We start from the raw sequence: 57,671 nt of genomic DNA, 5'->3' as shown, positions 1-57,671 counted from the left end.
TACGGTGAATCTGTGTCTAACATGGATCTGTTAAAGGAATTAATAATAAATTTTAATAAGCTAAGAAAGCAATGGCTATTTGATGGGTTTTATGCTATAAGAGAAATGTGGTTAAAAAAAGCATTCAAAATGAATGAGCAAATCAGTGTAAAGTTAGCTGACAAATTGTATGAAGGAATTTTTGCTGATATAGATAAAAGTGGTAAATTGGTGTTGCAGCAAAAGGATGGAAGCTTAATTTATTTTGATGCAGGTGAGTTATTTATTGATAATGCATTATGAATACATATGTAATTTTTGCTTACCTTATTAGTTTCACGCTGATTGCTGGAGAGCTAATTTTTACCATTTCTTGCTATATTAAAAGTAAAAAAATCTTAGAAAGCCTTAAAAGTAATAATGAAGAAGAAACATAAGCGATTACTTATAACTTCAGGAATTTTCTGCTTTTTAAGTTGTGCAGTTTTTTTTATTTTAACAACGCTCAAAGAAAATATCTCATTTTTCTATACAGTAAGTGAGGCAATAGTTTTACCAAATAATCAAAAGCCAATCCGTGTTGGTGGAATGGTTGTTGAAAATAGTGTGATACGGAGCGAAAGCGAAGTGATTTTTCAAATGACAGATTTTAATAAGAGCGTTATGGTGAAATATCAGGGAATACTTCCACCAATGTTTTCAGAAAAAAGTGGTGTTGTTGTGCAAGGTAAAATGTTTGATAATAGTACTTTTCTTGCAGATACAGTGTTTGCAAAACATGATGAGAACTATATGCCGAAAGTTTTAAAATAGATTCCCTAATTCAGCTGTATTGAAACGATATGTAGAGAGAGTAACAGCCTGCTAGCAAGCTGTTACTTTCCTAACTACTATAATATATCAGAGTGAGTTGGCGCTTCCCATTCATCTATGTTATCACCACCAGTTGTTCCTGTTTTTAATTTTCCAACCTCTTCGTTTAGGTTGTCAAAGTTTTCTTTCAAAAATTTAAGATCCTTCTTATTATCCATAACTAGCTCTTCAACCCTATTTGAATTATCATACAATTCATCCATATAATCTTGATGACCTTTCAACACGTCATTCAATTTAGGAACAAATGTGTCATTTAAATCTTTGACTAGTTTATCTAGAATTTTGTGGACGTAATCGACCGACGCATTCTTTTCTTTATTGCCTTCAAAAGATTTAGGCTTAATTTTGACCTCTATGTCATTTATTATTCTACGATTGGTACCGCTCATTCTGCTTGTTACTCCAAAGTTGCTTTCGCTTTCTTTTACACTGTAATTACTCATATTAACTCCTATAAAAAATTAGAATTTAAAACTAACTAGTTACCTTGAAATGGTATGTGAAAAAAGTAATAGCCCACTGGGCTATTACTTTTTCTTATTTTTGCTAATTATTAGCTATTTTCTATCCTAGTGGATTTAACTCTGGAGAAAAAAAGGTGTTGGGATTTGTTATGTCAGAATCCGTGAATGAATCTACTTCATCTCTCAATTTATCGATTTTCCCAATTAAACCTGAATCTTTATCACCAATTTCCTTCTTTATTGTAGATAAGTGCTGTGTGGTTTGGCTTACTACATTATTGATATGTTTTATTATGGGATTGACTGATTCTACAAATGTGTCAGCTTTTACCATCCCTTTAGTTCCTGTTATCTCTTTTAATGGTGCCTCAATTAACTCCACATTAAATTTTTTATCTTCTGTTGAATTATTCATGTTTATTAACTCCTTAAATAATAATATTAAAAATAATGTTATTCATTATCTTCTGTAATCTGCTAAACAGATATGGAGTAATCCTGAACAGTATAAGCATCATTACTGTTAAGGTAATACTCTTCATTTACTACAGAAGAATGTTGATAGCTAAATTGATTGGGGTTAACTATATCATCACCTTCCAGCAATTCCTTAAGTTCTTCAAGTTTTTCTTTCATTTCCTCTTGTTTCTTGTTTTGTTCATCAAACTTCTCTTTTAATGCATCAATAATAGCTTTAGACTGATCTTGATTGCTGAGATCACCAATCACAGATGTCACTTTCTCATAAGGCAGTTTGTGAATGATGTCTTTAAGCTCTTCTGCGCCTATGTTATCCAAAAGTTCTTTAAACTGCTCATTAGACATATTGCGAGCAAAAGCTTGAAGTTTGTCTGGGTTATCAACTAAAGACTTAATGATAATCTGAATCTTATTAGGATCAGTTAAATCTCGAGCTACTATTGCAAGTTTCTTGTGGTCTAGCTTATTAATTAAATCATGTAATCTATCTCCTTCTAAATTGTGTACTAGGGCTGGAAGTCGATTTTTCAACGTTTCGTCCAAAATAGTGTTTATACTTTTCTCATCTGCATCTTTTATTAGTTCTACAAACTGATCATTGCTTATTGTCTTGATAGCCTCCAGAAACTGATTCATTTTAAGGTGAGGGAAAATTTCTTTTACTTGGTCTAGATTTAAGTCTTTCACTAGGTTTGTAAGCTGATTTTTATCTAAAAGAGGAACAATTATTTGTAACTTTTCTGGATTTAGTTCCTGAGCAAGGGTTTTTAGCTGGTGATTGGTTAGATGATCCACTAAAGCTTGGAGTTGTTCATCCATTAAGTTCTCTGCTAAGACCTGCAACTGGTTTGAATTTAGTTCAGGAATTATTTTTTGCAGCTGCTCATTCGTTAAATTCTGTGCTAAAATCTGGAGTTGATTTGAATTCAGTTCAAAAATTATTTTTTGCAGTTGAATAGGTATATCAAGTAACATATTATTCACTATTTCCTTTATTTCCCCTGCATTACAAGGTGCTACGTTTTTTTTGCAGCGCTGTATTGTAAGGTGAATCGATAATATTTCCTTTTTTATCTGAGAAATAGTATTTACCACTTTCGTCTCGCGTTACGTATTGATACGATACAGCTTGTGCAAGAAAATCCACACTACTGTATCTTTCACTGTTATCTCCTACACTAGTTACTACGTTTACTAGCTGATCATTAAGGTATATAAGAGAATTATTAGTGGCATCTCGGTTATACCAGTTATTAGCGTTCAGACTTTGTCCCGATTCATTAAGACAAGTATACATTCCGTTATGAAATTGACAGAAGTTTACGTTTAGTGTTAGCACCTCTTCACTTTTATCATTCAGCGGTATAAAAGCAAGTTTAGCAATTTTGTATGGTCTACTCACATCAGCATTATCTCTGCCAGAAAAAGAGGTTCCTAAACAAACATTTTTGCCTGGATAGCATGTCATTCCTTCGCTTATCACAAGAGACTTTCCAGGTACCATCTTAAAAACATGCTTTTTTCCACTCATAGGCATTACCAATAAATTAACTGTTAGTATTCTAACATTTATTGATTAATTTATTATTAAATTGGTATATATTAGAATTATAATAACAAACATTACTTGCATAAAGAAAAGTTACAGAAAGAGGGATTTTTTAGGGAACTAGTATAAAATACTAATGGGCTAAAATAAGCTGACTTTATGATATGCTAGAACCTATATTGGTGGAGGCAAGCGGGATCGAACCGCTGACCTTCTGCGTGCAAAACAGATGCTCTACCAGCTGAGCTATGCCCCAATTCTTGCTTAAAGCATAAATCACTCAGGCTGAAATGCAAGAAATATTTATCTGTTATAGCTAAACTGACTTAGATTTACTGACAATTTGAAAAACCGTCATTCCGCTGCGTGTTAGCGGAATCTATCTGCAGCAGTGTGACGTGTTAGCTATAGGCTATTGCTAAGCATTATAATAGTGCACAAATTCTGCAGGGTATATACAGTTTTCTATTTTTCTTATCTCCTTAGCGTTATACTTCACACCATCCAAATAAATCTGTGAACTGAAAATTAACAAGAAGTTTTCCTTTAAAATTTTTTAAATTATCCATAGATTTTTTAACTAAATTATCACTAACGCAGTATATTATATAATTTATTTAACCACACATGAAAATTTTAGTTTGATTAAAACGGATAAAAACTGTATTGATGTTTAGTATAGCTGAAAAATGAAATGATCCCGTAGCTCAGCCGGTAGAGCAACTGACTTTTAATCAGTGAGTCACGCGTTCGAATCGCGTCGGGATCACTCACAAATTTGAAAAACATGCTAAAAGAACAAGACAAAATATTCACCAACCTAAATGGTAAAGAAACTCCACTACTTAAGGGTGCGAAAAAACGTGGTAGCTGGCAAAAAACAAAGGAGTTACTAGATTTAGGATCAGAAAAGATCATTGATGAAGTAAAGAAATCTGGTTTGAGAGGTCGAGGGGGTGCAGGATTTTCCACCGGCCTTAAGTGGAGCTTTATGCCCAAAAATCTCCCAAAAGCATATTTAGTAGTCAATGCAGATGAGTCAGAACCTGGTACATGTAAAGATAGAGATATATTGCGATATGAGCCACATAAGTTACTTGAGGGAATTCTCCTAGCCGGCAAAGCGATCAGCGCATCAGTTGCGTATATTTATATCAGGGGTGAATTTTATAATGAATATTTAGTTCTAAAAAAAGCACTTGAGGAAGCAGCCTATAAAGAAAACTTAATTGGAAAAAATGCCTGCAAATCAGGTTGTATTAATGGTAATCTTGATGTGTTTATCCATAGGGGTGCAGGAGCTTACATATGTTGGGAAGAAACAGCTCAACTCGAATCAATTGAAGGAAAAAAGGGCTTTCCTCGCATGAAACCTCCATTTCCGCAGGTGTTGGACTTTTTGGCTGTCCAACCACAATAAACAACGTTGAAACTATAGCCATGGTTCCAGATATTCTAAATCGCGGAGGAGAATGGTTTGCATCTCTTGGTAAACCAAATAATACTGGTACTAAGATTTTTTGTATTTCAGGACATGTAAACAACCCGTGTAATGTTGAAGAAGAGCTCGGAATTCCACTACGTGAATTGATTGAAAAATACGCAGGTGGAGTGCGAGGGGGGTTGGGATAATTTACTTGCTGTAATACCTGGTGGGTCTTCAGTGCCATTAATTCCAAAATCTATATGCGATACTATTGAAATGGATTTTGATTCATTAAGAACCGCACAATCAGGGCTTGGTACTGCTGCTGTAATAGTGATGGATAAATCAACTGATATAATAGCTGCAATAGAGAGGTTATCACACTTTTACATGCATGAGTCCTGTGGACAATGCCACACCATGCCGTGAAGGTACTGGATGGATGTGGAGGATTATGAAGAGGATGGTGGCAGGAGATATTAAGCCTGATGAAATAGATAAGCTGCTTGACCTTACAACTCAAATAGAAGGACATACAATTTGCGCGCTTGGTGATGCTGCAGCTTGGCCGATTCAAGGATTAATAAGACATTTTCGCCATGTTATCAAAGAGAGAGCGATAATTTAACTCTACTTATACTTCTTAAGCCGTTTTGCTACTTAGCAACCAAAGTTAAAAAATATTGATTTCCTTCTCTTTTAGGTGCTAATTCTACCTTTGCAATATCTTCAGTGTCTCTAATTAGCCGTTCTAATTTTTCCAGTCCAACTTCAGTGTTTATAAGCTCTCTCCCTCTAAATCTCATTGTAACTTTAATTTTATGTCCATGCACAAGAAAATCCATTGTTTGACGCAATTTTGTTTCGTAGTCGTGATCACCAATATTGGGACCCAGTTTAACTTCTTTTATAGTTAATGCTTTTTGTTTCTTTTTTGCTTCACTTGCCTTCTTTTTTGCATCATATTTTTGTCTGCTGTAATCCAGAACTTTACATACTGGAGGAGTTGAATCAGGTGCAATTTCCACCAAGTCTAAACCGACATTCTGAGCAGATGCCAAAGCTTGTTCTATTGGCACAATTCCGACCATTTCACCACTGTGATCAACTAAGCGTACCTCCTTAGCTGTGATGAGTTTCATTAATTCTATTTTTATTGTTCTTTTTTATTTGCAAACTTTAACTCCCTTAATTCAAATTAACACTTTTTAACAGCGATTCAGTAGCCTTTTCCAAAGAAAAAGACTCCTGTCTTTCTGATCCTAAATTTCTCACTGACACAGTTTTACTTGTAACTTCATTTTTGCCTATAATCCATAATATAGGAACCTTGTTTGAACTATGCAAACGTATCTTATAACTAATTTTTTCATTGGTCAAATCAGTCTTGACTCTCACACCTTGTTCTTTTAAAATATTGCTAATTTCTGTGGCGTAACCGTCAGCTTCATTTGTAATGGTCAGAATAGCAAGTTGCGTTGGAGCAAGCCAAACTGGAAATTTTCCTGCATAATTTTCTATCAAAATTCCGATAAAACGCTCAAAAGTCCCAAGAATTGCCCTATGTAACATGACAGGGTGATGCTTGTGCCCATCTGCCCCTATATAAAAAGCTCCCAGACGTTCTGGTAAAATGAAATCAACTTGTAATGTTCCACATTGCCAATTTCTGCCTATTGCGTCTTTCAAAACGAACTCTAACTTTGGACCATAAAATGCACCTTCACCAGGGCTCAGTTCATAACTCAAGCCCGCTTCTTTAACGGCTTCAAGCAGCACTTTTTCAGCTCTATCCCACACTTCATCATTACCGGCTCTAATATCTGGACGGTCTGAAAATTTCACAGAAATTTCATTGAATCCAAGCTCTGAATATACTTCTTTTAAAAGGTCACAAAACTTTACAGTTTCAGAATTTACTTGTTCTTCCATACAAAAAATGTGTGCATCGTCTTGCGTAAAACCACGCACTCGCATCAGTCCGTGCAATGAGCCTGAGCTTTCATTTCTATGGCATGTACCAAACTCTGCCATACGTATTGGTAGATCACGATAGCTTCTCGTGTGAGAATTAAAAATCTGCACATGACAAGGACAATTCATAGGTTTTATTGCTAGCTTTTTGCTTTCAGATTCATCAACAATGAACATATTTTCACGAAATTTATCCCAATGTCCCGACTTTTCCCACAGTTCTTTACTTACCAAAATAGGAGTTTTTACTTCAAAATAGCCATTATTTATCAATTTCTTTCTTATATAAGACTCAAGAACATTATATAGAGTATATCCTTGTTCATGCCAAAAAACCTGCCCGACAGCTTCCTCTTGGATGTGAAATAAATCCATATCCTTAGCAATTTTGCGGTGATCACGTTTTTCTGCTTCTTTGAGACACTCAAGGTAAGCGTTTAATTCATCCTTATTTCTCCATGCGGTGCCATATATTCGCTGTAACATTGGACCCTTAGAATCACCACGCCAGTATGCTCCTGCAACTTTCATAAGCTTAAACGCTTTGACTCTGCCAGTTGAAGGAGAATGTGGACCGCGGCATAAGTCAACAAAATCGCCTTGTCTATAAACAGTTAGGTTTTCACTCTCTGGTATAGAGGATATAATTTCAACCTTATATTTTTCGCCTATACCACTAAAGAAATCAACTGCCTGCTTGCGAGTCCAAACCTCTCGAACAAATCTGTGATTACTTTTTACAATCTCTTTCATTTTCTTTTCTATTGCAGCAAGATCATCCGTAGTGAAGGTACGATCTGTAGCAAAATCATAGTAAAAACCGTCCTGAATTGTTGGGCCAATAGTAATCTGAGTATTAGGAAATAGCTCTTTCACTGCCTGCGCCATTATATGAGCAGCATCGTGCCTTATTATGTCCAAACCCACTTCGTCACTCAGTTGTATCACCTCTATCTCTGTATCAGATTCAATTTCACGTGAGAGATCATACAACTCACCGTTTACTTTCAATGCAACTGCTTCTTTCAAAGCATCCAGTTGTAATATATCAAAGCCAGTGACTTTATCGTCATATTCTTCTATTCTTTTTTCAGCTGGAAAAGTAATTTTAATCATTTATCGACCCTTTTGTCTAACCCTCTCTTTGTCATCCCAGTGCGTGACACTGGGATCCATCTTATTTTTATAATGGAAATTAGTTTAACGTATGCTCCTAAAATCTGTTGTCCATTGCACAATTTACAAATATTTTTATACCTGGATCCCAGTGTCACGCACTGGGATGACAAAAAAAGGAACACTGAAATGACAGAAAAACAGCACCTGGGTAACAGAGGAATGATTTGAAAGCTATAAATTTTTAACATCAGTAGTACGGTCTATTCTTTTTTAACCTGAGTGCAATTGCGTCTTCCCAAACTTCACCATTACGCAATAACTTTTCTTTATTGTACATTAGCTCCTCTCTTGTTTCAGTAGCAAATTCAAAGTTAGGACCCTCCACAATTGCATCAACTGGACATGCCTCTTGGCAAAGTCCGCAGTATATGCATTTTGTCATATCAATATCATAGCGCGTGGTGCGACGACTACCGTCTTCTCTTTCCTCTGCTTCAATAACTATTGCTTGAGCAGGGCAGATAACTTCGCATAATTTACAAGCTATGCATCGTTCTTCACCGTTTGGATACCTACGCAACGCATGCTCACCACGAAACCTTGGACTTAAAGGGCCCTTCTCCATAGGATACCTCAAAGTAACCTTTGGCTTAAACATATATTTTAATGTAATAACAAACCCTTTAATTAACTCTACAAAAGACCAATACCAAGCTAATTTCTTGAGCATAAAATATTTAAAACCTATGTTGATAATTATAAATCATATTATCAGTTTTCAAAATAAATATTTTCACCTGAGTGACCTTTGCAGTTTTTTATATAATGTATTTATTAATATGATATTACTATAAACTAGCAAGATAGATAAAAATTTTGAATATTTTCAAATTAGGTATTTTGGTTTCTTAAGTGTAATATTGCTAAGTAGTTTATATAAATAATGACAAACACAAATGAAACTATTTTCGCTTTATCGACCGTATTGGGTAAGTCAGGAGTTGCAGTAATCAGAATTTCAGGCAACTACGCGCTTAAAGCTTTAAATCATTTTCATATTAAGAAAGAAATTAAACCAAGATTTGCTACTTTAGTTGATCTATATGATGATTCCAATCAATTGATAGATAATGGAATAATCATCTATTTCCCTGCTCCAAACAGTTTCACTGGCGAGAACGTTATAGAGTTACAAGTGCATGGAAGCAAGGCAGTCATAAAAATCATCTTGGAGGAATTATCAAAAATTTTCGTTATGGCCAAGCCTGGAGAATTCTCACTTAGGGCTTTTCTAAATAGTAAATTTGACTTAACGCAAATAGAAGGGATTGCAGACTTAATTGATGCTGAGACGAAAATGCAAGCTAAACAAGCGATTAAGCAGATATCGGGAGAATTGGAGAGACTATACAGCAATTGGAGGCAAAGATTAATAACGATACAATCCAAAATCGAAGCATATATAGACTTTCCAGAGGACATTTGGGCAGAAAAAAGTGAATTGAAAAAAATTAATAATGAAGTGCAATCTCTCGTGCAGTTGATACAAGAGCATTTAAATGATAATAGACGGGGCGAAAGGTTGCGTGAGGGTTTACATATTGTAATAACTGGTGAACCAAATGTCGGTAAATCAACTCTATTTAATTTCTTAGCCAAGCGTGATATTGCTATTGTTTCTGAATATGCAGGCACAACAAGAGACGTGCTTGAAGCTCATATTGACATTGGCGGATACCCAATCATTCTCTCTGATACTGCTGGAATTCGTGAGAGTTCAGACCCGATAGAATCAGAAGGCATAAGTCGAGCAAAAAAGAGGTCTTTTGAAGCTGATCTAAGAATAGAACTATTTCCTTTTGAACAACGTTATAATATCAATTGCAACGTTGTAAATAGCGATACTATTTATGTATTGAGCAAAGCTGACGATGCAATTAATGACAGAAATATACTGATTGGCGATGTAGATTTTCTACCTATTTCTATTTTAAAGGGAATAGGTACAAACAAGTTGATTTCTCTCATAAAAAAGAAGGCAGAGGAAAAATTTGGGCATGATAGAGACACTCCTGTGATTACTCGGCAAAGACATAGGAGTCACATGCAGAAAGCACTGGAACATTTACAACGTTTTAATATCGATAATCCAATTGAGTTGATATCTGAAGATTTGAGGCTTGCTGCATTTGAACTTGGTGCGGTGATTGGAATTATTAATGTTGAGGAAATATTGAGTAGTGTGTTTAGCAACTTTTGCGTGGGCAAGTAAAGCTTTTATAGATTGCTTAAAATCAAATGTTGTGATAGAAAAGAAATGGACGGATGGCCGAGCGGTTTAAGGCACCAGTCTTGAAAACTGACGTACGTGATGAGCGTACCATGGGTTCGAATCCCATTCCGTCCGCACAGCATCCCGCGATGTTAGCTGATTTTTAGAGCTTATTTGGACTATGTGGTTCATAACGCTGGAAATCTTATCTAATCTAGCCACATCTTTTAAAAATACATCCCTTTGTAAATTGACCTTATTAGCGAAGAAAGCTAATATCTATAAATAGATTACCATCTGAATATGAAAACCGATATAGTAATAATAGGTGCAGGGCCTATTGGAATATTCACTGCTTTTCAAGCGGGAATGCTTGATATGAGATGTCATATAATAGATGTTTTGGATCAAGCAGGAGGACAATGCACAGCTCTTTACCCAGAAAAGCCAATATATGATATACCTGGTTATCCTGTAATTACTGCCCAAAAATTAATTGAGCAATTAATGGAGCAAGCTTCACCATTTGAGCCTGTTTACCATTTAAGTCAAAAAGTGGAAAAGATTTCGAATAACTGTGATCAAAGCTTTACTATCATAACTAACACAGGTACAGAGGTAAAATGTAAGGCTGTTATTGTTGCTGCAGGTAACGGAATGTTTGAACCTAACCGTCCACCCTTAAGTGGTATATTAGAATATGAAAATCAATCTGTATTTTACAGTGTAAATAAAATTTCTGATTTTCAGGACAAAACTATAGTCATTGCAGGGGGGGGTGATTCTGCAGCTGATTGGACTGTAGAACTTTCTAAAGTTGCAAAGAAAATTTATGTGATACATAGAAGAAAGGAATTTCGCTGCACTCCTGAAACTAGAAATAAATTAGAATCACTTGAAAATGATGGAAAGATAGAACTGGTAGTGCCATATCAATTACACGAACTAGCAGGAGGTAATGGGCAGTTGAGCGCAGTGATAGTAAAAAACATTGCCTCTAAGGAAGAAAAAGAAATATCCGCTGATTCTTTGCTGCCATTTTTTGGATTGTCAATGAATCTTGGTCCAATAAACAGTTGGGGTATAGAGTTAGAACATGGCCGCATAATTGTCGACCCAGCTACACTTAGAACCAGTAGAGATAGAATATATGCAATCGGAGATATAGCTACTTATCCAGGCAAACTCAAGTTGATACTAAGTGGTTTTGCCGAGAGTGCCATGGCTTGTTATGACATATACAAAGTAATCCACAACTCTCCAGTCAATTTTCAATACTCGACTTCAAAGGGAATTCACGGAAAAGAAAAACTTACTTGACACCCTTCGCCAGCCCCCTTATCATGAAACTGAAGGTATTCAGTTATCTTCATCTGTGCAGATTAAACAGCAAGAAAACAACGTAGTTGGCGTCTTATTTTTAATTTTTTGCACTATGTGCACCTTATGTCTTCACAATATTTCTAGGTTTTTACCTATATAAGCTGAAACGCGCTTATAAGTCGTTTAAGACAGTATAGTACGCCAATTTGCAGGATTAGGGAGTGAACACTAATTACCACGGGGTTTCTTTTGCCTTTTTTTCTGCTTAGTAAATTTCTTAAACATTTAAACTAAGGTTAGTTGCATTTAAAAGCAGCTAAATTGCAGTGTTTAAGGCTTAAAAAACGCCAATACTGAAAATAGACAATGACTAGGGCTTCTTTTGCCTTTTTTTTCGTTTAGTAAATTTCTTAATGTTTGTAGCTAAACGACAACCGTCATCCCGCTGCTTGTTAGCGGCCAAGAGATACCGTGACGATATGATGTAGGACTGCTGTCATCCCGCTACTTGTTAGCGGCTAAGAGATACCGCGGCGGTATATTCGTCATCCCGCTGCTTGTTAGCGGGATCTCTTGTTAGCGGCTGAGATACCGCGGCGGTATGACGGTGTAGACGATGGTTAAGTATCCCGCTACTTGTTAGCGGCTAAGAGATACCGCGGCGGTATATTCGTCATCCCGCTACGTGTTAGCGGGATCTCTTGTTAGCGGCTGAGATACCGCGGCGGTATGACGGTTAATTATTCTGCGGCGGTATGACGTAGGGTTGCACTAGCTATATCATGCATTTTATTAACCGACACTATAAACAACATCCTTACAATTATGAGATTGGACTACAACTTGCTCAAGCGTTAAGCTGCTGCGTTTAGCATCTTTACTGTGGTTTTCTCCAAGAACCTCTGTTCTTTCTTGTTTTATTTCTTCAATGAATTTCTTGTTAACGCTTTCAGTGTTAATCTTTTCCTGAGAATATATAAGGTTAGTGCAATTTGTTTTGTTATAATAATGCACGCCAAAACATACAACTAATAATGCAAGTACACCTGAGCCTATAAGCAATGATAACCCTATGTTATTAGTCAAAGGGTTTTGGTAAAATTTTTGTACGTTATTAACACCGCCTTCCGCGTACAGCAATAAAGGAAGTGCTATATTTGCAGCAACTACACCGGTCAGTAATGCAGTAAATAGTGGCCTATTGTTAATTACTGATTCTATTTTATTAGTTCTACTAATTACTTTTTCATCAATGTTAATGAAGTCGTTTTTAGATTCCCAAGCATTAAATATAAAATTTGAATGAGTGTTGTTGTTATACTCTAATCTTACAGATTTTATAGCTTTATTTTCTGGCTGATGCTTTAACACCTCATCTAAAATTCCATCCGCATTTTTTTCTTGAGTTTTATGCTCTGCAGTATCTCTAAATTGCCTTATTGCAAAAAGTATTGGACTAATTGCAAGCAACGCAGCAAGTGCGATAACTGGTATAGTGATATATTTTGGGCTGTTTGTAAAAAATGCAATAAATTTTGCTTTATCTTGTAAGTATAATAAAGCTGCAGATGTGCCAAGTATAATAGCACTTGCACCAAAAATTATAAAGCCCTTCTGCTGCATGGCATATTTTGCTCTTGGCCAGGATCTGTTTGTTTTTTTATTTGTTGTGCTACCTATATCAGAATTTAGTGACAAAGACTCTTCAGAGTCATCTTTGCTTTTATACGATGGTGGAGGAGTTGGAAACGTACCTGGACTTTTAATATCCTGAGGATTCGGTATAGGTTCTCCAATCCATTTTTCTACTTTGCCTAAATAACCATCATCCGCTGCTCCGTCTGTTCCTGTTGTTGGCTCACTAGATACATTAATCCCTTTAAATGCAATATTGTTTATTTCCTCTTCCCTGACATCAACTTCCGCTATTTCTTGATCTATATTTTCTAAGAGACCCTTCATATCTTTTTCTAATAATCCTTCCTTGATGCTTTTATAAAAGTCATCAGCAGGATTAATGCCCCGCTGATTACCATCAACTAACATGACTTTTTGCGGTAACATACCTTTGTCTTTCTTATATGCTTTTAAAAGAGATAAAACACATAGATGTTTTCCAATTTGTGGATCTTGAGGCTCATTCATTCTTTTAGCTACTTCTGCTGAATTTAGTGGATCTTGACGCTTAGTCGTTCCTCCAACTACTTTAATACCTTGTGCCTGCTCTTCTGTTAAGCCTAAATGATTTTTCACTACATACTCTACTGCTTTTATGTATTTTGCAGACGATACAATAGCAACTTCTACTCCGCTTGAAAGTGCAGAATCTAATACAGACCTTAGCTTTTCTTTATTTTTGATTCCCGAGCCTTCCTTTTGTAAAAATTCTTCTATTTTTTCTTTAATTACTGCTTTTTCTTTGCCAGAATCATAATCATCATATCCCTTGGATGTAAAGAAATTGCACATAGACTTATTTGTAATTGTTTGATCAAAGTCAAATATTAATAGTGCATTCTCTTCAGACGATGGTAGATTCGTTACTGGTCCCATATTTACTCCAAAATTAATTACTATGTTGTGTTGATTACGCTATAGTTATTAAGATGTAGTAAATACCAGTTTACGGATAATTATGAAAAATTTAGTATAGAAATTGCCTATCAAAGATTCTTTCATTGAGTGAGTCGTCTTTGTCAAAAAGCAGAGTGATTGTGTTCTCATGGTCTTTTTGTATTTTTATCTGTGATATATTATGAAACTCTTTGTAATCTGATACTACAAGCGCTGGACGATTTTTTGTGTCGTTAATGTCAATTTGTACGATCGTATCATTTGAGATTAGTGCTCCATTCCAATGCCTTGGGTAATAGCTATTGATGGAGGTCAGTGCAAGTAAGTTTGAATTTAGTGGCAAGATTGGGCCACCGGCAGAGAAGTTATATGCAGTGCTGCCTGTGGGAGTAGATAATATTACTCCATCCCCTCTAAATTTTTCTACTTTTAGTTTATCATTAATAGTAATATTCATCTCTACTATTTGGTTTGCTTTCCTAAAAACATATACTTCGTTTACCGCTATATAGTGGTATTTCTTGCCACTTGTGTCTGTTGCTTCCATTTTTAGTAAAGTTAACTGAGTTGAAGTTGCGTGCTCTATATGATCAATTAAATCTTCACTGCGGCTAAAGCATTTATTCATCAAAAACCCAACATTGCCAGTGTTTACTCCGTATACGTGTGTGTTTTTGTTTTCTATAACGTAATTATGCAAGGTGCGTAGCATAAAGCCATCACCGCCAACAACTATCAATAGATCGATTTCGGACTTATTTTCTTCTGTTATATTGATAAAATTAAGTTTCTTTAATAGTTTAGATACTTCCTGCGATTTTGGTGACTCAGAAGCGATATAGCCTATATTTTTGTATTTATGCATGCTTCACTCTGAAAAAGAAGCGAAAAACTAGAAAATATCCCCATATTTATCGTTAAACTTAGCTAATTTGCTAGTTTTACTTGCTGACCCGCTTGTCAAACTTCCAGTCCATGCAGGGTGAGTGAGAGGATCCCTATCAAGTTTTATCTTATCACCTTCCTTTCCATAAGTGGAACGAGTTTCAAACTCTTGACCATCTGTCATGACTATAGTAACCTTATGATAATCAATTTCTGCCATTGTTGCTTATAAACTTTTAGTCAGTTAATATTCTAGTGAACTTAATTCACTAAGTCAATCATTATTCTAAAATATTGACAAAAAATAAATAAAATGTTATACTTAATAAGGAATAAATAATAGTTATCATGATTTTTGCTTTCCCTGGTCAGGGCTCTCAGTTTGTAGGAATGGGAAAGAGCTTATATAGTGAGTTTTCCGTTGCAAGACAAGTATTTAATGAAGTGGATAGCATATTGGGTAGAAAGCTGTCTCATTTAATCTTCAACGGTCCTATTGAAGAATTAACCATTACAGAAAACGCTCAGCCAGCTATAATGGCAGTGTCAATCGCGACGCTACGCGTTATCGAGCATGTGTTTGGTGAATCTCTTTTTTCTAATTATGGAATTAAATATGTTTGTGGACATTCAGTCGGTGAATATACAGCGCTATGTGCTGCAGGGGCATTGACTCTTGAGTCTGCAATCAAGCTGCTGAAAGTTCGCAGCGAAGCAATGCATGAAGCTTCTTTGAAATGTGAAGGGGGAATGGTTGCGTTGCTTGGAGCAGAGATAAATGAAGTGGAAGATATATTGAAATCAGTTCAAATTGACGGAATTTGTGAAATTGCAAACGATAACGGTGGCGGACAAGTGGTTATAAGTGGTACTAGAGAGGGTCTTGAAATATTACCCGATTTGCTCAAGAACTTGAACATCAAGAGATTAGTTAAGTTACAGGTTAGTGGACCTTTTCACTCATCTCTTATGAAACCTGCTGATGAAAAAGTTTTGGAATTTTTGGAGGGTATTAAAATAACCCGTCCTATAGTTCCTTTGATATCAAATGTTACAGCTAAAGAGGAGAGTGATCCCAAAGTTATAAAAGCTTTACTTGCTAAACAAGTCATAAGCAGAGTGAAATGGAGAGAAATGGTTTTGTATATGGCAAGCCGTGGCATTAACAAATTTGTTGAAATTGGCCCTAATAAAGTTTTATCTAATTTAGTCAAAAGGATTGACCAATCTATCAGTACAAAAAGTATAGGTAATATTGGTGATATAGACAGCTTCTTTAATGAATCATTAGTACTAACAGCGAAAAATTTAAAAGTTGGGTTAAGTTAAAACACATCTATTTGCCAGCGCATGACGCTGCCTAGCTGGAATGACAGAGGGTAATGCAAGAAATCAACGAACTGCCTGTCATTTCATCCGGTTTCTTAATTCCAAGTAGCTGTAAAATAGTGGGAGCGATATCAGATAATCTTCCGTCTCTTAATTTTAGATTATCGCAAGACACAATAAATGGCACTTTATTTAGAGTGTGCGCTGTATGAGGTGTATTATTTTCTTCATCGAACATACATTCCACATTACCATGGTCTGCAGTAACAATTAATGCAGTGTTGCTTGACTTTTTAACAGCACTCAGCACTTTCGCAAGACAATCATCTACAGCTAGCACAGCTTTCTCGGCTGCTTTTATATTACCTGTATGCCCTACCATATCAGGATTAGCGTAATTTACAACTATCAGTGCGAATTCTTGGGAGTGAATTTTTTCTACAAGCTTTTCTGTGAGCTCAAAGGCTGACATTTCGGGCTGCAAATCATAAGTTTGAACTTTTGGTGAGGGAATGAGTATTCTTTCTTCACCAGAGAAAGGTTCTTCTTTTCCACAATTGAAAAAGAAAGTCACATGAGCGTATTTTTCGGTTTCGGCGATGCGTAATTGTTGCAATTTATTGTCTTCTATTGTTTGTCCTAAAGTGTTAGCAAAAGATATAGGAGGAAAAATATAAGGAATTTTAAGATCTTCTTTATACTTCATCATACTTAGAATTGAAGAAAATGGTTTTCGTTTACGACCTTCTGTCGTACGAGTAGTTTGACCATAGATTCCAGCGTCACGCGCTGGAATGACACCTGATTGGTTTAGTAAAATACTTGCTAATTGTATCATTCGATCAGCACGAAAGTTAGCCAACAGCACTCCATCTTCTGGTTTTATACCTTGATAGTCACCTATTACTGCGGGCCTGACAAACTCATCAGTTATGTTATTTTGATAATTTTCATCAATCAACGATACTGCATTATCATGACGAGGTGCCTTTGCAAATGCGATAGCCTCATAAGCTTCAATTGTTCTCTCCCACCTGTTATCACGGTCCATAGCATAGTAACGCCCAGAAACAGTAGCAATTCTTATGTCATTTCCCTTTATACTCTTTATAAATTCTTGAATGCATTTTTTTCCTGAATTTGGTAATGTGTCTCTGCCATCTAAAAATGCATGTATCACCACTTTGATTCCATGCTGTGATATTTTATTTGCTAAAGTCGAAATATGCTTTTGATGCGAATGAACACCGCCATCTGACACTAATCCCACCAGATGGCATACTCCGTTCTTACTTTTTAGATTACTAATAAAGCTTTGTAGATTTGCATTGTTTTCTATTGTTCCAATTTCTTGATTAATGCGCTGAAGGCTTTGCATTACTACTCTACCACTGCCAATATTCATATGGCCAACTTCTGAATTACCTATTTGACCACCAGGTAACCCAACATCATTTCCACAGGCGGACAAACTGCATTTTGGATAATTAGAGCTAATATATTGCCAACAGGGTGGATTTGCGTTGCTAATAGCATTATATTTACTGCTTTCTACTCCATTTCCCCAGCCATCTAGTATACATAAGACAACTGATTTAATGCCCATATAAGATTAACACTAGAATTTCACAGAGAAGAGCTCCCCGGGCCGGATTCGAACCAGCGACCAATTGGTTAACAGCCAACTGCTCTACCACTGAGCTACCGAGGAATAAACCGTCTTTAATTTATCACGTTGAACGTTGATTGTAAACGTTTTTTGTATACTTTGTAAGAGCCTGTTCAAATTCACTTCGCTTTATTACTTCAACAGTTGCACCAATAATATCTTTTATTTGAGTTGCAAAATTCTCTCCTGTATAGCCCGCATCAACCAGTATATTTTTAACTCCAGAAAGGTTTTCTTTTGCATTGTTGACCATTCTCACAGCACTAGTTGTTCCTGCAGTTGCTACATAAATTGCATGTCTTGAGTATCAACTGCGATATGGCCCTGAGATTTTTTTACCAGCGTCATAGCCTTTTTCTTCAGCAGTATCTGCGTTCTTTACACTCTGAGCATCAATTATGTACAGGTTCTTAGCTATATTTCTAGCTGTAACTATAAATGTATGGATTTTTTATCGTGCCATGTTATAATTAACGTCTTGCTAAAAATTAAATATTGATGAATGAACTAAAAAAGTTAAGTATTACACAAATGCATGACGGGCTCAAAAAAAGGAGTTTTTCCGCTGTTGAACTCGTGGAGGCGCACATCAGTGCGGTTGAAAATGAGAAATTAAATGCATTTATAACAAAAACCCCAGAGATAGCAATGAAAGCTGCTAAAGCTGCAGATGAACATTTCTCTAGGCAAAAGGATGATTTAATCTCGCCGCTCATGGGTATACCAGTTGGCATCAAAGATCTATTCTGTACAAAAGGAATAAAAACAACAGCATGCTCAAAAATGCTGGAAAATTTCGTTCCGACTTACGAATCTACGGTGTCTGACTTGCTTTTAAAAAGTGGAGCAGCCATGCTCGGTAAGCTTAATATGGATGAATTTGCTATGGGTTCTGCGAACACAAACAGCTATTTTGGCCCTGTTGAAAATGTGTGGATTAGAAAAAGTGATGGGGAAAAAGTTGTTCCTGGTGGATCATCTGGTGGATCTGCAGCATCGGTTGCTGGATTTTTATGCGCTGGAGCGTTAGGAAGCGACACCGGTGGATCTGTACGCCAACCAGCAGCTTATTGTGGAGTAGTTGGAATAAAGCCAACTTATGGAAGATGCTCGCGTTTTGGTATGATTGCATTTGCGAGTTCTCTGGATCAAGCAGGAGTCATTACTCGTTCTGTCTCTGATTCAGCATTAATGCTGGAAGCAATTTGTGGCTATGATAAAAAAGATTCAATATCGAGCGAAAAGCCAGTGCCTAAATTTTCTAGCTTTATAAATGGTGATGTCAAGGGTAAGTGTATTGGTATACCAAAAGAATATAGGATGGATGGAATTTCAGAGGAAATAGTTCATAATTGGGAAAGAGTTGCTTCCTATTTAAAAGAAAATGGCGCTGAAGTTGTTGACATTACTCTGCCACATACTAAATATGCAATACCGGTCTATTATTTAATCTGTTCTGCTGAAACTTCATCCAATCTTGCTCGTTACGATGGTGTGCGTTATGGATTAAGGGTTGATGCTGATACCCTTGAAGAAATGTATTCACTAACAAGAGCAGAAGGTTTTGGTAAAGAGGTGAAAAGAAGAATTTTAATTGGCGCTTATGCGCTTTCTTCAGGTCATTATAATGAATATTACGAAAAAGCGCAGTGCATTAGAGCATTAATCAGAAATGATTTTATAAAAGCGTTTGAAAAAATAGATTACATACTTGTGCCATCTGCTCCAACAGAAGCTTTTGGCTTAAATGAAAAGCCAGATTCGCTAATTATGTGCATCAATGATGTGTTTACCGTGCCAGCAAGTCTTGCAGGATTGCCTGCTATTTCTGTTCCTGTTGGGCTTTCCAATGAGGGTTTACCACTTGCCTTGCAAGTGATTGGAAATTATTATGACGAAGCTGGAATATTAAATGTGGCAAGTTTGATAGAGCAAAATTGCGGCAGAATAATTAGACCTCTTGCGTAATCTATTTTCTGATAGTAATTTTTGCATTAAAATTTGCTTATGCTCATCAACGTACTCTATGGCTCCATTTTTAGATGAATAGCAAAAACAGGGCATATTAATCTGTTTACAAAATTTTCGTGTAACAGTTCACACTTAATTAAACAGACTAAATTCTGTAATTTTGGGATGTTGAAAAATTCACCTTACGTTGTCATTCCAGCGCATAACGCATAACTGTACGAACATTGTGATTTGGGCCTACCAGAAGGGCAATGCCTCTTATCCAAGTACCCTCTTCTTGTCATTCCAGTGCTTGACACTGGAATCCAGTTTTCCATATAATCTCATCAAAAATGTTTATTTTCTAGCTACTTTTATACTTATCAACTCAGTATGCTTACTTACAATTAAAATTCCTGGATCCCAGTGTCAAGCACTGGGATGACACCCTCCTGATGGGCCAAAATCACAACGTTCGTACAGTTGTGCACGTGACGCTGGAATCTAGTCTTTATTATGCAGCCACTTATTTAAAGTTAAGTTTTCTGGATCCAAGTAGTCAAGCTACTCGGATGACACCCTCTTGGATAGAAACCAGTGTCAGCTACTTTCATGACACCATGACAACCGTCATCCCGCTGCTTGTTAGCGGGATCTATGCTAAGAGATACCGCGAATGAATCGCGGTATGACGGTCTGTGGCGGTATGACGGTTCGCGGCGGCATGACGTAGGACTGCTGTCATCCCACTACGTGTTAGCGGATGAGATACCGCGAATGAATCGCGGTATGACGATCTGCGGCAGTATGACGGTTCACGGCGGCATGACGTAGGACTGCTGTCATCCCACTACGTGTTAGCGGATGAGATACCGCGAATGAATCGCGGTATGACGATCTGCGGCAGTATGACGGTTCGCAGCGGCATGTGACGATAACCTCGTCATCCCGCTGCTTGTTAGCGGGATCTAGAGATACCGTTACGGTATGACGAGGGAGAACAGTTGCTACTTGTTAGCGGCTAAGAGATACCGCGGCGGTATAATGTAGAGTGCTTAGAAGCGGTTATTTTGCTATAAATGGCTGTAATGGCATCATCTATTTTATTGCTATCACAGCCTGTTTGTGCAAGTTCAGCATTCCCACCACAGTTCTTTTCAACTGCTATTGATATTAGTTCTTTTGCGCTAATCTTATTGATTAAGTCTTTACTTACTTTAATAATCAAGACTGTTTTATCTTTTTCTGTTGCCGTGAAAGCTATTACCGTTTTTGGTTTTTGTTGCTGCAAAACAAACTCTCTTATCACATTTGCTGGAATATCAGTGAAAGTGTGGCTTATAAAATTTATTCCATTTATTTCAGTGCTTTTTATATTCTCTGCACTCACAAGCTTTTTATATAGGTTTCTTATTTTGGTTTCGGATTTTTTGTGTTCTTGACTTAAAACACTTAATCTGCTTGTTATTTCACTTACTGGCACTTTTACGAATTCTGCAACTTTTTTTAAGTTAATTTCATTATCACGTACATAATTGATTGCTTCCTGACCAGTTAAAGCTTCAATTCTCCTCACTCCAAAAGCAACAGAACTTTCTGTTACTATCTTAAATAAACCGATTTCTCCAGTATGTTCAACGTGCGTGCCACCACATAGCTCTTTCGAATCTCCAATATTTACAACTCTAACCTGATCACCATATTTTTCACCAAATAACGCCATGGCTCCTTCGTCTATTGCCTGATTCATGCTTTGAATTTTTGTAGATGCAGAAAGATTTTCTCTGATTAGAGAGTTTACCATATCCTCTACCCAGAATAACTGATCTTGAGTCACTTGAGTGTTATGGCTGAAGTCGAATCTCAGTCTATCTGGTGCAACTAGGGAACCTTTTTGAGTGACATGATCACCCAAGATTTTCCTCAATGCAAAGTGCAGAAGATGCGTAGCCGAATGATTTCTTCTTAAGGTTTGCCTTCTTTCCTTGTCGATGCTTGCTGTAACTACATCACCTTTACAAATTGAGCCGAATTTAACTATGCATCTGTGCAAACATAGGTCATTAACCTTATGGGTATTCTCGACTATAATAATACTTCTACCAGGTTTGATCAGACTGCCAGTATCCCCCACCTGTCCACCTGACTCGCCATAAAAAGGTGTTTTATCAAGTATAATGATTATCTTTTCTCCCTCCTTTGCAGAATCAATTACTTCATTTTTAGAGGAAACTATAGCTAGTATTTTCGCATCACTTACTTCATTGAACTCATAACCAACAAATTTTGTTTTGCCAAATTTATTGATCAAATCAAACCATACTTGCTCAACAGATTTTTCACCAGATCCAGCCCATTTAGCACGTGCTCTCTCTTTTTGTTCTCCCATTGCATTATCAAAACCCTTCTGGTCAAAATTTATTTTTTTCTCTTTTAAAACATCAAGTGTAATATCCAAAGGAAACCCATAGGTGTCATATAGCTTAAATGCTGATTCTCCAGGTAAAGTATCGCCCGATTTTAAATCTGTAGTGAATTTCTCCAGAAGATTGATACCTTTCATCAAAGTGTCTTTAAAGTTTTCTTCCTCTGATTTTAACGTCGTTTCTATTAAGCTTTTGGCTCTGACTAATTCAGGATAAACATCTCCCATATAAGCCGAACTCGTGCTATCTATCAGCGCCGGAAAAATGCGATGGAGTAGAGAATCATTATATCCAAGCAGGTGGATATAACGCGCGGCTCTCCTAATTAATCTGCGTAATACGTAATTCCTGCCCTCATTTCCAGGAAGCACTCCTTCTGCGATGAGAAATGCAGCCGCGCGAAGATGATCTGCTACGATCTTATGCGCTATTTTATTTTCCGTTCTTCCACAGTACTCTTGAGATTTATTGATCAGAGCAGAAAATAGATCAATATCATAGTTATCATGGACATTTTGCATTACAGTAGCTATTCTCTCAAGACCCATTCCAGTATCGATGCATTTTTTTGGCAATTTGTGTAAATTACCTTCTTCATCTTTGTTAAACTCCATGAATACCAGATTCCAGATTTCAACAATTCTATCGTCGTCTTGTAAATTAGGACTCCCATGATCATAAAAAATTTCAGAACATGGACCGCATGGACCAGTGCTTCCCATACTCCAAAAGTTATCGTCCGTTGCAATTCTTATGATTTTATCACTTGAAAAGCCACTTATCTTACGCCAAATCTCGTACGCCTCATCATCAGTATGGTAGACGGTTATGGATAGTCTGTTTTTATCAAGAGATAACTCCTTAGTGATAAATTTCCACGCAAATTCTATCGCAGTTTCCTTAAAGTAATCACCAAAGCTAAAATTTCCGAGCATTTCAAAAAATGTGTGATGCCGAGTTGTATAGCCAACATTTTCAAGATCGTTGTGTTTACCGCCTGCTCTTAGGCACTTTTGACTTGAGACAGCACGTTTCATTTCAGTTTTTTGAGCACCAGTAAAAATATTTTTAAACTGCACCATACCAGCATTTGTAAACATGAGTGTTGGGTCATGTTCTGGAATCAAAGGAGAAGAAGAAACCTGTTCGTGGCCATTACTTATAAAAAATTTTATAAATCTTTCTCTGATTTCACTTAACTTCATTATTTTTATTGAGATTATTCATGAATAATAAGCTGCAATGGAAATAAAATCAATTACAATACCACCACTCTCTAGATCTCAGAACTTCTAGTGATATGCACCTTGTGGTAAGGAAAAATCAATATATTCACGATAAATTTACCTCATATCTGTGTTTTATATGTGGAAATTGGAATGGAAATTTATGTAGGCAAAGAAAAAAGAATAGCAAATGTGGTAACTGAGCACTGGAGTGACATAAAAGGACCAGACAGAGATTGGCCAGAAAGGCACGAAATAGACACTGCAGAAATAATGGAGTCATGGCAGCATTGTTTTATCATTGAAGTCAAGGATCAAGGTTATATTTGTGAAAATGCAGGAGAAAAGGCTGTTGAATTCTATGGTTTTGAGAAAAAGACGCGCATTGATAATAAGTATGCAATTGATGCACCATTTTTGCGACTATATAAAATAGATGCAGTTATTGATAAACTTGATGCTGTAATAGAGAGTAAATGCCCAATCAATGAAGAGGAAGAAAGTGAAAGTGTTAAAATGAGGCAAGTATTGTTGCCACTTGGGAATAAAGAAGGTATAACACACATATTGGGCGTAATTACTTTTAAACTCCTTTAATATACAATTTTAATTTGATTCTTTAATAAAATTATTTATACTAATGCTTAATTACTATTAAAGAACTCAATAGTAGTGTTTGTAAATTTATTTGGAATATGAAGAGAATAAAATTAAAAACCAAATCTTCTGTTAAAAAGCGCTTTCACCTTACAGCTAAGGGTAAAGTCATTTCTACTCAGTCAGGCAAAAGGCATGGCATGGTAAAGAGAAGTAAATCTAATATTCGTAATCAGCGCGGTACAACGATTCTTGGTAAATCTGACTCGCGTATAGTTAAGCTTTATATGCCTTATGATATTTAACAAAATGGAGGTAAAATAAAATGGCTCGGGTAAAACGTGGAGTCACTACTCACGCTCGTCATAAAAAAATATTGAAACTGGCAAAGGGTTATAGAGGACGTGCAAAAAGCTGTTATAGAATTGCATTACAAAGAGTTGAAAAAGCATTGCAATATGCTTACAGAGACAGAAGAACCCGTAAACGTGATTTCCGTAGCTTATGGATAATACGTATTAATGCAGCAGCAAGAGAGCATGGGCTTACTTATGGTAGGTTTATGCATGGTCTTACACTTGCCGGCATTGATTTAAATAGAAAAATTCTTGCTGAGATGGCCGTTAATTATAAGGATGATTTTGCCAAATTAGTAGAAGCTGTAAGTGGTAAATTAGCGGAGAATTCTTAAAGCAAAAACACTTGAAAGCGTGAGAATTATTTTCATGGGGTCACCGGAATTCGCTGTTAGTACGCTAAACTTACTATTGAAATCACAGAATGAAATAGTAGCAGTATACACCAAGGCTCCAAAACCTTCAGGACGTGGACAGAAGCCAACGAAATCTCCAGTACATGTTATCGCTGAAGAAAGTAACATAGAGGTATGTACTCCTATCTCTCTAAAGTTTTTGGCAGAGCAAGAAAAATTTAGAAATTTCAAACCAGACGTTGCAGTTGTTGCTGCGTATGGATTGATACTTCCAAGAAAAATTTTGAATATTCCTAAATATGGTTGTATTAATATTCATCCTTCATTACTACCAAGGTGGCGTGGTGCAGCTCCGATACAGCACACAATTTTAGCAGGAGATCAAGAAACCGGGGTTAGCATTATGCAATTGGATGAAGGATTAGATTCCGGCCCTATTTTAAAACAGGAAAAATTTCTTATCGAAAAGAACGATAACTACAAGACATTGCATGATAAATTGTCTGAATTAGGCAGTGATTTACTGCTGAAAGTGCTAAACGAAATTGAAAAACAGGTTCCCTTAAAACAGAACGATAATGATGCATGTTACGCTGACAAAGTGGAAGACTATAAAATTTATGCAAGTGATGCTTGTGAGGTTGCTTATAGAAAGGTTAAAGCGTTTTACCCAAAAGCGTTCATCAAGATAGAGAATAAACGTATCAGGATACTTGATGCTGACTTTGAAGCTCTCGCTTCAGAACAAGGTAAGATTGTTAACGATAATATGCACATAAGTTTAAAAGGTGGCACTTTAATTCCTAAAGTTGTACAAATGGAAGGGAGAAATCCTTGCAGTATTGAAGATTTTATTCGTGGCTTGAAATCAAGCATGGTAAAAAAATTTATAGAATAGACTGCTTTAAATTAGTGTAGAAATGTAATAGCTAAATTTCCTTTTCTTAGATATAATCTTAAAAAACTTTCTGTACAAAAATGAAAATAAAAAGAGCTTTAATATCAGTATACGACAAAACGAATATAATTGATCTTGCATCGTTTTTAATGCAGCAACAAATAGAAATTCTCTCAACGGGAAATACTTATAAAGCACTATCTGATGCCGGAATAAAAACACAAGAGGTCTCAGATTACACACAATTTCCAGAGATACTGGGTGGTAGAGTAAAAACTTTACACCCTAAAATTCATGGAGGAATACTTTGCAATAGAGAAAAGCACAAAACGGAAATGCAAAATCTAGGTGTTGAGCCAATAGACCTGCTTATAACTAACCTATACCCATTTTGGGAGACAGTAAGTAGCGGCTCAAATGAAGATCAAATTATAGAACAAATTGATATCGGCGGAGTGGCGTTAATTAGAGCTGCAGCAAAAAACTTTTGTTTTACTTCAGTTATTTCTAGCATTCAAGACTATGAAGCACTAAAAGCTGAGATGATAAAAAATAACAATGAAACAACATTGGAATATAGAAAACATTTAGCAACCAAAGCATTTGCTCTCACTGCACACTATGATTCTAATATTCACAGTTGGTTTTTATCCCAGAGTAAAAATAATGAGTTGCCAGAGTTTTTTGCACTATATGGACATAAAGTACAAGAACTCAGGTATGGTGAAAATCCCCATCAAAAAGCTGCATTTTATAGTAATCAATTTACCAAATATCCGCTAGAAAAAATACATGGGAAAGAGTTGAGTTATAATAATATAGTAGATATAGAGTCCGCACTTAACATAATTTCTGAGTTTAAAGAGCCTGCAGCAGTGATAATAAAGCACAATAACCCATGTGGCACTGCTGTTAGTGATAATGCTTTGGAGGCATATGAAAAGGCCCTATCGTGTGATGAAGTAAGCAGTTTTGGTGGTATAGTAGCTTTAAATCGGGAGATAGATTTAAAGCTAGCAGAAAAATTAAACGAGATATTTTTGGAAGTAGTGATAGCACCTTCAGTCAGCAATGAAGCACTAAAAATTTTGCAAAGAAAGAAAAATTTAAGAGTGATTATTCATAAATCTTTCCAACAAAATGTGAAATACCAAACTAAAAATGTTGTTGGTGGGTTTTTGGTGCAAGAAAATAATGACCACACAATAAAAGCAGAACAAGTAACAGAATGCACTACAACAGAAAAAGAAAAGGAAGATCTTATTTTTGCCTGGAAAATATGTAAACATGTGAAATCCAACGCAATAGTTATAGCAAAAGATGGTTGTGCTATTGGCATCGGTGCAGGGCAAACAAGCAGAATAGATAGTGTGAACATTGCAGTAAAAAAAGCAGGTGAAAAATGTAAAGGTGCAGTGCTTGCTTCAGATGCATTTTTTCCATTCCCAGATAGCATAGTAGAAAGTGCAAAACATGGAATTACAGCTATAATTCAGCCTGGTGGCTCGCTGAAAGATCAAGATGTGATAAAAGCTGCAAATGAAAATAAAATTGCTATGTTTTTCACTGGCGTTCGCAGTTTTTTCCATTAGGCTTTGTGTCTTATGGCTAGAGATTTTTCCATATCATACCACCATAACTGTACGAACGTTGTGATTTGAGTCCACAAGGTAGGATGTCATTCAAGTAGCCTCCTTCCCCTGTCATCGCAGTGCCCTGACTACTTGGATCCAGATTGGACACTGAGCTGGTGAGTATAAAAGTATAGCTTCTACGTCATACCGTGATTTATTCACGGTATCTCACATAGATCCCGCTAACAAGTAGCGGGATGACGATTCTTCAAATCGTCAAGGTGTCATCCGAGTAGCTTGACTACTTGGATCCAGGAAACTTAACTTTAAATAAGTGGCTGCATAATAAAGACTAGATTCCAGCGTCACGCGCTGGAATGACAAGTTCGCGGCGGCATCCTCGTCATCCCGCCACGGTATCTCTAGATCCCGCTAACAAGCAGCGGGATGACGGTTGTCAGGCTAGCTGTCATCCCAGTGCTCCTTTTTTTGTCATCCGAGTAGCCCCTTTTTTGTCATCCCAGTGCTTGACACTGGGATGACACCCTACTTAACCATCATACTGCCGCGGTATCTCTTAGCCGCTAACACATAGCGGAATGACGAAGTTATCGTCATTCCACCGCGAACCGTCATACCGCGATTCATTCGCGGTATCTCATCCGCTAACAAGAGATCCCGCTAACACGTAGCGGGATGACGGTTGTCGTTTAGCTACAAACGTTAAGAAATTTACCAAACGAAAAAAAGGCAAAAGAAGCCCCGTGGTGCGAGTTTTGACTCTATATTACTGTAAGTGGCGCTGTAATAATGTGCTAACGCTTAAAATAAGCGCGATTTGGCTGAATGTAGAAAAAATAAAAAAGACATGCAGCCGCTATAATTTTATGTAATCCGCCAATAAATACCCTGAGTTTTTTACTGAATTTTGTCATTGAGCCTGCAGGTCAAAAACAAGTTTTGAGTCATAAATACCCTTATTGTCATAATAAGGGGGCTGGCGGAGTTTGTCAAGAAATTTTCTTATTTCATTTAAATTGCTTGTAACCTTCTTATACACTCGTCTTTACCAAGAATCACCATGATATCGATGATTCCAGGTGCATCCATTACTCCAGTTATAGGGGCACGTAATGAGTGGTATACACTGCTTATTTTCATATCATGTGATTTTGCACATTCCTTGATCTGAGAAGATAAAAAACCCTTATTCCAATTTTCATCACCGATCTTTGACAGAAATGATGCGAGTAACTTAATTATATTGAGGTTAGATTTGACAATTTGACAAGCTTCTTCACTTAAATCAAGTGGCGGATCTTGAATATAAAATTTTGCTAAATCCAATAATTCGGTCAGGTAGTTTGCTCTTTTTTTCAGCTCTGTCAGTCCCTGCAGTAAATAGCCCTTTTTTTTGTCAGTTAGAGTATTTTCTCTAAGCATTAGAGTCAGAATATCTTCATTGCTCATATTACTAATATAGTGGTTATTCAAATGCTCCAGTTTTTTGAAATCGAGCCGTGCAGGTGAACGACCAATACTTTCTAAATTAAACCACTCTATTGCTTGCTCATCGCTAATAATCTCATCGTTGCCGTGACTCCAGCCAAGTCTCAGCAAGTAATTACGCATCGCTTTTGGCAATATTCCCATCTTTTCATAATCGCAAACGCTTGTGGCACCATGCCTTTTGGATAGCTTATTCCCATCTTCCCCATGGATAAGCGGTACGTGTGCAAAACGTGGAACATCAAAATCAAGAGCCTGGTATATTAGCAATTGCTTAAAAGTATTAGTGAGATGGTCAGAACCGCGTATTATATCAGTTATTCCAGCATCATGATCGTCAACTACCACGGCGAAAATATATGTTGGAGTGTTATCAGAGCGTAAGATCACTATATCATCAAGCTGGTCGCTATTTACTTTGATTTGGCCGTATATTTTATCATCAACGACGATCTCTTGCGAGTCTGGCACTTTGAAACGGATAACTGACCTCACACCCGATGTCATTCCAGCGCGTGACCACATATTTTTTTCTGGATCCCAGTGTCGAGCACTGGGATGACAAGAAGGAGGTTTTGTAGTACATTTATGCTTGTATATCTTGCCCTCTTCTCTTCTTGCTTTTATTTTCTTTTCTGCAACTTCATCTTCAGGGCAGTAACAGTGATACGCCCTACCCTTCTCAACTAAAAGGTTTGCTACTTCTTTATGCCGCTCTATTCTTTTTGACTGATATACTATTTCTCCATCATAACTCACACCGAGCCATTTTAGCCCTTCTATAATTGCATCAATTGCTTCTTGTGTTAAACGTTTTCTGTCGGTATCCTCAATCCTTAGCAAAAACCTGCCACCATGGTGCCTCGCGTAGAGCCAATTAAATAAAGCAGTACGAGCCCCTCCAATGTGCAAAAACCCTGTTGGTGATGGAGCGAATCTAGTGACTACGTCTGGCATATTTGTCTATTACAGTAATGTAAATGATGATAGCTAAAATTTATGCTTGCAACAATGTGGAATTTATTTATTCTGAGAGATAAGATTTACTTGTTTTTCATAAGTTATGTTGTATAATTTATTATTGGTTGAATATAGCGAGGTGAGTTATGGATGGACTTGTAGATATAGCAAAATTGCTTTCAGATAATGAAGCTACTGTCAGTTGGCGTTACACCGGCCCTTTTGATAAAACAAAACAAATAGTACGGGCAGATAATCTCTTGCATCTAGCTGCAAGAATACCAAAAAAAGATAAATTTGTAGACATTTGCAGGAAGAACATTGCTTCTGTAACTGCGCATAATGAATATGGAAATAATCCATTTCATGAAGCAGCAAGGAGTGGGATTTTGCTGCCTGCAGTAAAAGAGATTGTGCATTACTTAGAGACGGAAGCTGATAACAAAATTACAAAAGCAGAAGAAGCTGGAGATCGGAAAGAAGTAAGCAGATTGAAAGAGGAACTCAAATGTAATAAAAAATATATTAAAGATGCGCTCTGCAGTAAAGACCATGCTTTTAATAAGAAAAGGGAAACTCCTCTTTATTACTTAGATGCTGCACAACAGAAAGAAATTAAGCAAATCGCAGACATAAAAGACAGCTTTATATGTAATCAGAAGTTTCACCTGTGTTTATATATAGTAGGGGCTATAGCGTGTATTGCTGCCTTGTGTTTATCTTTATATTTTCTGTATCTATCTTCTCAGACTTTTGCACTAAGCTCGATGGTTGCAATAGCTTCTGGCGGAGTCACATACCTGTCAGTTAAGGCATGTAACGAGATACATGCCTTGCATAACGAAAGCACTTTAGTGGAAACTAATGTACAACTTGCAGGAGAAGGTTTGGGTGTTTGATGAAGCTAGAAATTACTTGCAGGCAATGATATAGAAATTTACTTTCTTAACTTAAGAAAGTATACTGATACGATGACGGAAAAGAAGTACAGTAAGATTTTAATAGCAAACAGAGGAGAGATTGCTTGCAGGATTATCAGAACTGCCCATAAGATGGATATATCTTGTGTATGCGTATATTCGGATGCGGATATAAATTCTGTGCATGTAAGGCAAGCAGATGAGTCGAGGTATATTGGCCCTTCGCCATCTTGCCTCAGTTACTTAAACATCGAAAAAATATGCGAGGTAGCAGTTGAAACAGGTGCACAGGCAGTTCATCCTGGTTATGGGTTTTTAGCGGAAAATCCAGATTTTCCACGTGCTCTTCAAAAACATAATATAGACTTCATCGGTCCCAGTGCAGAAACAATAGAAGTTACAGCCAATAAAATAACGGCAAAAGAAGAGGCAAGAAAGGCTAGAGTAAATGTAGTACCAGGATATATGGGCAAGATTAAAGATGTCGCTCATGCAGCCATCGTTGCTGAAGAAATTGGCTTTCCGGTTATGCTTAAAGCTGCATCAGGCGGTGGTGGCAAAGGAATGCGAATTGTAAATTCCAAAAAAGAAATTGAACTAGCGTTCACATCAGCAACAAATGAAGCAGAGAAAAGTTTTAAGGATGGCAGTATCTTTATAGAGAAATATATAGAACTACCAAGACATATTGAAATACAAATCATAGCAGATAAATATGGCAATATAGTGTGTCTTGGAGAAAGAGAATGCTCGATACAAAGGAATAACCAGAAAATAATGGAAGAAACGCCAAGTCCATTCATTAGTGAAGAAGTAAGACAAAAAATGTATGTCCAATGTGTTTCTCTGGCAAAGCAAGTTGGCTATTTTTCAGCAGGCACTGTTGAGTTTGTTGTAGATAAAGACCAAAACTTCTATTTTCTTGAGGTAAATACGAGATTGCAAGTTGAGCATCCAGTAACAGAATTTATAACTGGAATAGACATAGTAGAAGAAATGATTAGAACTTCCTATGGAGAGAAATTGAGATTCAATCAGGATGATATTAAACTTACTGGTTCTGCAATAGAAAGTAGAATTTGCGCTGAAGACCCATCGAAGAAATTTTTCCCTTCCAGCGGAAGAATAAAATATTACGATAAACCGGATGAAAATGATTATGTAAGAATAGATGATGGAGTTGCTGCAGGTTCAGAAATTAGCACGTTCTATGACTCAATGATTGCAAAAGTTATAACATATGGAAAAGATAGAGTAGAAGCGATCAGTAGAATGCAAAAAGCATTGTCTGAATGCTATATAGAAGGAGTAACAAATAATATAGAATTTCTAGAATCCATCTTCCATCACCCAAATTTTATTGCAGCAAAGCTCCATACGAGATTCATTCCAGACCATTACCCTAGTGGGTTTCACGGCGATTTTGTTACAGAGGAGTATATTAAAATATTTATTTTCACTGCGTTATATGTTCATTTGGAAAATGAAGAAAGGTACCATCATAAAGCAGTGAATGAAACACCTCAGGTGTCATTCCAGTGCGTGACACTGGAATCTAGTAAAAAAGAAGGGGCACCAGTATCAGCTACTCGGATGGCAGGTGACCGTGCAAGAGATTTATTCATAGTGAATATAAATGACAATGAGTACTCCGTAAGTGCAAGATATCAAGATAATATATTAACAACAGTATATAACCACAATACATACTCTGTAGTAGGCAAGTGGAAATCAAGTCATAAGTTACTATATATTACAATTAATGATGATGCTGATATAACATTTAAAGTAGAAAAACAAGGCAGCAAATACTTCATAAGACATGCAGGCATGAAAGCTGAGTGTTGTATATTTAAGCCTCATGTAGCTGAATTAAGTAGGTTAATGCTAAATAATGAAACAGAAGGGATTTCAGCAGATGCTGTAAAATCCCCAATATCTGGCTTATTAGTTAAGTTGCACGTAAATATAGGAGATCAGGTGGAAATAGGACAACCTTTATTTGTGGTGGAGGCAATGAAAATGGAAAATATCATATGTGCTGAAGCAGCAATGGTGATAAAAAATATTCTCGTTCAAGAAGGAAAAAATGTGCAGATTGGTGATGTAGTATTAGCTCTGCTTTCTTAAATAACACAAGAAGTATAAACTTGACCCAAACAAGATAAATGAAAACACTTGATGAGCTATGGCAATGGCTATTGGTATGTGCAATAATAGAGTAATTACACCCAAAATGATCTGAATGATAACGGAGAGCAGCATAATATATACCGGTTTTACGCTAGCATTTTTTACTGTGAGTATTACTACCAAAGCTAGTATTAGCAATGCCAGTGCTCGATGTATAAATTGCACTGTTGCTCTGTTCTCAAAGATATTCAGCCATATAGGGTGTAAGAAAAATAAATCTTCTGGAACGATTTGTCCGTCCATTAGTGGAAAGGTATTGTAAATCAAACCAGCATTTAATCCCGCAACAAACGCACCGAAAATTATTTGTATTACAATTAGGGCCAAAATCATCCCTGTGTAGTATATAGTGTCACTACTAATCTTAAGTTTAGTTTGCTTTGGCCTGATTTGGTAATCAAAAAATTGATATGACAATAATGCAAAGACAATTAATGCTAATAATAAGTGAAGTGCAAGCCTATAGTGGCTAACATGAGGTTCAGTTACTAAACCACTTTTAACCATATACCAACCAGCAAAAGCTTGTAAAGCTCCAAATAATAATGCCACAAATAGCCTTATTACTACCTTTTTAGATATTTTTCTTCTTAATGTAAAATATATAAATGGCAGGACAAAAACTAAACCTGTTAGTCTTGCAACCAATCTGTGTACATATTCTATTAAGTATATAGCCTGAAATTCCTCCATACTCATACCATAGTTGAATGCTTTATACTCAGGTGTAGTTTCATATTTTAATTTTTCTTGTAGCCAATCTTGTCCACTCAGTGGTGGCAATGTTCCAGTGATGGGTTTCCACTCCGTGATTGACAATCCTGCTTTTGAAAGTCTGGTAAATCCACCAATCCCCACCATGAGAATTACCATAATACAGCAGAGAAAAAGCCAAATAGCTACAGGTTTTGATTCCATAAACCATGCTGAGTTTTGTTCCATCGCTCAGGGTAAAGAATAAATTCCCATAAGTCAAGAAAAGCTGCAACACTATGTAGCAGACTATAGACCGGAAAAAATATCGATACTATATAAAAATAAAAAGGCATCTTTTGCTGTTTGACAGCTATTACCAAAAGAATCAGGTTAGTAACGTATACCACTACAAAGTAGTACAAAAATAATTCATTTAAAACTTTAGTTAATATCAATGAAAGCAGTAAAAATGGAGTAGTAAAAAATATAAAAGCTGCAGAGCCAACAAAAAGATTCAATAGCAAAATTCCCTTAAATCCAGTGTGTTTATAAAGTGACTTTATATTTTTTAAATGAACAATATAAGTTTGCATATAGCCTTTGATCCAGCGCGCTCTTTGCTTAATCCAAGCAAATACAGCAATTGGTGACTCTTCCAATGTTTCTGAGTCAATCATCCTGGTTTTATATCCCATTTGCGCAAGTCTCAAACCAAGGTCAGCATCTTCGGTAACACTATAAGCATCCCAGAAAAACAATTTTTTTAGAATTTTTACTGAAAAATGATTACTGCTACCACCCAAAGGCATTGGCATGTTCATTTTTTGGAATCCAGGCAATAAGTATTGAAACCAGTTCATATACTCCAGAGAAAAGGATTTTGTCAGAAAATTATGATCATAATTATAGTAATTCAACCTTGCCTGTACACAGGCAAGCTTATCGTCGCCCTTATTAAATTCAATCAGTGCTTTTTTTAACTGCAATGGGTCTGGTTTATCATCCGCATCATATATTACTGCATACTTTCCTCTAGCAAAGCTCATAGCATAATTGCATGACTTGGCTTTTGTTCTAGGCAAAGAATGAGGCACTTTTATTACTTCAAAATACTGTGGTAAAGTGTACTTTTCTATAGCTGCTAGCGTTTCCTGGTCATCACTTTCTACCTGAAGCTTCACATCTAATTTCGATTTTGGATAATCCAAACTTTCAATGCTTTCGATCAATTGCTCTATCACTGCACTTTCTTTAAAAGCAGGCAATAAAATAGTATATATAGGAAAATCTTCTTCATTCAGCTTACTATAATCCACTTTTTGGTTGGAGGTTTCACATAAGTTAAAAATTGTAGCTATAAACTTGAATAAATAACTAGAACATCCGATTATAAATATCAACATCAAAGCAAAATATGTATATTTCTCTGTTAGTGTTAAAATTGAAGTTACAATAAAGAAAGAAGCAAAAAATATTGAGCTTAGTTTAATGCTTTTAGCTGAAAAATTAGCATTCTTGTAATATAAGTAGTTGCTTGCAAATTCTGAAATACCAAAGTGCGAGTTAAGAAGATTTAAAATCTGTTCGCTATCCACTTTTATTAATACATAGTCAATACCATAATGAGCTTCGACCCAACGGTTGATATCTCGGCTTGTGTCTTCAACCATAAAAAAAGTAGTATCATTTAATTTTTGCCAAGGAATTATATTAAATTTATAGTAAAAAAGTTTCTCTTGCTCTTTGCATAAACTAGAATCAAACTTAATTTTTTCTACATTATCAGCTTGAAGTATAGGCAATTGTTGCATTAAACCTAATGCAATTTTTTATTTAAGTCACGTGAAAATGAAGATATGACCTCGCTACTACGCTTATCATCTTTACGTTCATGCATTATTTTTTTTACAGCATCAGCAGCTATATTCGCTGTGTTAGCCTGTAAGTCTCCAAGAGCTTTTTCAACTTGGTCAGTGACTTTCTTCAAGTTAGAATGGGCATTGTCATCTAATGTCTGATCTAGCTGCTGTCTATTGTGCTTAATGATACTATTAGCTTTATCAAGTGCTTCATTCATCATTTTATTAACTTCTGCATCTAATTCTTTGTATTTTTCAGAAGATTTTTTGTAATACTCCAACATATCTTTCCTGAATTTTTCAGTTTCTTCACTTGAAAATTTGCTTTTGTTACGCTTATTGTTAAGCGCATTTTTTATCACTTTCTTTAGCAATTTATACGAAAGGACAAAACTTACCAAGAAGGCAAGACCGATAATCAGTGATGTAGACATAAAAACCCCTAAAATTCTTTGGACACCAAGTCAGCAACAAACTCCTCTTCAATTTCAGAATTGGTCAATTTAGTATAATAAATTAAAGCAATACTAGTAGCCATTTGTTTTAACTGATCAGTATATTCAGATTTAAATTCTGCCACTTTTTCTTCAATAAGCTTGCTCATTTTTTTGTCTTCCTCTTCTAATATATTCTTAACATTAGCTCTCATTTCTTCTACCTGAGCAAGTGCATCATCTATGATCCTTTTTGCCTGTATTCTAGCTTGGTTTAAAGCGGCATTATACTTGGCAATCTGCTCTTCCGTGAGTCTTAAAAGATGAACAGAACTATTAAAAGAATCCAATACTTTTTTACTTCTAGTGCTTATTATTTCATCTAACTTTGGTAAAAATAAACAACTTACTACGAAAAAAAGTGAAGAGAAAAAAATTAAAAACCAAAAAACTTGAGAAAAGAAGTTTGAAACATCAAGCTGTGGCATGTGTTAAGCAACAAATATTAATAATACTGCAAGTAAAAACGCAAGCAATCCCATTATTTCAACCATAGCAGCACCAATATAAACGTAAGTTTTCATTTTACCTTCCGATTCAGGATTCCTCGCAATCCCATTCAGCATAGCAGAAAAGATATTAGCTATACCTAAACCAGCACCGAGCATTCCAAACGCAACTAAACCAATTGCTATAAATTTTAAAGCTACTAAATCCATATATTACCTTTAAACATTTCTTTATAATATAATTGTAAAATATTCTGCAAGGAAGTCAATTACTTTACTGCATCTGACAAATATACACATGTTAATATAGTAAATATATAAGCTTGTAAAACTGCAACAAATACTTCAAACCCTATCAATGCAATTATGAACAAAAACGGCGCAGGAGTGAGAAATATGTTCATATTTACAATAAACCCTGCTATCACTTTGATAATTGTATGACCCGCAATCATATTTGCTGCAAGCCTTATTGATAGGCTAATCGGCCTTACTAAATAAGCAAACAACTTAATAATAATTATTATAGGTGCAAGCCACGAAGGAGTTCCTTTTGGTAGCAATATGCGTAAAAATTCTACTCCCCTTTCTTTAAATCCAACAATCGTTATATAAATAAAAACCACCATCGATAAAGCGAAGGTGACTATCACATGACTTGTGACCGTGAAACTATAAGGAAGAACACCAACCAAATTACATGATAAAATGAAAATAAACACTGTAAATATCAATGGAATGTGCTGCAAGCCTTTGCTTCCAGTGTTACTTTCTATTATTGAAACAACAAAATCATATACATATTCAACTGCAGCTTGCAAATATCCTGGTATTACTGACCCCTTCTTTATTCCAAAAAGCAAAAAGAGTATCACCAATATCACCGAAATCATCATGAAAAGAGATGAATTGGTAAAGCTTACGTCATACCCAAATAACCTAGGTAACTCTATTATTGTATATACTTTAAACTGTTCCAGTGGATTTAATGCCATTTTAATCTGAACTATAAACAGTAAATAAAGTATGAATTTTATAGGACAAAGTCAAGAATTAAGATAAAGCCCTGTATCATTATAACATTGATACATTAACAAAATATGTAATTAGAGTGTTAATTACAGTCAGCTCTGTATTTTAAAACTTACTAATCTTATTAAATAATTCAATATCTTGACTTAACATCTTATTTTAATTATAATTTAATTTTTAGTGAGGTATTATTATGAACGAAATAGATTTTATTAACACTAATCATCCTTTAAATTTAGAGCAGGAATTTGGTAGTGGATACATTAAACTAACAGATGGCTCCTTTAACGAATATACTGGCCATTATCAAATGGGAAGCGAAATACTAGATAAAAGCCATAATATGATAGGAAACTTAACTATTGATGGTTACATTCATAACTTCCATGAAGATAACCACAATATGAATCTTAAGCTCTCTATGGAGATAGATTTAAAAGGTGATATCGAGAAGATAAATTCTCTCTACAATAATATATAAAATTACAAAAACTTCTGCATCCTTGTTTATGATGTAGAAGTTACCTTTTATTCCATTACAACAAGCTTTAAAAGCACTACATTTTATATTACAATAACTCTTTTATTTCTTTAAAGGTTCATGAAATTCACATTATCTTGGTTATTAGAATACTTAGAAACCAATGCTAGTTTAGAAGAAATTACCGATAAATTAACTCACATAGGGTTAGAAGTAGAAGATGTGATCGACAATACCAAATTAGCTGGTTTTATTGTTGCAAAAGTATTAGAAGTTGCACCTCATCCAAATGCCGATAAATTAAAATTATGTAAAGTAGATGACAGAAGTAAAACTCTACAAATAGTTTGCGGAGCAAACAATGTTAGAGAAGGTATGAAAACTGTGCTTGCATCTCTTGGTAGCACATTGCCAGAAAGTGATTTCACAATCAAGCCTACAAAAATACGAGGAGTGCTAAGTGAAGGGATGCTCTGCTCTGCTTCTGAACTTGCGCTAGTTCAAGAGGAAAGTGAAGGAATAATCGAGCTTTCCGATGATTATAAAGTAGGGGATAAATTTTTCAATTGTGACCCTGTAATTGATATAAATGTTACTCCAAACCGTGGAGATTGCTTAGGCATTTATGGAATAGCTCGCGACCTTGCTGCAACTGGAATTGGGACATTAAAGACTTTAAGCATTCCACAACTTACCAGCTCCATAAATTCACCAATCGATGTTGAAGTGACTGACGGAGAAAGTTTTATTAGTGGAATATACATCGCCAATGTAAAAAATCAAGAAAGCCCAAAGTGGCTAAAAGATAAATTGGAATCGATAGGAATGCGCTCCATTTCTACAATAGTTGACATTACTAACTATATTATGATATCTTTTAATCGTCCAATGCATGCGTTTGATGCAAACAAAGTAGATGGCAAACTTACAATAAGAAAAGCAAATGATGGAGAAAGCTTCTTTGCTTTAAATGGTAAGGAATATTTACTGGACAATAATATAAACATTTATTCTGATAGTAAAAATATTCATGGAGTTGCTGGAATTATAGGTGGAAAGTGCAGTGAATGTACTCTTGAAACCACCAATATTTTTTTGGAATTAGCTTTGCTCGATCCAATCTCTATCACTAAATCTTCAAGACAGCTCAGCATCTCCACAGACGCTAGTTACAGATTTGCACGTTCAATCGATCCTGGATTTACCCTTGATGGACTCAATCTTGCAGCCAAAATGATTTTGGATTTATGTGGTGGAGAAGTCTCAAGCGTAGTGTCTGCCGGTAATCTAGATAAAGAATACACCTCTGTCATCCAAGTAGCTGACACTGGGATCCAGAAAAAACCATGCCGGAATGATGCTAAGATAAGCCTTGATTACCAAGATATAAACAAGTTTGGAAGTGTATCTGTATCACCTGATGAGACGTTCGATATCTTAACGAAACTAGGGTTTAGTATTGATAAAAAAACCGAAGGCAATTGGAATGTACAAGTACCAAGCTGGAGACCGGACGTGACTATACCTGCTGACCTAATTGAAGAAGTAACAAGAATATACGGCTATGACAAAATAAAAGAAGAACCACTACCAAATAATGTTGAAGAAGTAGATAGTACATACGACAATTTGCGTATTTTGATGACAAACAGAGGGTTTCATGAAGTGCTAACCTGGTCATTTATGAGTGAATCAACAGCTGAAAAATTTGGTTACTCGAATAAGTTATTTATCATCGATAATCCGTTTAACAATAACTTTAATATGATGAGACCAAGTATTATGCCAAATTTATTGCAAGTCACTGCTGATAATATTGCCCATGGAGTATCTGATCTTGCAATCTTCGAAATTGGGCCGATTTACGATGGTGAAGCTCAGTCTAAACATGTCTTAAGTGGAATAAGAACAGGAAATAATTTACCGCGAAACCATTATAATATTGATAGGAAAGTAGATGTTTTTGACGCAAAGGCTGATTGCATAGCAGCTTTGGAGTTTTTTAACGTCAATTGCGATAATTTAACGATAGAGAGAGCAGAAAAAGAACATTACCACCCAGGAAAGTCAGGCACTCTCTCTTTTAAGAATAAAGTAGCAGGTTATTTTGGAGAGTTGCATCCTAATATATTAGATCTTTTTGACATCAAGCAAAAAGTTGTAGGTTTTGAGGTAATACTAGAAAATATTGAAAATTTACCTGTAAGTAGAAAGAAATTTATCGATTATAAATACCAAAGTGTAAAACGTGATTTTGCATTTATTGTAAATAAGGATGTGGAAGTAGGTAACATAATCAATGTGGTAAAAAAAAGCTCAGAGCTCATCACAGAAGTTTTAGTATTTGACGTATACCATGGAAACAATATAGAACCGAATAAGATGTCTATAGCATTGTCAGTTACTTTCTGCTCTCCAATCCACACTTTAACTGAAAAAGAGATCCAAAAAGAATCAAGTGCTATAGTCAATTTGGTATATGAAAATACCGGAGGAACTTTGAGAACTCATCATTGAGTCACAATCATAGTGTTCTGCTTTTGCTGTGTCACACTTACTTCATCCAATCTATTCCCAATCTTGAATTCAACATCCTTAAAAAATCTATTCCACATTCCATGCAAATGCTCTTCTACTTTAGGCCATACATCATTTTTAAATGTTTTCCCATCATCAGAAAATACATCACCTATCAAGGCTCCTACTTCTTCATAACTTGATTCGAAATGTTGAAGAAATGTCTCTATTTCCTTATGAGTATCATGTGCCACACTCAACGCTTTTCCTTCTGTGCTCTTATCTTTGTTTACGGTAGCTGACCATCCAATCACATTATAATTAAAACCAACTTTAAGAGAGTTCCAAATCTTCCACAAACTATTCCCATTATCTTTTGGTACATTATTTATTATGAGGTTCGCTAACCTGTCTACCAGAGGAGACAATAAATCTTGACAAAAATGCTTGATATTATCTTTCGTTTTAATCACAGGATATTTGATGCATCTTTCTGCCAAATAGTACTCAAGTTCCGCTTCCTCTAATAATCTCTTAATTGCTTCTTCGTTAAAAGTTTCATGCTCGAACGCTTTCAGTAAATCATCTTCTATTATTGCAAATTTTATTTTTTCACGAGATTCCAGCTCTTCTCTATAATTATTTTTTGTTTCTTCATTTATCAACAATCCTTCTTTTTTTAACTCTAATTGCTCTAATGCTTCTAAAATTTCTTGGTTATTTCGCAAGCATAACTCTATTAACTCCATACTTGAAGATTTCTCTTCTTTACTATTTTTCTCAACATCCAAATCCTCATTCTGCTTTCCTATTATTTCCTTCAGTCTTGTAGGTTGCGTAAAATATTCTCCAATTTCTTTTCGATAAGAAACAATCTTGTTTACTAGACGTTTTTCATCTTCTCCATTGAATAGCATGTCCTTATTATCTTCTACATTCTTTATACTTTCCCCTTGCTTTTCAAATAACTCTTGAATTCTACATCTTGTTATTTCTAAATACATCTTCTCTACAAAGTCATTCACTTTATCCGAAGTCCTTGTTTCCTTTAATTCACTAAAATCTTCTGCTAAAGATTGCTTTATTTTTTTATCTGACTTACTCAGTAGAGTGTTAATAGTCCTTATTCTCGATTCTATTAGCCTTTCCTCAACTTTTTGATCATCATATTCAAATTTAAAAAGATCTTCTAATTTCCTTTTTAAAGCACCATCTTTTAAGTTACCGTTTTTCCTATTTTTATGCATCTCTTTTAATTTTTCACATATCCCATTATATCTTTTCTGTCCTATTTCTCTTAAATCCTTAATCTCTCTTTCAGCATTATCTAGAGCTTTCTTTGTTTCTTGAGGGTACATATCTTCATAAGTATTAATTATTGTCCTTTCAGCTATTTTCCCTTCTTTTATAAGCTGTTTCCATTTTGCTTTAAACATAGGAAGCCCTCTATCGTCCAAGTCATCTGGTACTTTTGCTCCTGTTTTTTTTAGATCTTCTAGTATCATTTCCTTTTCAGTCGGCAATTCCTTACCTTGGCTTTTCAGTTCTTGCTCCACTAATACCTCTTTCAGTCTTTCTTCTAATGAAAAATCTTCCTTTTCCTCTCTTCTTTTTTGTGCAAATTTAATTGCTTGTATAAAAGCAACTCGATAAGCATTTTGTATTAAGTAATTCACCAGTTTAGAATCTACACTATCCACCACTTTCAGTCTGAATTCGTTCAACAGTTCCTTCAGCTTATCATATGTAATATCTTTTCCTTCTAGCTTCATTAGCTCTTCCATAGTCTTTGCGAATTCCTGAATCGAAATTGCAAGCACATTCTTGATCTCATTACGTAAAGGCCTAAGGCCGTTTTTTAAATTGATATTAGCTGATAATTTCAGTATGGTATTATGTTCTGAATCACGTGCAACATTAAACCAACTACCATCTTTATCTTCATATAAATCTCTAAGTAATTGTTCAAATTGCGGTGGAAACTTAACTTCCATATCCCACTTAATGTCCGACTTACCAGCATCTATTTCACGAAAAGACACTTCAATATTCTGGTGTTCATTCTGATATAACCCATTACTTATTTTTAGAGCAGCAACCAAAGAATGAGATAACTTTCTGTTTGTAAGATAAAAAGTAGCTAAGGCGGGTGTTGCAGGAATAATTAAGGCTATAAGCACAGCTATATCAACAAGAATTGCAATTGCAGCAAGAACGCCATATGCCAATCTTTTTGCTGTACTTACCTCACTCTTTTTTGTTTTACTTTCCTCTGAACTGGTTTGTGTTTTACTGTTTGTTTTATATATAACTAACCCCAATGCAACAGAAGCAACATAAGGAAACATTAAAACTGATAGAGCTGAATTTAATACTTTCTTCTCCAGGCAAGCTCTGTTTATTTCCTTAAATATTTCGCTTGATATATTATACCAGGAAGTAAAAAAATCGGAGCCGTAACCTTTATAATGAAATATACTTAGTGGAATGCTAAAATCAGCACCTATTTTTTTTAAATTACTAACAGATTCTTGCTCTTCCAAAGTAGCAACAGGTCCTTCCTGTTTTTCTGAAGTAGCAAAAGATTCTCTTTGTAAATTAGGTTGTCCATTTAATGCATCTAAATCACCACTATTGTTATTTAAGTCAACAACTTCCTCACAACCTACAACAGCATTCATACCATAACCTTATCCAATTACCTTAAGTATAGCATAAATACTGACAATCTTGCAACTTTATTAAAAATCTAACGCTCAATGCTAACATTTAAATCCTGATATTCCTTAGAATAAAAGTTAGTTCCAATTTCTGTATTAATGTCCAAAGATAAGGCAAGGGTCTGCTCTTTTATATATTCAATCCACGTATTTATTGCTTCCTTAATTTTCTCATCTTCTGTTTTGATTATTACTCTGATTCTATCGGACATATGAAAATCAGCTTGTTTCCTAGTTTCCTGAATGAGCCTCACTACATCTCTTGCAAGCCCTTCTAGAATCAATTCATCATTTAAAGTAGTGTTTAGGATAATAACCCCTTTGTTGTTATCAAATACAGAGGAGAATTCACTGTTTGCTTTTAATAATAGTTCATATTCGCCTTTTTCTATGATATAATTTTCTGACTCGTCCCCCAAAAATATGAGACCTCTTTCTGTCATTCCAGCGCGTGACGCTGGAATCTGCGTCTGGATCCCAGTGTCAGCTACTCGGATGACACCGGATTCAACTTGTTTCCACTTTCCTTGTTTAACATATTGAACCAGTGTCTTAATCTTCTCCGGAATTCTTTTTCCAAGCACAGGGAAGTTGAGTTTTAACTCTAGTGATGCAATATCTTCAAGTCTGTTTACTAACTTCAGTTTTTTTACATTTACCTCATCTTTTATCATCTCTTGGTACTCATTTGAGTTTTCAGCACACTGGATCCCAGTGTCACGCACTGGGATGACAGAAAACGGCTCACCTTCAAGAAAACTACAGGAAGACTGATGATAAATGATCATACTGCCAAGTGGCTGTCTGATACGTATATTAAAAGTGTTTCTAATAGAGAGTGCAGAGTTACATATCTCTCTCACTAGATCCATTTTGGCAATGAGCTGACTATCAAACTTCTCTAATTGTGGGAAATCAGCCAAATGAACAGATGTTTCTTCATACTTAAGCCCTTGCCATATATTCTCTGTTATAAGTGGCAACAAAGGGGCTGCAGCTCTTAGTATGTAATAAAAAACCGTATATAGAACATTATAAGCATCAGTTTTATCCTGATCCAAATCACTTTTCCAAAAACGCTCGCGACTGCGACGAATATACCAATTATTTAGCACTTCAAAAAAGTTCATCAAAATTTTGCAAGCCTCTTGGGAGTTATAGCTGTTCATAGAAGTTTGGATACTTTCTACAGCTTCAAAACATTTGGAAATCATGTAGCGATCAATAGTACTTTGATAATCCTTACAAACTTCAGCTTTAATTCCATCTGCATTTGCATACATGGTAAAAAAGTGATAACTGTTCCAAATAGGTTTTATTACGTTTTTCAGAACGTCTCGTACTAAATTCCCTTCTTTATCAAGTAGCAAATTACCACCACAAACAATAGATCCAGAAAGCATAAGAAAACGCAGTGCATCAGAACCGTATCTATCAAAAACCTCCATTGGATCTGCATAGTTATTCAAACGCTTGGACAATTTTTGCCCTTTTACATCCAAAACAACACCGTGGCATATGCAGTTCTTAAATGGTTCCCTATCAAACAAAGCAGTGGACAATACAAAGAGCGTATAAAACCACCCCCTGGTTTGCGCTATGTATTCAGTGATAAAATCTGCAGTTTCAAACCACTCCTTATTTTCAAACGGATAGTGGACTTGTGCGAATGGCATCGAGCCAGATTCAAACCAGCAGTCAAATACGTCAGGCACACGACGCATAACTGATTTTCCTGTTGGATCATCAGGATTTGGCCTCGTTAAAGTATCGATAAATGGTCTGTGCAAATCATCTACTTTAACATTAAAATCTCGCTCTAGTTCTTCTATCGAACCATATACATCCACTCTTGGATATCTTGTATCATCTGATTGCCACACAGGAATCGGAGTACCCCAGAATCGATTGCGTGAAATTGACCAGTCATGTGCCCCTTCAAGCCATTTTCCAAATTGACCATCTCTAATGTGGTTTGGTATCCAATTAACTCTCTTATTTAGCTCTACCATTCTGCTTTTGAATTTTGTAACGGCAACATACCAAGAAGGCATAGTGCGATAGATCAAAGGAGTGTCAGTTCTCCAGCAGTGTGGATAATTGTGAATATATTGTTCAGTTTTGAACCAGTTTCCTTGTTCTTTCAATTTTTTTATTACTGTATCATTGGTATCAAAAACATGAACCCCTGCCAAATCTGAAACTTCAGCAGTAAATTTTCCACTGTTATCAATTGGACAAATAACTGGAATATCATGGCTTTGGCAAAGGTAAAAATCTTCCTCACCAAATCCAGGAGCAGTGTGTACAACGCCAGTACCATCTTCTCCTGTAACATAATCAGCAACAAAAACACGGAATGCATTCTTTGTATCTTTAAAGTAATCAAACAGCGGCTTATAGGAAAGGCCTGCAAGATCATTCGCTTTAAGTTTTATATTGCAGTTTTCATATGGAATATTGTTTTGTTCAGAGTGGCTGATAAATTTTTCTAGGTAGCTTTCAGCGAAAATATAAATTTCACTCTTCACTGAACTCCTTTCATTAACTTCTGTCATCCCAGTGCTTCGACACTGGGATCCAGAAATAGATTCCAGCGTCACGCGCTGGGATGACACCAAAGAGTGGACTGACACTGCACAATACTTGATGTCCTTTCCTATCGCCAATGCCAGATTGCTAGGAAGAGTCCAAGGAGTTGTAGTCCAAGCAAGTAATTTACATTTTTGTTTAACACTTTTAAACTGCTGTGGGTTTTCTAAAAGCTCAAATGCAACAGTTACAGCTTTGCTAGTCTTTTCTCTATATGCGTTATCAAGCCTTGTTTCAAAATTGGATAATGGAGTTTCGCACGCCCAGCTATATGGAACAACGCGTACTGATTCATACACTAGACCCTTATCATAAAGCTGTTTAAATGCCCACATGACCGACTCCATGAATGATTTATCCATGGTTTTATAGTCATTATGAAAATCCACCCACCTTGCCTGCCTATTGACATATTTTTCCCACTCTGATGAAAATCTCATTACAGAAGTACGACAATGGTTATTGAATTTTTCAATGCCGAATTTTTCTATCTCAGTTCTACCAGATATTCCAAGTTCTTTTTCTGCACCCATCTCAGCCGGTAATCCATGGCAATCCCAACCAAATCTACGTTCAACCCTTTTTTGAAGCATAGTTTGATATCTTGCAAATGCGTCTTTGATGAAACCAGTGAGTAAATGTCCATAATGTGGAAGTCCATTTGCAAACGGAGGCCCATCATAAAACACAAAACAATTATCCTTGGAACGTTCTCCAACTGACCGCTCAAAAACTTTATTTTCCTGCCAAAATTTTATGATTTCTTTTTCTAACGACGAAAAATCAGGACTACTTACTGTATCAGGATAATGCTTTGACTTCATGTTCATTTTGACCGGATAAAGCCAAAGAATATAGGGCTTTCTAGAAAATTACAAATGCAAAAAGAAACAAACTTATTCCTGCACCCCACACCCTATAGCTAACACAATCCCACGTCATACCGCGATTCATTCGCGGTATCTCAGCTTAACCGTCATATCGTCACGGTATCTCTAGATCCCGCTAACAAGTAGCGGGATGACGGTTGTCGGTAAGCCTAAATTACTTTAGCTATAGTTGATAAACTTGAAATAAACTACGTGAAGTACTTCTATCTTGTTCTATAGGGGTACTTTCTCTCAATCAAAATAATTCTCTGACGGATGTCCAACAGAGCTATCCTGCACCACACCCCAACAAACTATTCTGCCGAGCTTCCAATACCTTCACATTTACTATTTTATCTCTATACTTCCCTTCAGGATCATCAATGCACACTGATTGCATATATGGGCTTTTACCAATAATTTGGTTTTGGTGTTTGCCTTTTTTATCACTGAACAAAGCAGGTATAGTTTTGCCTACCATACTCTGGTTAAACTCAAGTTGTTGCTTACTAATTAATTTCTGTAAACGAAGAAGGCGTTCTGTTTTAACCTCTTCTGGTACTTGATCTTTTCTTTCTGCTCCTGGTGTACCTGGTCTTGGGCTATATTTAAAGCTATAAGCCTGAGCATATCTAATTTTTTCTACTAATTTTACAGTTTCTTCAAAATCTTTTTCGGTTTCTCCAGGAAAACCAACAATAAAATCAGAAGAAAATTCGATTTCAGGTTTCAATTTGCGAAATCTGTCTATTATTTCCAAATACTCCTCTGCAGTGTGCTTTCTGTTCATCGCGTGCAATATTTTATTCGAACCTGACTGCACAGGCAGGTGAATAAATGGCATGAGTTTTGGCTCTTCCGCATGTGCCAAGTAGAGAGATTCATGCATATCTCTTGGATGAGAAGTTGTATAACGAATCCTCTCTAGCTTTTCAATTTTAGCAATATGACTAACTAATTTGCCTAAATCCCACACTTCCCCTTCGCATTTCCCATGGTAAGCATTGACGTTCTGACCAAGCAAATTGATTTCCTTCGCCCCATTTGCAACTAATTTCAATGCTTCACGAAATATTTCATTCACTGGCCGTGAATACTCAGCTCCACGAGTATATGGTACTACACAAAACGTACAAAATTTATCACAACCTTCTTGTATGGCAAGAAACGCAGAAGACCCCTGGCTATTGCCATAGCATTCATCTGGCAATTTATCAAACTTTGCAACTTCAGGAAAATCAGTGTTTATTACATGACCTTTACTTCTGCTTGCTTTGACTATCAGCTCCGGTAAGGTAGCGATACTCTGCGGACCAACAACAATATCAACAAAAGGAGCCCTTCTGAATACTTCTTCTCCCTCTGCTTGCGCTACACATCCAGCCACCACTATAGTAATTTCTTTTCGTGACGAATGAATCTTCCCGAGCTCAGAATAAAGCTTTTCTGCTGCCTTCTCTCTAATGTGACAAGTGTTCAGTATCACCAAATCAGCTTTTTCTGCATCACTAACAACGTTGAACCCCAAAGGTTTAATTATATTTTCCATTAAAACGGAGTCATAAACGTTCATCTGACAGCCGTAAGTTTTAATATATAGGCCTTTCATATTTGGTATGTCTTTTTCAAAACCCTACATATAATCACATTAAATGTCCAACAGACCAGCGCGTGACGCTAGTGAACTTGCTAGCACAATAGATTTTTATAAAATTGGATCCCAATGTCAAGCACACAGCTATTGCAACTCGACTTCACCAGTATCCCTGTAAAAATCATTGGTAAACCTCAGTAACTTTAGCTTATGTTATTTTCAAAAAAGTCAAAAATGAAAATAGAAGAGTAGCTGAGCTTTCTGCTTTTTCTGGGTAAGGTCAGTCAAAAAGGTTTTACAACAACCATAATAACTATAACTATTATCAATACTGTAACTGCTTCATTTAAAACACGAAAATAAACGTGTTTTTTTTCATTTGAACCCATTGCAAAATTTTTCCTATATTTTGCAAGTAGCATATGAATAATTAACATCAAAAGTATTGCAAATGCTTTTACATGAAACCATCCTTCACGATATGCTTCCCTAATAACCATTAATGTGATTCCAAGACCAAGTGAGAAAAGCATTGCAGGGTTTATGATATATCTAAGTAGCCTCTTTTCCATTGTTTGAAGCAAGCTATCATTTTCCGATCCCGGTTTTACATTTGCGTGGTAGACATAAAGCCTGGGTAAATAAAGCATACCTGCCATCCACATAATGGCGGAGATAACGTGAAAAGCTTCAAGCCAGTGGTAGTAATCCATTGAGATTTATTACAAAATGTTAAAAATTTCTGATATTATTTTAGTTTAATGAAAAAGAAATCGATATGAAAGCAGAAAATTTCACTAAAGAACAGATAATTGGATTCTACAGGAAAATGCTACTCATACGCAGATTTGAAGAAAAAGCAGGACAATTATATGGAATGGGATTAATAGGTGGGTTCTGTCACCTATCAATAGGGCAAGAAGCAGTTGCAGTTGGAACTCAAGCTGCATCAAAATTAGGTGACGCTTTTATCACAAGTTATAGAGACCATGGCTTAATGCTCGCATGTAATTCTGATCCAAATGTTGTAATGGCAGAACTCACTGGCAAAGAAACAGGATGCTCGAAAGGTAAAGGTGGTTCGATGCACGTATTTGACGTTGCAAAAAAATTCTTCGGCGGACATGGAATAGTGGGGGCACAAGTTCCAATTGGCACAGGAATAGCATTTGCTAATAAATATAAGAAAAGAGACAACGTGGTATTCACGTATTTTGGTGACGGTGCTGTAAATCAAGGGCAAACATATGAATCATTTAATATGGCAGCTTTATGGAAGTTACCTGTAGTTTATATTATAGAGAATAACGGATATGCAATGGGTACTTCTGTAGAAAGATCCACTTTGGTAACTGAGCTATATAAAAAAGGAGAAAGTTTTGGTATTCCTGGAAAACAAGTTGATGGAATGGATTTTTTCTCTGTTTATGCGGCTACAAGCGAAGCAGCGGAACACACACGCAGCGGAAAAGGGCCTATCCTGCTTGAAATGAAGACATATCGATATCGCGGCCATTCGATGTCAGATCCTGCTACTTATCGCTTAAAAGAAGAAGTTGAAGATATGAAGCAAAATCATAACCCTATAGGCACTTTAAAGAAATACATTATAGATAATAAAATTGCTTCAGAAGAAGAATGTAAAGTAATTGATAAGGAAGTACGTGATTTAGTAAAAAAGTCGGAAGATTTTGCCAAAAATAGTAAAGAACCAAGCGTTGATGAGTTGTATACTGATGTTTATAAATTTGTTAGCTAAGTAGGCTTCTTTTTTTTTATCCAGGTGGCAACTAACTGTACGAACATTGTATAGTAAACGATGTCATTCAAGTAGCTCCTTCTCCCGTCATCTAAGTAGCCTTCTTCTTGTCATCCGAGTAGCTGAAACTGATTCCTTTATGACGGCCCAGTGCCCTCTTCTTGTCATCCCAGTGCCCTGACTACTTGGATCCAGGAAAAAGAATGGTGTCATCCCAGTGCCCCGACACTGGGATCCAGAAAAGTTTGCTTGTAAGCAAGCAAACTAGCATAGAAAGTGGTTACAACATTTTCGATGAGATTATATGGAAAACTGGATCCCAGTGTCTGGGCACTGGGATGACAGCAGTCCTACGTCATACCGCGATTCATTCGCGGTATCTCTTAACATAGATCCCGCTAACAAGCAGCGGGATGACGAGATGCTACCGCGAACCGTCATACCGTCACGGAATAATTAACCGTCATACCGCGATTCATTCGCGGTATCTCTTAACATAGATCCCGCTAACAAGCAGCGGGATGACGGTTGTCAGGGTGTCATCCGAGTAGCCCCTTCTTGTATCTTGTCAAAAGCATCTAATGTTTTAAGCTTAAGCATTAGGTGGAGAAGGGAGGAACTCTGTGCTTCTTCTTAGATATAAAATCTGTAGAGGAGATAAGAATTCCCTTCTCAAAAGTATAGGCTGGACGGTATCGTAGAAAGACCTGAATGGTTCTAATTCTGTATTCACAAGACTAGCCTTACTTTTCATTTTTAATGGTAACGTATGGGGTTATATATGATCAACAACTTTTTGGGCATAGATATATCAAAAGATCGCTTTGATGTTTTTCTCTCATTTATAAGCAAAAAAGGAAAGCGTGAAACTAGAAAAAGAAGCTTTAAGAACGATGGTTTCAAAGTCTACTGAATTTTCTACACAAACATAATGTAGAAAAAGTAAAAACCTGCATGGAATCTACTGGTTGTTATAGCGAAGCACTGGCTGAATTTCTACACAATGCTGGACATTTTGTAAGTGTTGTAAATCCTTATTGCATAAAATCTTATGCAAGGAGTAAGCTGATACGACAAAAGAATGATCAGACCGATGCAGAAGTTATTGCTGATTATTGCCAAAGACAGGAACCTTCTAGTTGGACACCACCTTCTCCTGAAATGAAAAAATTAAAACATCTTTATCGTTGCTCAGTTGCGTTAAAAGATGAGTTAACATTAGTAAATAACCACTTAGAAAAAAAAGAGAGACTGCCTAAAGAAGTTGCAAATGCTTGGGAAGACCTTGCAATGAATATAGCTCAAAAAATAGAAACAATAAAAAACTCCGTACGTGAACTATTAAATCAACACAAAGAATTGTTGGAAAATTTTCAACTTCTATTGACTATTCCAGGCATAGGAGAAGAATCAGCAATAGCTATTTTAGCTGAAGTTTCTGATATAGAGGTTTTTAGAGATGCCAGGCAATTGGCAGCATATACAGGAGTTATACCACGAAATATGACGTCAGGTTCCTCTGTATATGCCAAACCCAGATTAAGTAAATCCGGTTCACAAACATTACGTAAGGCACTTTTCTTTCCTGCCATAGTAGCTAAGAATCACAATCCTATCATTATGAGCTTTTGCCAAAGATTAAAGGAAAAGGGTAAGCATAATATGGCCATCGTTGGTGCTGCAATGCGTAAGCTACTCCATATCATTTTCGGTATTCTGACATCCAAAAGTGCTTTTGATCCTAACCATATCAAAAACTACAGGGCTAGGAGGTTGACTGAAGGTTTAGTACTTTAAAATCAAAAATGCTTCCTATCTATCTTATGTAAAGTGGTATCTTACACAAATTTATTGAATGTTGTTGGTTAGTGGATATGTTGATAAGTAAACTTCATCTGTTTTGTGCGTATAAAACTAATTTACTTATCAACATATCCACTAACTATAATCTGTGTACTGTTACACAATTGGAAGTATTTTTTGATTTTATGATGCAACTTGGGAAATTTTTATAATTTTTTTGTTGACTAACAAGACGGTATCTCCTGTCATCCCAGTGCTCTTTTTTTGTCATCCGAGTAGTCCCTTTTTTGTCATCCCAGTGCTCCGACACTGGGATCCAGAAAAGTTTGCTTGTAAGCAAGCAAACTAGCATAGAAAGTGGTTACAACATTTTCGATGAGATTATATGGAAAACTGGATCCCAGTGTCAAGCACTGGGATGACAGCAGTCCTACGTCATACCGCGATTCATTCGCGGTATCTCTTAACATAGATCCCGCTAACAAGCAGCGGGATGACACCTCTCTTGGGCTCTTTTAGCTACAAACATTAAGAAATTTACCAAACGAAAAAAAGGCAAAAGAAGCCCTAGTCATTGTCTATTTTCAGTATTTGGCGTTTTTTAAGTCTTAAACACTGCAATTTAGCTGCTTTTAATTGCAACTAACCTACGCTGCAAATGTTTAAGAAATTTACTAAGCAGAAAAAAAGGCAAAAGAAACCCCGTGTTAGCTAGTTGTCACTCTCTAATCCTGCAAATTGGCGTACTATACTGTCTTAAACGACTTATAAGCGCGTTTCAGCTTATATAGGTAAAAACCCAGAAATGTTGTGAAGACATAAGGTGCACATAGTGCAAAAAATTAAAAATAAGACGCCAACTACGTTGTTTTCTTGCTGTTTAATCTGCACAGATGAAGATAACTGAATACCTTCACTATCATGATAAGGGGGCTGGCGGAGTTTGTCAAGGAAGTTTTTTCGTTTCTAACGGTTGTTAACGTGCTGCCAAAAACTATGCAAGAAGTCTATTGAAATCGCGTATATCAATCGTTGTAAAATCACACAATTGCTCTGTAGAGCTATGCCCTGTAATAATTACTATACCATTTTGCTCAGAGCGTATTGAGATTAGGTTCAGCACTAATTCACACGTTGCACTATCAAGATTACAAAATGGTTCATCTATCAGCCAAACGTTTGCATTAGAAATCAAGAGGCGAGCAAGTGCAACTCTTCTTCTCCAGCCTGCAGAAAGTTCGCCATATCTAATATTAATTACAGGCTGCAACTGCAAGCAACAAATAGCTGCCACAATCAATTCCCTAGTATTTCGTATTCCTGCCCAGAATTCTATGTTTTGGGCAACAGTTAAGCTATCTTTACAGGCATTCTTATGCCCTACGTAGACCATAGAAGGTATATAGGATTTTGGATCATCATATATGTCTTTTCCGCAGTACCTTATATTGCCTGATACCGGCGGTAAAAGTCCAGATAAACTTCTAATTAAGCTGGTTTTACCACTACCATTTGGACCAGTGATTAGAATCTTTGATTTTGGCTCAGCTTTAAAACTGAGATGTTTAAATAATACTTTGTTATTACGAGCGCAGGATAAATTTTCACATTCGAGCATGAATTATCTGCCCTTCCCCTTATGTTTACCTTGAGTTGAAGCCTGAGCTTTTACAAATAGCTCCCAAAATCCTTTCTTTCCGCCTTCTCTATGTATCAATTGTGCAAAACGCTGCATTAAACCATTACCCATCATAACCATCTTTGTCCATTTACCTACCGGTTTTGCTATGTCAACTATTTCTAGATCTTCTTTATAAACCTGTATATCTTTTTGCTTTTCGCGTAGCATTTCCTGTTGTTTCATCAACTCTTTTTGCTTATTTTTTTGATATAATTCGTTGAATTTTCTGTCTTCTTCCCACTCTTCTTTAAAAACTTTTCTAGGAAATATGATTTTTCTAATGCGATTTTTGTATATTTTTCTCAAAAAGAGAAATACTGCAGCTACAGCAAGTAATGTTACGCTATATAATATGATCTGTGTAAGTGGCATTTCCTGTATCTAATTCATTAAAAATACCCTTACTATTATACCATAATTATAGAAATTGTGCAATTTCTTTGCGGGTAAAGACAGTATAAAAGTAATACTGCTCTATTTCGTAAATTGGACAAATATCTGAGAATGGGCTTGTATGTAGTAAGGTTTATTTCTATACTTTTTAAAGAATTTAGAAGTAAAACAAATATGAACTGCTATAAAACTCACACGTGTGAAGAATTAAGGAAGAACGACGTAGAAAAGGAAGTTACCCTCTCTGGATGGTTATATCGTAAGCGCGATCACGGTAACTTAATTTTTGTTGATTTAAGAGACTTCTATGGAATCACTCAACTAGTATTTAATAATGATAAAGACTTTTTTGATGAGACATCAAATTTAAAATTGGAGAGTATAATTACTGTTACAGGAATAGTTGAAGCTAGAACTGAAGATACGGTAAACAGCTCTATCGCAACCGGAGAAATTGAGGTTGTAGTTAGCAATTTACACGTTGAATCAGAAGTTGAGTTCCACTGTGATGAAGAAATAGCAAAAGAAGAAAGAAGTATATTAGCGAGCATTGCTGGCGAACAAGAATACCCAGAAAATATGAGATTTAAATATCGTTTTCTTGATTTAAGGCGAGAAAACACCCGCAACAATATTATTCTGCGCTCACAAATTATTGCAGAACTCCGCAAGCTCATGATAGAGCAAGGGTTTTTGGAAATTCAGACTCCAATACTTACTGCTTCGTCCCCTGAAGGTGCACGTGATTATTTGGTGCCAAGCAGACTAAATCTTGGTAAATTTTATGCATTGCCGCAAGCTCCACAGATTTTTAAGCAATTGCTCATGATTTCAGGGTTTGATAAATATTTTCAAATTGCACCGTGTTTCCGTGACGAAGACGCAAGGGCTGACCGTTCTCCGGGGGAGTTTTATCAACTAGATCTTGAAATGTCTTTTGTGACTCAAGAAGACATCTTTCAGATTATTGAGTCTACCTTATATAAAGTGTTTGCCAAATTTTCTTGCAAATCAGTTGATAAAGATTTTCCGCGCATTACATACAAAGACGCAATGCTCAAATATGGATCTGATAAGCCAGATCTGCGCAATCCATTATTAGTCAGCGATGTTACAGAAATTTTCCGTGATTCAGAGTTCAATATTTTCAAAAGCAATATTGAGCGCGGTATGGTAGTGAGAGCCATCCCTGCTCCTAAAACAGCAGAAGAACCACGCAGCTTCTTTGATAAAAAAATAGAACATGCGCAAAAAGAATTCGGCGCTAAGGGGCTTGGGTATATAACATTTGATAAGGACGGCATCGCAAAAGGGCCAATTGCTAAATTCCTTGATGAAAACAGGCTAAATTCTATAAAAGAAATAACGGATGTAAAGCCTGGAGATAGTGTATTTTTTGCTTCTGATAAGGAAAATGAAGCAGCAACAATTGCAGGGAAAGTGCGCACTCTTTTAGGGTCAGAACTCAGTCTTATAGATGATAATATCTTCAAGTTTTGTTGGATCATTGATTTTCCCTATTTTGTATATGACGATAAAAGTAAAAAAATCGATTTCTTTCATAACCCATTCTCCATGCCACATGGTGGCTTGAAAGATTTAGAGGACAAAAATCCACTGGATATCCTTGCTTACCAATATGATCTTGTTTGCAATGGAATAGAACTGTCAAGCGGGGCGATTCGTAGTAACAAGCTGGATATCATGTATAAGGCCTTTGCCATTGCAGGCTACAGCAAAGAAGAAGTTGATACAAAATTCGGTGCGCTCGTGCGTGCATTCAGGTTCGGAGTGCCGCCTCACGGCGGTATAGCACCAGGGGTTGACAGAATGGTTATGCTGCTTGCTGATGAGCCAAATATTCGTGAAGTAATCTGTTTTCCTATGAACCAGCAAGGTGAAGATGTTCTAATGGGTGCTCCTTCTGAAGTGGACAATAAACATTTACGTGAATTATCCTTAAAGGTTATTGAATAAAAATTTTTATAGCGGAGTGTGGTAAACCGAAAATCATGAACGATATTCAAAAAGCAATACTATCAAGCATAATCTGCAATATGATTATATGGTATGAAGTAACTCTATTTGGAGTTTTAACACATATAATAAGCAATGTTTTTTTTCCTTCAGAAAGCGATTATTTAAGCACAATCAAATTTCTTGGTAGTTTTGCAATTGGATTTGGATTTAGACCGCTTGGTGCGTTTATTTTTGGTTGCATTGGAGATAAGTACGGTAGGAGGAAAGTTTTGCTGACTTCCGTAATATTAGCTTCGATATCATCTACTGCAATTGCGGTCATACCAGGATTTAAAGAAATAGGAATATTTTCTCCTATATTACTTCTGCTTTGTAGAATAATACAAGGAATGGCAACAGGAGGGGAAACGAGTATCAACTCAGCCTTTTTAATAGAGCATTCAAGCGATAAAAAAAATCTAGGCTTTTTAGGTAGCATGAAAGCTTTTAGTGGTGCTCTTGGTTCTATTACATGTTTTGTAATGATAGCTATTTGCAAAAAATTTACAGGTGAAAATTATGAAATTTGGGGCTGGAGGTTGCTCTTCTATTTCTGCTTTATTATGGGCATAATAGGCTTCTTAATAAGATACATAATGGAAGAGAGCCTAGCATATAAAATTCATGATCAAAATAGAAGCTTATCTGATTCTCCATTTTTAGAATTAATCAGGGACTATAAAAAGGCATTTGTGCTAGCAATTGGGCTTGGCGTTGCCCAAAATGCAATCGTTTATTCAGCAATCATGTTTTACAACATATCTGTAAAAGAACTTATTCTCTCAGGCATCAATATTAAAAATGTAGTAAGGATTATAGTTGAAATTACATTTGGAGCGTCTGCAGTGCTGTTTGCAATACTGTCTGATAAAATTGGAAGAAAAAATGTAATGATTCCTACATTAGTAGCTCTAGCTTGCGCCGGTTTGCCGGTACTTTCGCTATTATCGTATGATAATCACTATGTTATAACGCCCACTTATTGGCTAATAACCATACCAATAAGTGCATCTTTTGGAATATATAATTCTCTTGCTTGCGAGTTATTTCCAACGAAAGTTAGGTGCACGGGCTTTAGCCTCGCACATAACATATCTGCAGGAATATTTGGTGGCCTTTCTCCATCCATATGCATGTGGCTTATAGAAAAAACCGAAACAAAACTTGCAGCAGGCATTTATCTTACTGCCTGCGCATTAATTAGCCTAATATCTGTGCTTCAAATTAAAGCCAAAGACAGAAAAGTTGATTGGTGAAATCGTTTCAGTCGAAAAATAGCGCTTCAATGGATTTTTCGATGTGTTTAGTGATAGGAGCGGTGATAGTGATTTCTTTATTGTTTGGCAGTTTTAAAGATAAAGAATGCGAATGAAGGTGAATTTTATTTGCTATCCCATCAATAAAAGCTTTTTTACCACCATATTTACCGTCACCAAGAATAGGGCAATTTATATGAGCTAAATGTGCACGTAACTGATGGGTTCTGCCGGTAATTGGTTGTAATTTTAAATAAGCAACATTGTGTTTGGATTTTGCTATAATTGAAAAATGCGTAGTGGCATTCTGAGGTGAATTTTCATCAACGACCACTTTTTCTTGACCTGAAACATATTTTTTCACCAATGGATAGTCTATTGTTCCACTATCCTTGCTCGGTATGCCAGAAGTTAATGCTAAATAAGTTTTTTTTACTCTTCGTCCTTTAAATTCTTCCATAAGGTATCTGGCAACATTAGCGTTGCGTGCGAATATTATCACTCCACTCGTATCTCTATCTAGCCTATGGACAATTTTAAATGTTTCTCCCTCTCTTATTTGGTCAAGCAAAT

The 57,671-nt window shown here is 36.1% G+C and carries 47 protein-coding genes, 3 tRNA genes and 4 pseudogenes (2 of these 54 only partly in view); 24 read left to right on the top strand and 30 right to left on the bottom strand.

From position 1 onward, the window contains the following. Window positions 1-282 carry the 3' portion of a biotin--[acetyl-CoA-carboxylase] ligase gene (locus tag ABWU36_RS06735; RefSeq protein WP_253309436.1) on the top strand. 441 nt of this gene lie to the left of the window's left edge, so the window shows 282 of its 723 coding nt (coding positions 442-723); its start codon lies off the left edge, out of view; the stop codon is at window positions 280-282. Window positions 283-399: 117 nt separating this feature from the next. Further along, complete coding sequence (gene ccmE / locus ABWU36_RS06730) at window positions 400-792, top strand: cytochrome c maturation protein CcmE (protein ID WP_253309438.1); 393 nt, start codon at window positions 400-402, stop codon at window positions 790-792. 77 nt (window positions 793-869) lie between these two features. Here the strand turns inward: ccmE and ABWU36_RS06725 are convergent, their stop codons facing one another. The 4 genes from ABWU36_RS06725 to ABWU36_RS06710 form a co-directional block, all read right to left on the bottom strand. Continuing rightward, the gene (locus ABWU36_RS06725) at window positions 870-1,298 is read right to left on the bottom strand and encodes a hypothetical protein (RefSeq protein WP_253309439.1); all 429 of its coding nucleotides are present in this window, start codon (window positions 1,296-1,298) and stop codon (window positions 870-872) included. A 121-nt stretch (window positions 1,299-1,419) separates the two neighbouring features. After that, window positions 1,420-1,734 carry a hypothetical protein gene (locus ABWU36_RS06720; protein WP_253309440.1) on the bottom strand — a complete coding sequence of 105 codons (315 nt, stop codon included), beginning with the start codon at window positions 1,732-1,734 and terminating at the stop codon, window positions 1,420-1,422. 62 nt (window positions 1,735-1,796) lie between these two features. Then, entirely contained in the window at window positions 1,797-2,774 is a 978-nt protein-coding gene (locus tag ABWU36_RS06715; protein ID WP_353273200.1) for a hypothetical protein, read from the bottom strand. Between the two features lie 31 nt (window positions 2,775-2,805). Beyond that, window positions 2,806-3,330, bottom strand: a complete 525-nt coding sequence (locus ABWU36_RS06710; protein WP_353273199.1) for a hypothetical protein — start codon at window positions 3,328-3,330, stop codon at window positions 2,806-2,808. A 714-nt stretch (window positions 3,331-4,044) separates the two neighbouring features. Here ABWU36_RS06710 and ABWU36_RS06705 point away from each other — a divergent pair. Beyond that, window positions 4,045-4,117: transfer RNA gene (locus ABWU36_RS06705), tRNA-Lys, on the top strand. Between the two features lie 18 nt (window positions 4,118-4,135). Further along, window positions 4,136-5,402: pseudogene (gene nuoF / locus ABWU36_RS06700) on the top strand (NADH-quinone oxidoreductase subunit NuoF). Between the two features lie 28 nt (window positions 5,403-5,430). Here nuoF and infC read toward each other — a convergent pair. The 4 genes and pseudogenes from infC to nuoI form a co-directional block, all read right to left on the bottom strand. Then, window positions 5,431-5,950 (bottom strand): annotated as a pseudogene (gene infC / locus ABWU36_RS06695) (translation initiation factor IF-3). A 12-nt stretch (window positions 5,951-5,962) separates the two neighbouring features. After that, window positions 5,963-7,864 carry a threonine--tRNA ligase gene (gene thrS, locus ABWU36_RS06690; RefSeq protein WP_353273198.1) on the bottom strand — a complete coding sequence of 634 codons (1,902 nt, stop codon included), beginning with the start codon at window positions 7,862-7,864 and terminating at the stop codon, window positions 5,963-5,965. Further along, complete coding sequence (locus ABWU36_RS06685) at window positions 7,861-8,115, bottom strand: hypothetical protein (RefSeq protein ID WP_353273197.1); 255 nt, start codon at window positions 8,113-8,115, stop codon at window positions 7,861-7,863. Before ABWU36_RS06685 ends, thrS begins: the two co-directional genes overlap by 4 nt. Then, window positions 8,115-8,597, bottom strand: a complete 483-nt coding sequence (gene nuoI, locus ABWU36_RS06680) for an NADH-quinone oxidoreductase subunit NuoI (RefSeq protein WP_038199316.1) — start codon at window positions 8,595-8,597, stop codon at window positions 8,115-8,117. The genes ABWU36_RS06685 and nuoI overlap by 1 nt, the downstream gene beginning before the upstream one ends. Window positions 8,598-8,810: 213 nt before the next feature. Here nuoI and mnmE point away from each other — a divergent pair, with 213 nt between their 5' ends. From mnmE to ABWU36_RS06665, 3 genes are all read left to right on the top strand, one after another. Beyond that, window positions 8,811-10,139, top strand: coding sequence for a tRNA uridine-5-carboxymethylaminomethyl(34) synthesis GTPase MnmE (gene mnmE, locus ABWU36_RS06675; RefSeq protein WP_264688437.1), 1,329 nt, complete (start codon window positions 8,811-8,813; stop codon window positions 10,137-10,139). Between the two features lie 47 nt (window positions 10,140-10,186). Then, window positions 10,187-10,274, top strand: a tRNA-Ser gene (locus ABWU36_RS06670). A gap of 168 nt (window positions 10,275-10,442) precedes the next feature. Further along, entirely contained in the window at window positions 10,443-11,459 is a 1,017-nt protein-coding gene (locus tag ABWU36_RS06665) for an NAD(P)/FAD-dependent oxidoreductase (RefSeq protein WP_253309446.1), read from the top strand. Window positions 11,460-12,254: 795 nt separating this feature from the next. Here ABWU36_RS06665 and ABWU36_RS06660 read toward each other — a convergent pair. The 3 genes from ABWU36_RS06660 to rpmE form a co-directional block, all read right to left on the bottom strand. Continuing rightward, entirely contained in the window at window positions 12,255-14,015 is a 1,761-nt protein-coding gene (locus ABWU36_RS06660) for a hypothetical protein (protein ID WP_264688436.1), read from the bottom strand. A 91-nt stretch (window positions 14,016-14,106) separates the two neighbouring features. Continuing rightward, a complete protein-coding gene (locus ABWU36_RS06655; protein WP_264688435.1) occupies window positions 14,107-14,901 on the bottom strand; it encodes an NAD kinase in 795 nt (264 codons plus the stop codon). Window positions 14,902-14,928: 27 nt separating this feature from the next. Further along, a complete protein-coding gene (gene rpmE / locus ABWU36_RS06650) occupies window positions 14,929-15,141 on the bottom strand; it encodes a 50S ribosomal protein L31 (protein ID WP_253309449.1) in 213 nt (70 codons plus the stop codon). 128 nt (window positions 15,142-15,269) lie between these two features. Between rpmE and fabD the strand changes: the two genes are divergently transcribed. Continuing rightward, window positions 15,270-16,250, top strand: a complete 981-nt coding sequence (gene fabD / locus ABWU36_RS06645) for an ACP S-malonyltransferase (RefSeq protein WP_253309450.1) — start codon at window positions 15,270-15,272, stop codon at window positions 16,248-16,250. Window positions 16,251-16,281: 31 nt separating this feature from the next. Here the strand turns inward: fabD and gpmI are convergent, their stop codons facing one another. The 4 genes and pseudogenes from gpmI to ABWU36_RS06625 all read right to left on the bottom strand — a co-directional run. Next, window positions 16,282-17,856, bottom strand: a complete 1,575-nt coding sequence (gene gpmI / locus ABWU36_RS06640; RefSeq protein WP_353273196.1) for a 2,3-bisphosphoglycerate-independent phosphoglycerate mutase — start codon at window positions 17,854-17,856, stop codon at window positions 16,282-16,284. 33 nt (window positions 17,857-17,889) lie between these two features. Beyond that, window positions 17,890-17,961, bottom strand: a tRNA-Asn gene (locus tag ABWU36_RS06635). A gap of 19 nt (window positions 17,962-17,980) precedes the next feature. Continuing rightward, entirely contained in the window at window positions 17,981-18,172 is a 192-nt protein-coding gene (locus ABWU36_RS06630; protein ID WP_253309452.1) for a hypothetical protein, read from the bottom strand. A gap of 35 nt (window positions 18,173-18,207) precedes the next feature. Then, a pseudogene (locus tag ABWU36_RS06625) lies at window positions 18,208-18,319 on the bottom strand (IS5/IS1182 family transposase); the annotation flags it as partial. 98 nt (window positions 18,320-18,417) lie between these two features. Here ABWU36_RS06625 and gatA point away from each other — a divergent pair. Continuing rightward, entirely contained in the window at window positions 18,418-19,887 is a 1,470-nt protein-coding gene (gene gatA / locus ABWU36_RS06620; RefSeq protein ID WP_353273195.1) for an Asp-tRNA(Asn)/Glu-tRNA(Gln) amidotransferase subunit GatA, read from the top strand. A gap of 1,003 nt (window positions 19,888-20,890) precedes the next feature. Here gatA and alaS read toward each other — a convergent pair. Next, entirely contained in the window at window positions 20,891-23,500 is a 2,610-nt protein-coding gene (alaS, locus tag ABWU36_RS06615) for an alanine--tRNA ligase (protein WP_353273194.1), read from the bottom strand. A 174-nt stretch (window positions 23,501-23,674) separates the two neighbouring features. Between alaS and ABWU36_RS06610 the strand changes: the two genes are divergently transcribed. From ABWU36_RS06610 to purH, 5 genes are all read left to right on the top strand, one after another. Then, window positions 23,675-24,118: a PAS domain-containing protein gene (locus ABWU36_RS06610; RefSeq protein WP_253309455.1), complete on the top strand. Its 444-nt coding sequence runs from the start codon at window positions 23,675-23,677 to the stop codon at window positions 24,116-24,118. 98 nt (window positions 24,119-24,216) lie between these two features. Continuing rightward, a complete protein-coding gene (rpmI, locus tag ABWU36_RS06605; protein WP_253309456.1) occupies window positions 24,217-24,423 on the top strand; it encodes a 50S ribosomal protein L35 in 207 nt (68 codons plus the stop codon). A 20-nt stretch (window positions 24,424-24,443) separates the two neighbouring features. After that, window positions 24,444-24,809 carry a 50S ribosomal protein L20 gene (gene rplT, locus ABWU36_RS06600; RefSeq protein ID WP_064125369.1) on the top strand — a complete coding sequence of 122 codons (366 nt, stop codon included), beginning with the start codon at window positions 24,444-24,446 and terminating at the stop codon, window positions 24,807-24,809. 19 nt (window positions 24,810-24,828) lie between these two features. Further along, on the top strand, window positions 24,829-25,728 hold the full coding sequence (gene fmt, locus ABWU36_RS06595) for a methionyl-tRNA formyltransferase (protein WP_253309457.1): 900 nt from the start codon (window positions 24,829-24,831) through the stop codon (window positions 25,726-25,728). An 80-nt stretch (window positions 25,729-25,808) separates the two neighbouring features. Next, entirely contained in the window at window positions 25,809-27,320 is a 1,512-nt protein-coding gene (gene purH, locus ABWU36_RS06590; protein ID WP_253309458.1) for a bifunctional phosphoribosylaminoimidazolecarboxamide formyltransferase/IMP cyclohydrolase, read from the top strand. Between the two features lie 1,014 nt (window positions 27,321-28,334). On the opposite strand, the gene gltX is transcribed toward purH, so the two are convergent. After that, entirely contained in the window at window positions 28,335-29,768 is a 1,434-nt protein-coding gene (gltX, locus tag ABWU36_RS06585; protein ID WP_353273193.1) for a glutamate--tRNA ligase, read from the bottom strand. 149 nt (window positions 29,769-29,917) lie between these two features. On the opposite strand from gltX, the gene ABWU36_RS06580 reads away from it, so the two are divergent. Beyond that, window positions 29,918-30,670 carry an ankyrin repeat domain-containing protein gene (locus ABWU36_RS06580; protein ID WP_253309461.1) on the top strand — a complete coding sequence of 251 codons (753 nt, stop codon included), beginning with the start codon at window positions 29,918-29,920 and terminating at the stop codon, window positions 30,668-30,670. 72 nt (window positions 30,671-30,742) lie between these two features. Then, window positions 30,743-32,821, top strand: a complete 2,079-nt coding sequence (locus ABWU36_RS06575; protein WP_353273192.1) for an acetyl-CoA carboxylase biotin carboxylase subunit — start codon at window positions 30,743-30,745, stop codon at window positions 32,819-32,821. On the opposite strand, the gene ABWU36_RS06570 is transcribed toward ABWU36_RS06575, so the two are convergent. From ABWU36_RS06570 to ABWU36_RS06545, 6 genes are read right to left on the bottom strand one after another with little or no spacing between them, the layout of a single operon-like run. Continuing rightward, window positions 32,804-33,802, bottom strand: a complete 999-nt coding sequence (locus tag ABWU36_RS06570; protein WP_253309463.1) for a COX15/CtaA family protein — start codon at window positions 33,800-33,802, stop codon at window positions 32,804-32,806. The genes ABWU36_RS06575 and ABWU36_RS06570 overlap by 18 nt on opposite strands. After that, on the bottom strand, window positions 33,784-35,382 hold the full coding sequence (locus ABWU36_RS06565; RefSeq protein WP_353273228.1) for a glycosyltransferase family 2 protein: 1,599 nt from the start codon (window positions 35,380-35,382) through the stop codon (window positions 33,784-33,786). Before ABWU36_RS06565 ends, ABWU36_RS06570 begins: the two co-directional genes overlap by 19 nt. 14 nt (window positions 35,383-35,396) lie before the next feature. Further along, the gene (locus tag ABWU36_RS06560) at window positions 35,397-35,873 is read right to left on the bottom strand and encodes a hypothetical protein (protein ID WP_064125097.1); all 477 of its coding nucleotides are present in this window, start codon (window positions 35,871-35,873) and stop codon (window positions 35,397-35,399) included. A gap of 8 nt (window positions 35,874-35,881) precedes the next feature. Continuing rightward, a complete protein-coding gene (locus tag ABWU36_RS06555) occupies window positions 35,882-36,361 on the bottom strand; it encodes a hypothetical protein (RefSeq protein ID WP_264688424.1) in 480 nt (159 codons plus the stop codon). A 3-nt stretch (window positions 36,362-36,364) separates the two neighbouring features. Continuing rightward, the gene (locus ABWU36_RS06550; RefSeq protein ID WP_250294934.1) at window positions 36,365-36,592 is read right to left on the bottom strand and encodes a F0F1 ATP synthase subunit C; all 228 of its coding nucleotides are present in this window, start codon (window positions 36,590-36,592) and stop codon (window positions 36,365-36,367) included. A gap of 59 nt (window positions 36,593-36,651) precedes the next feature. Further along, window positions 36,652-37,377, bottom strand: a complete 726-nt coding sequence (locus tag ABWU36_RS06545) for a F0F1 ATP synthase subunit A (RefSeq protein WP_253309466.1) — start codon at window positions 37,375-37,377, stop codon at window positions 36,652-36,654. Window positions 37,378-37,607: 230 nt separating this feature from the next. Here ABWU36_RS06545 and ABWU36_RS06540 point away from each other — a divergent pair, with 230 nt between their 5' ends. Both ABWU36_RS06540 and pheT read left to right on the top strand, forming a co-directional pair. After that, window positions 37,608-37,895: a hypothetical protein gene (locus ABWU36_RS06540; protein WP_253309467.1), complete on the top strand. Its 288-nt coding sequence runs from the start codon at window positions 37,608-37,610 to the stop codon at window positions 37,893-37,895. A 120-nt stretch (window positions 37,896-38,015) separates the two neighbouring features. Then, a complete protein-coding gene (pheT, locus tag ABWU36_RS06535) occupies window positions 38,016-40,412 on the top strand; it encodes a phenylalanine--tRNA ligase subunit beta (RefSeq protein WP_353273191.1) in 2,397 nt (798 codons plus the stop codon). Here the strand turns inward: pheT and ABWU36_RS06530 are convergent. The 4 genes from ABWU36_RS06530 to hemJ form a co-directional block, all read right to left on the bottom strand. Then, on the bottom strand, window positions 40,406-43,093 hold the full coding sequence (locus ABWU36_RS06530) for a hypothetical protein (protein WP_353273190.1): 2,688 nt from the start codon (window positions 43,091-43,093) through the stop codon (window positions 40,406-40,408). The genes pheT and ABWU36_RS06530 overlap by 7 nt on opposite strands. Before the next feature lie 68 nt (window positions 43,094-43,161). Further along, window positions 43,162-46,548 carry an isoleucine--tRNA ligase gene (gene ileS, locus ABWU36_RS06525; RefSeq protein WP_353273227.1) on the bottom strand — a complete coding sequence of 1,129 codons (3,387 nt, stop codon included), beginning with the start codon at window positions 46,546-46,548 and terminating at the stop codon, window positions 43,162-43,164. Window positions 46,549-46,882: 334 nt separating this feature from the next. After that, a complete protein-coding gene (gene miaB / locus ABWU36_RS06520) occupies window positions 46,883-48,202 on the bottom strand; it encodes a tRNA (N6-isopentenyl adenosine(37)-C2)-methylthiotransferase MiaB (RefSeq protein ID WP_264688421.1) in 1,320 nt (439 codons plus the stop codon). 269 nt (window positions 48,203-48,471) lie between these two features. After that, a complete protein-coding gene (hemJ, locus tag ABWU36_RS06515) occupies window positions 48,472-48,900 on the bottom strand; it encodes a protoporphyrinogen oxidase HemJ (RefSeq protein WP_353273189.1) in 429 nt (142 codons plus the stop codon). A 65-nt stretch (window positions 48,901-48,965) separates the two neighbouring features. On the opposite strand from hemJ, the gene pdhA reads away from it, so the two are divergent. The 4 genes and pseudogenes from pdhA (at window position 48,966) to ABWU36_RS06495 (ending at window position 52,171) form a co-directional block, all read left to right on the top strand. Then, window positions 48,966-49,946 carry a pyruvate dehydrogenase (acetyl-transferring) E1 component subunit alpha gene (gene pdhA / locus ABWU36_RS06510; RefSeq protein WP_353273188.1) on the top strand — a complete coding sequence of 327 codons (981 nt, stop codon included), beginning with the start codon at window positions 48,966-48,968 and terminating at the stop codon, window positions 49,944-49,946. A gap of 161 nt (window positions 49,947-50,107) precedes the next feature. Then, a complete protein-coding gene (locus ABWU36_RS06505; protein ID WP_264688224.1) occupies window positions 50,108-50,338 on the top strand; it encodes a hypothetical protein in 231 nt (76 codons plus the stop codon). A gap of 389 nt (window positions 50,339-50,727) precedes the next feature. Continuing rightward, window positions 50,728-51,743, top strand: a pseudogene (locus ABWU36_RS06500) (IS110 family transposase). Window positions 51,744-52,036: 293 nt separating this feature from the next. Then, window positions 52,037-52,171 (top strand): hypothetical protein, encoded by a 135-nt coding sequence (locus ABWU36_RS06495; protein WP_353273187.1) that lies wholly within the window; start codon window positions 52,037-52,039, stop codon window positions 52,169-52,171. A gap of 572 nt (window positions 52,172-52,743) precedes the next feature. Here ABWU36_RS06495 and ccmA read toward each other — a convergent pair. Further along, window positions 52,744-53,367: a heme ABC exporter ATP-binding protein CcmA gene (ccmA, locus tag ABWU36_RS06490; protein WP_253309471.1), complete on the bottom strand. Its 624-nt coding sequence runs from the start codon at window positions 53,365-53,367 to the stop codon at window positions 52,744-52,746. Between the two features lie 3 nt (window positions 53,368-53,370). Further along, on the bottom strand, window positions 53,371-53,802 hold the full coding sequence (locus ABWU36_RS06485; RefSeq protein WP_253309472.1) for a hypothetical protein: 432 nt from the start codon (window positions 53,800-53,802) through the stop codon (window positions 53,371-53,373). A 195-nt stretch (window positions 53,803-53,997) separates the two neighbouring features. Between ABWU36_RS06485 and aspS the strand changes: the two genes are divergently transcribed. After that, window positions 53,998-55,800 carry an aspartate--tRNA ligase gene (aspS, locus tag ABWU36_RS06480; protein ID WP_353273226.1) on the top strand — a complete coding sequence of 601 codons (1,803 nt, stop codon included), beginning with the start codon at window positions 53,998-54,000 and terminating at the stop codon, window positions 55,798-55,800. A 35-nt stretch (window positions 55,801-55,835) separates the two neighbouring features. Then, window positions 55,836-57,098, top strand: coding sequence for an MFS transporter (locus ABWU36_RS06475; RefSeq protein WP_353273186.1), 1,263 nt, complete (start codon window positions 55,836-55,838; stop codon window positions 57,096-57,098). Between the two features lie 7 nt (window positions 57,099-57,105). On the opposite strand, the gene ABWU36_RS06470 is transcribed toward ABWU36_RS06475, so the two are convergent. After that, a protein-coding gene (locus ABWU36_RS06470; protein ID WP_253309474.1) for an RluA family pseudouridine synthase crosses the window boundary here: on the bottom strand, window positions 57,106-57,671 show its 3' portion. The gene runs 394 nt beyond the window's last position; the window shows 566 of its 960 coding nt (coding positions 395-960); its start codon lies beyond the right edge, outside the window; the stop codon is at window positions 57,106-57,108.

Source organism: Wolbachia endosymbiont (group A) of Portevinia maculata, assembly GCF_964028525.1.
In the GTDB taxonomy this organism is placed as follows: Bacteria; Pseudomonadota; Alphaproteobacteria; order Rickettsiales; family Anaplasmataceae; genus Wolbachia.
This window is presented reverse-complemented; position numbering and strand designations above follow the sequence as displayed.

Coding starts and splice junctions, on each gene's coding strand:
- ccmE (WP_253309438.1), top strand. CDS start 400: ATGAAGAAGAAACATAAGCGATTACTTATAACTTCAGGAATTTTCTGC.
- ABWU36_RS06725 (WP_253309439.1), bottom strand. CDS start 1,298: ATGAGTAATTACAGTGTAAAAGAAAGCGAAAGCAACTTTGGAGTAACA.
- ABWU36_RS06720 (WP_253309440.1), bottom strand. CDS start 1,734: ATGAATAATTCAACAGAAGATAAAAAATTTAATGTGGAGTTAATTGAG.
- ABWU36_RS06715 (WP_353273200.1), bottom strand. CDS start 2,774: ATGTTACTTGATATACCTATTCAACTGCAAAAAATAATTTTTGAACTG.
- ABWU36_RS06710 (WP_353273199.1), bottom strand. CDS start 3,330: ATGAGTGGAAAAAAGCATGTTTTTAAGATGGTACCTGGAAAGTCTCTT.
- thrS (WP_353273198.1), bottom strand. CDS start 7,864: ATGATTAAAATTACTTTTCCAGCTGAAAAAAGAATAGAAGAATATGAC.
- ABWU36_RS06685 (WP_353273197.1), bottom strand. CDS start 8,115: ATGTTAAAAATTTATAGCTTTCAAATCATTCCTCTGTTACCCAGGTGC.
- nuoI (WP_038199316.1), bottom strand. CDS start 8,597: ATGCTCAAGAAATTAGCTTGGTATTGGTCTTTTGTAGAGTTAATTAAA.
- mnmE (WP_264688437.1), top strand. CDS start 8,811: ATGACAAACACAAATGAAACTATTTTCGCTTTATCGACCGTATTGGGT.
- ABWU36_RS06665 (WP_253309446.1), top strand. CDS start 10,443: ATGAAAACCGATATAGTAATAATAGGTGCAGGGCCTATTGGAATATTC.
- ABWU36_RS06660 (WP_264688436.1), bottom strand. CDS start 14,015: ATGGGACCAGTAACGAATCTACCATCGTCTGAAGAGAATGCACTATTA.
- ABWU36_RS06655 (WP_264688435.1), bottom strand. CDS start 14,901: ATGCATAAATACAAAAATATAGGCTATATCGCTTCTGAGTCACCAAAA.
- rpmE (WP_253309449.1), bottom strand. CDS start 15,141: ATGGCAGAAATTGATTATCATAAGGTTACTATAGTCATGACAGATGGT.
- fabD (WP_253309450.1), top strand. CDS start 15,270: ATGATTTTTGCTTTCCCTGGTCAGGGCTCTCAGTTTGTAGGAATGGGA.
- gpmI (WP_353273196.1), bottom strand. CDS start 17,856: ATGGGCATTAAATCAGTTGTCTTATGTATACTAGATGGCTGGGGAAAT.
- ABWU36_RS06630 (WP_253309452.1), bottom strand. CDS start 18,172: ATGGTCAACAATGCAAAAGAAAACCTTTCTGGAGTTAAAAATATACTG.
- gatA (WP_353273195.1), top strand. CDS start 18,418: ATGAATGAACTAAAAAAGTTAAGTATTACACAAATGCATGACGGGCTC.
- alaS (WP_353273194.1), bottom strand. CDS start 23,500: ATGAAGTTAAGTGAAATCAGAGAAAGATTTATAAAATTTTTTATAAGT.
- ABWU36_RS06610 (WP_253309455.1), top strand. CDS start 23,675: ATGGAAATTTATGTAGGCAAAGAAAAAAGAATAGCAAATGTGGTAACT.
- rpmI (WP_253309456.1), top strand. CDS start 24,217: ATGAAGAGAATAAAATTAAAAACCAAATCTTCTGTTAAAAAGCGCTTT.
- rplT (WP_064125369.1), top strand. CDS start 24,444: ATGGCTCGGGTAAAACGTGGAGTCACTACTCACGCTCGTCATAAAAAA.
- purH (WP_253309458.1), top strand. CDS start 25,809: ATGAAAATAAAAAGAGCTTTAATATCAGTATACGACAAAACGAATATA.
- gltX (WP_353273193.1), bottom strand. CDS start 29,768: ATGCCAGACGTAGTCACTAGATTCGCTCCATCACCAACAGGGTTTTTG.
- ABWU36_RS06580 (WP_253309461.1), top strand. CDS start 29,918: ATGGATGGACTTGTAGATATAGCAAAATTGCTTTCAGATAATGAAGCT.
- ABWU36_RS06575 (WP_353273192.1), top strand. CDS start 30,743: ATGACGGAAAAGAAGTACAGTAAGATTTTAATAGCAAACAGAGGAGAG.
- ABWU36_RS06570 (WP_253309463.1), bottom strand. CDS start 33,802: ATGGAATCAAAACCTGTAGCTATTTGGCTTTTTCTCTGCTGTATTATG.
- ABWU36_RS06560 (WP_064125097.1), bottom strand. CDS start 35,873: ATGTCTACATCACTGATTATCGGTCTTGCCTTCTTGGTAAGTTTTGTC.
- ABWU36_RS06555 (WP_264688424.1), bottom strand. CDS start 36,361: ATGCCACAGCTTGATGTTTCAAACTTCTTTTCTCAAGTTTTTTGGTTT.
- ABWU36_RS06550 (WP_250294934.1), bottom strand. CDS start 36,592: ATGGATTTAGTAGCTTTAAAATTTATAGCAATTGGTTTAGTTGCGTTT.
- ABWU36_RS06545 (WP_253309466.1), bottom strand. CDS start 37,377: ATGGCATTAAATCCACTGGAACAGTTTAAAGTATATACAATAATAGAG.
- ABWU36_RS06540 (WP_253309467.1), top strand. CDS start 37,608: ATGAACGAAATAGATTTTATTAACACTAATCATCCTTTAAATTTAGAG.
- pheT (WP_353273191.1), top strand. CDS start 38,016: ATGAAATTCACATTATCTTGGTTATTAGAATACTTAGAAACCAATGCT.
- ABWU36_RS06530 (WP_353273190.1), bottom strand. CDS start 43,093: ATGAATGCTGTTGTAGGTTGTGAGGAAGTTGTTGACTTAAATAACAAT.
- ileS (WP_353273227.1), bottom strand. CDS start 46,548: ATGAAGTCAAAGCATTATCCTGATACAGTAAGTAGTCCTGATTTTTCG.
- miaB (WP_264688421.1), bottom strand. CDS start 48,202: ATGAAAGGCCTATATATTAAAACTTACGGCTGTCAGATGAACGTTTAT.
- hemJ (WP_353273189.1), bottom strand. CDS start 48,900: ATGGATTACTACCACTGGCTTGAAGCTTTTCACGTTATCTCCGCCATT.
- pdhA (WP_353273188.1), top strand. CDS start 48,966: ATGAAAGCAGAAAATTTCACTAAAGAACAGATAATTGGATTCTACAGG.
- ccmA (WP_253309471.1), bottom strand. CDS start 53,367: ATGCTCGAATGTGAAAATTTATCCTGCGCTCGTAATAACAAAGTATTA.
- ABWU36_RS06485 (WP_253309472.1), bottom strand. CDS start 53,802: ATGCCACTTACACAGATCATATTATATAGCGTAACATTACTTGCTGTA.
- aspS (WP_353273226.1), top strand. CDS start 53,998: ATGAACTGCTATAAAACTCACACGTGTGAAGAATTAAGGAAGAACGAC.
- ABWU36_RS06475 (WP_353273186.1), top strand. CDS start 55,836: ATGAACGATATTCAAAAAGCAATACTATCAAGCATAATCTGCAATATG.